Source organism: Pseudomonas sp. GL93 (assembly GCF_003408955.1).
Taxonomy (GTDB): domain Bacteria; phylum Pseudomonadota; class Gammaproteobacteria; order Pseudomonadales; family Pseudomonadaceae; genus Aquipseudomonas; species Aquipseudomonas paracarnis.
This window is the reverse complement of the sequence record NZ_NKRF01000076.1, coordinates 227540-284282: the sequence shown is the minus strand read 5'-3', so window position 1 is coordinate 284282 and position 56743 is coordinate 227540. Positions and strand designations below refer to the sequence as shown.

The following is a 56743-nucleotide window of genomic DNA, read 5'->3' as shown; positions in this document are numbered from 1 at the left end:
CCTTCCGGGAACACCCAGATCGACGTGTCCTCATGCTGCAAGGTATGCGTGGTGGTGAGCATCGCACGCCGTGCCTTGTGCGCATTGCCACGGTCGATCAGCACATTGCCCGCCAGCCAGAACAATTGGCCGAACAGTGGTACCCATTTCAGGCTTTTCTTGGCGATGCAGACCGTGCGATGGGGCACCACATTGCCGAACACAAACAGATCGTAGTTGGACTGATGATTAGCGATTACCACGCAGGTACCGGGCTTGTTGCGCAGCGAGTCGACGTCGGTCTTCACGTTCAAGCCCAGGATCCGCATGGCCGGCAACGCATACAGGCGAGCGCAGAGACGGCTGTTGTCCGGATTGAACGGCCGGCACACACCGACCAGCACACCCAGCACGCCAGCGATCATAAAATGCAGGCTCATCAACAACATACGCAACAGAAAAAGCATCGACACGGCCCATCGGGACAAAAGGTGGCGCAGTGTACGGATGTGCACTGTATTCGGCAATTGCCCCTACAGATGTAGGAGATAGCCGATGTTTAAGCGCATGTTTCCACATGGGCCGATAACGGCTAGCTAGAGCGGCTCCGGACGTTTCACATTTATAGGTAAGAAAAAGCCCGACTCAAGGTCGGGCTCAGGCACAGCAGGTGTAGGATTTAGCTCAGGCTATGGCCCTGATCCTGGATGATTGCATCGTCCAGAGCTTCGAGCAGTGCGCGGCGCACTTTCAACTTGGTGTGCTTGTGCGCGTTCATATTGATCTTCTTCAGCTGCCGTGCCGCTTCCAGTGCGGCGGCGTGCAGTTCTTCCGGTGCCACCACCTTGTCGAGGAAGCCGGCGTGCAAGGCGCCTTGTGGATCAAACATCTCGGCATTGATCACCGAACGCTGAAACGCCGACTTACGCAGGCGGTCCCGCGCCAACTCGATACCGGCGTGGTGCATGGTCATGCCAATCGCCACTTCATTGAGGCCAATGCTGAACGGGCCTTCGACGCCAATCCGATAATCGGCCGACAACAACAGGAACGCGCCCTTGGCCACCGCATGCCCAGGGCAGGCCACGATCACCGGGAACGGATGCGCCAACATCCGCCGCGCCAGGGTCGAACCCGAGGTCACCAGGCTGATTGCCTCTTTAGGGCCGGCGGTCATCACCTTCAAATCATAACCACCCGACAAAATCCCCGGCGTACCCGTGATGATCACCACCGCCCGATCCTTCTCGGCTTGATCCAGCGCCGCATTAAACTCACTGACCACCGCCGGAGAAATGGCATTCACCTTGCCGTTGCTCAGGGTCAGGGTCGCGATACCGTCTTCGAAGTGGTAGGCAATCAACTCACTCATGACGCGGTTCCTTGTAGGGTTTGTTATAGAGGTAGATGCGCAGACGTTACTCACCGCGCCCGTGCGGGTAAAGCGCCGTGACTGACTACCCAGTCAGGCTTTTCCTGCATCCCCAAGGGTAGACGCCCCGGAGCAGGGCGCAGCAAGCGCTCCAGACGCGTGCCGCCGATGCCTGAGAATGGCACAATCACCACCCCTTGCCGGGCGGGGAATGGCATAACGGTCTAACCGCATGAAAATTCTGAAAAAAACCTTTGCCATCAGAAAGGCTTTCGACTACATTAGCGCGCCTCGACAGACTGAACTGGTTTGACGAGATACGGTGAAGTGTCCGAGTGGCTTAAGGAGCACGCCTGGAAAGTGTGTATACAAGAAATTGTATCGAGAGTTCGAATCTCTCCTTCACCGCCACATTAAGTAAACACAAACCCCTGATTTTCCTAGAGAAAGTCGGGGGTTTGTGGTTTCTGGTGTCTGAAAAAGGGCCGTATGGGAACAATTCTGGGAACAGTGGTGGAGGCAGGTGATTTGCAAACGAGCTCCTAAACTATTGATCATTGGGAGCGCCTAGGTCAGTTTGTAGGCCAGATCTGCACCTGAAGATGGTGGGTGCAGCTTGGTTGCTGGGAATTCACGCTCACATTTGAATTGCAAAAAAATGGCGCTTTGAGACCTTGCAAGGAGAGCCCGATGAACGTTGAGTCTATTGAGAAAGACTTTAGAACTTTAGTTGAGGGTGAAACCGATTTATTAAATTTGGTCGTAAAATTACACTTTTCGATAGATAAAGTTCTAGATAAAACTCTTTTTGAAGCTCTTCCTATGGCTAATGTAATGGAGCTAAGAAGAGTTTCTTTCTTGCTGAAGTTTGATTTTCTTTCTGCTTTAGGTGTTTTGAGTTCAGATGTGCGAAAGTTTTTTGACTATTGCAATGGTATAAGGAATACTTTTGCGCATAATCCATATGCGATTTTTTCGGATAAGGATGTAAGTAAAGCTAAAAGTTTATTGCTATCCCATCAGTGTTCGGTGGTGCCTAAATCTTTTCGAACGGAAAAGAATAGTGTTGAAGTGTTGAAGACACTTTTTACGGTTTGCTTTCTTCAAGTAGTGGTGTCTTACGAAGATCTATGCAGGAAGAAGGTTCTTAATCTGATAACTAGCGAGATGACATACGAAGCGGCCGTGGGTAAAGAGAGAAAATTTCAGGGGAAGAAATCGGTGCACGAAGAATTTGAGCACAGATGTGTTGAGCGCTTAGGTGTACTTTATCCTGCAATTAAGTCAGGAGAATATTACAACAAAGCGATCTTTAAGTAATTTCCACAGCGCTTTCGAATCTCTCCTTCACCGCCAAATTCGATGTAAACAAAACCCCTGGTTTCGAGAGAAACTAGGGGTTTTGTGATTTCTGGGGTTTGAAAAGGCTAGCGTTGTCAGGTCACGCGCTTGGCATATCCATTCGCCTTCTCATGACGTCCAGCAAATCGCAGCCGTCGCGCAAAGGGATTGAACAAAGCAACTCAAAATCACTGAGTACAATCGCATCACTACTGATCTCACTACGTAGTGCGAGGTTCTCAAGGACTTGTGTAACGGCACAAAGCCTGCGTTTGTAGGCGTATGCCCGATCTTAAGTAGTCTATTTCCGAAACATTAACAGAGCTCAAGCGCGCGTCTTACTGCGGTTGTAACGCCTTCTTATAGTCCTGCACCTCAGTCACTTGGAGGTGTGTGCATGCAGGGACCCTATGCATTTATCAATGAGCAACCGCAGCCTTATCCATTGCTCAAAATCAGCCTGAAGCTTGATCCGCATTCACAGACCAAATTCGACATCCTCAACTCGCACATCCGCAACACAGTGGTGTTGCCTGGGCATTTAGTCATCATCGGGGATAGCCGAACCGCATCGTGCACCGCTGAGGAGGCACGGTTGATGCGCTCGGCACAGAACATAAAACTTACCCTGCTGGCGCACTCCGCAGCGGACCAGTTCCTGATCAAAAACTATGATCAGCTACAGGCGATCTTGTCTTACACCTCCCTCGGCATGGGGAGCGCGAGCAGTGCCTGGAACAAACATCTGGAGCAAATCGAGAAGACGCTTATGGACATTGAGGATTTGCATAAGCAGTACTTGAGAAAGGGCTCCGTGGAGGCGAAGCAGGCGTTCCTGGTCAAGCGAGCAGCGCTGTTTACACGGCTGGATACCCAACTTTCCGGAGTGGCGCGCTTTGGGACAGGTATGAAAAAGGAAGGGTCAATAAAAAAAATGCTGGGGATTTCCAGTAAAAGCTATTGGCACCATGGAGAAATTCCTGGGTATGAGCAGCGGGTTAAGCGAGTAGCCAAGGCTTCGCAGATTTTGAAGAAGGGTACTTATATTGGTATAGCGCTGGATGTTGGGGCGACGGCTCTGGAGATAACGGAGGCGTGCTCCTCGGGGCGTGAGCAAGCGTGCACGCAGGCGAAGTATGTGGAAGGAGGTAAGTCAGTGCTGGGGGTGGGTGGTGCATTGCTAGGTGGGAGTATGGGGGCCGCTGTAGGAACAGGTGCCTGCATGATTGTTTTTGGCATACCTACAGCAGGCGCCGGAGCCTTGGCATGTGCCATCGTTGGCGGTGCCACAGGTGGGCTCGTTTTAGGCAAAGCCGGAAGCTCTTTCGGAGAAAATATAGGAAAAGTGCTCTATGAGACTGTGAGGGGTTAAATGGTCTTCGAATACATCGGCATGTGCGCGGGCGTCATCATGCTATTTAGCATTCCTCTCACTTTTTGTGCCATGTTCAAAAAACTCGATGCGGCGGAGCGCTTTGTGGAGCACAGCGACTATGTAAACATGCATCGGCGTATTTTTCGTAATACTCCATTTGAAGGCCGGCAGGTGCGCGTATTCGCCATGGCTATCATCATTCTTATGCCTAAAGTGCTCCAATGGAGACGTTTAGTACGGGTTGAGGACGTGGAAAAAATCCCACGACATCTCAAGTACTGGATGGTCATTCCTACACTGATTGCTTTCACATCCGCTACCGTCATGTGTATCAGCTGGCTCTTTATAGAAAACTAATCCGTTCCTTTGACACGGGCGACGCGCTGCCCTCTCAATGCCTATGCCGATGATGCACATCCGGAAAATGCGCATGGCTATGCCTCATCACTCCATGTACATGCACATGGCTATGAGGCACCTTCGAATCCCACTCAAACCCATGCTCATGTTGATGATGCTCATCATGCACATGCCAATGCCCATGTTCCGTTGCCTCATGCACATGCTCATGGGCATGCCGCTCCGTCAGGTGCAGCCACACGCCCACGGCCATCAGCGCCGAGGCAATCCAGAACGCCACGGTCACCGATTCGTCAAATACCAGCAACGCCACTGCGGCACCGAGAAAAGGTGCCGTGGAGAAATAAGCGCCGGTGCGCGCGCTGCCCAGCCCGCGTAGGGCCAGCACGAACATCACCAGGCTGATGCCATAGCCGAGGAACCCAACCAGTAGAATCGGTGCCAATTGCGCCACGCCCGGAATCTGCGCCCCGAGGTAGAGCGCCAGGCTGCAATTGACCAGCCCCGCAATCAAGCCTTTGGCACCGGCGATAAAGAGCGCGTCAGATGCAGACACCTTGCGCGTGAGGTTGTTATCGATCCCCCAGCACAAACACGCCAGCGCAACGGCGAGCGGTCCGGTCCGGTCCTGGCGGTTGCCGTCAGCACCGGACCCTGACAACACCACGCCGCCCAGCACAATGGCGAGCATGCCGAGGACGATGCGTCGGTCGGCGTTTTCGCGGAACACGACCCAGGCGATCACGGCGGTCAGTACCGACTCAAGGTTGAGCATCAGGGAGGCGCTGGCGCTGGTGGTGCGGGTCAGGCCGAACATTAATGCAACGGGGCCGAGGAGGCCGCCGAAGGCGATGGCGCCAAGTAGCCAGGGCCATTCCGATGGGGTTAGCCCGGTAGGTTTCCAGCCGCGATCACGGATGACGCGCACACCGGCAAGGCCGATGCCGCTGCCCAGGTAGAGCAGCCCGGCGAGCAGGATGGGCGAGAGGCCCAGGCCAAGGCTTTTGGCTAGCGGGGTGCTGGCGCCGAACAGGGCGGCGGCCGCAAGGGCGTAAACGATACTGAGGTTCATGGGCCATCCTCGAAAGTCAGGCCCATGATACGTCGCTTGCCGGGTCAGCGCCCTGGCAGTTTCATACTTATTGCGCGGTTTTCAGCTTGATCACATCACCGGAGATCTTGGTGGTGTAGCCGTTCAATACCCAAGCCCAGAACCACTTTTCCTGTACTTGGGTGTTGATCAGCGCGTCGCCGCCCTTGGCCTTGATGGCTGCATCCTGGGCGCGCACGAAGCGGTTGTTCTGGCCGATGGGGATGACGCCCAACAGCATGATGCCGGTGGCGCTGGCTTCGCTGTGGCCCAGCACGGTGTATTGGCTGGCGTCGTATTGCTTGGTTTTCATGGCGGTGCCGGTGCAACCTGCCAGGGTGAAACCAAGTACGGCTGCTGCAACGACTTTACTGACGTATTTCACTTATAACTCCATAGATTCAATCTCGAGATTCAATTCTCGGGGCGACACTTTAAGCGCTCAGCTGGCAGATTGAAATCAATCAGCGAGGCTGGGATGCAGATGACTCAGTCTGGCGGGTACTGCGCGGTGATCCCATCGCAGCCTCGCTGGGGCTCGACAGCTCCCACATTTGCTCTTCGGCGTTTTCGTGGGGCTGGGGACTTCGAAGGCTTCGGACTGGGGCGACCGCGAACGGATTGAGCTGCGCTGATTCTTCACCAGCGCAGCTGTCTCAAGCCTGTACGTAACGGCGGATAACCCGCCCATACACTGCGAGGTTGATCACCACCACCACGGCTCCCAACAGCAATTGGATATTGGCAGTCAGCCCGGCGGGGTAGATCAGCGTCAGGATGTAGTGCTCGATAAACCCACCGCCATAACCATCCTGCCCGGCCAAGTGGCGAAACAGGTTTTCCCAACGGGTAAGCGGGCAGGGCAAGTGCAGCACCTCCACCGTGATGCCCCAGGCAACGGCGGGCAGGTGTAGCCACATTACCCTGGGCCACTTCAGGGTGAGCAGGCCACCGAACAGCACGAACAGGATAAAGGCCAGGTGGAACAGCACAAGGCCGTCGGCGGCTAGGCGGTAGAGCATGTTTGAGCTCGATGTAAGGTGAAGGGATACGTGAATTTTTGCAGCGTGCCGTTATAGCTCCAGTTGATTGGCATTGATACCGAACGCCTTGGCTATCTTTTCCCGCGTGGTGCGGCGGGGTTTGCTGACCGCTTCCTGCTGGGCAAATGCCGATTGTGAAATACCCAGGCGTCTGGCGACTTCTTCCTGGGTCAAGCTCAGGTGCTCGCGCCACGCGCGGATAGGTGTTGCGCCATCCACCAGGCGGCTGACTACCGCATGGGGGATCAGGTTTGGATCGTTTTGCTGCGCCACATAGTGTTCATAGGGAATCACTACATAGGCTGGCTTGCCCTGCGTATTGTGGATGATCTGTACGGCAGTAGGTTCGCTCGTCACGTTTTTTAACCTCTTGGATGCTGACGACCTGGAGGCTGCCGTCCCAGTCGAAAAGGACCCGGTAATGACCTACCCGCAAGCGATAGCTGTGAGGATGGTTAACCAGCGCCTTGACGTTGATTGCATCGGGCATGTGTTCAAGAGCGGACACGGCATCGCGTACCTGTTGCTGATGATACGAATGCAACCGAAGCAATTGTTTGACGGCTTTTCGCGTCCATTGGATTGAATTCATGGGAGGTTAATAAGTCTTTTATAAGGTTTGCAATCAATATTTTCAGATCCGCGTCAACGGGTCATGACGTTTTCCTCTCAAACCCTAGACGGCCGCCGTCAGCGCCGACGGGTAAAACTGTTGCGTGGTATGAATCAACGGATGGTCCACCAAGGTTGCTTGCAGGCAACGAGGGCCGTTATTGTGCTGAATCCTTTTAGTCCTCGCCCCAAGGTTGTGTTGTGATGAGTGCACCGCGTAACGCTGTCCCGATCAAGGCCGTGATTTTCGATATGGACGGGTTGTTGCTGGATACCGAAGGCATCTACACCGAAGTCACGCAGATCATTGCCGAACGCTATGGCCGTACCTACGACTGGGGCATCAAGCAGCACATCATCGGGCGGGGTGCCCAGGATTTGGCCGATTACGTGGTCAAGGCACTGGACCTGCCGATCACGCCCGCCGAGTTTCTGGAAATACGCGAACCGCTGATGAGCGAGCGTTTTCCCAAGGCCCTGGGCATGCCCGGCGCCGAGGCGTTGGTGCGGCACTTGAAGGCGCACAATATTCCGATTGCGGTGGGCACCAGTTCATCGCGTAATTCGTTTGGCCACAAGACCACCCTGCACCGCGAATGGTTTGGCCTGTTCGACACCATCGTCACCGCCGACGACCCGGAAGTCGGCGCCGCCAAGCCAGCGCCGGATATCTTCCTCACCGCCGCGCGCCGGATGGGTGTAGCGCCTGAGGATTGCCTGGTGTTCGAAGACTCGCCGTTCGGCGTGACGGCCGCGAAGGCTGCGCACATGACCGCTATTGCGGTGCCCGATGAGGCCATGGCTGACAGCAAGTACCAGCATGCTGACCAGATTATTCGCAAGCTCGCCGACTTTGATTTGGCCGCCTACGGCTTGCCTCCCATGGCCTGAACCCGCGCGGTCAAAAATGTGGGAGCTGGCTTGCCTGCGAAAGCGGTAGTGCAGTGACAGATGTGGCACTGACACACCGCCTTCGCGGGCAAGCCAGCTCCCACATTTGGGTTGCGGTTTTGCAAAATCAGGCGCTGAAACCACCATCGATGGTCAGGCTGGCGCCCGTGATATAGCCGGCTTCCGGCCCGGCCAGATAGGCCACAAAACTGGCAATCTCCTCCACATGCCCATACCGACCTACTGCCATCAACCCGATCAGACTTTCGGCAAAATCACTGTTCGCCGGGTTCATGTCGGTGTCCACCGGCCCAGGCTGCACGTTGTTGATGGTGATGCCCCGCGGCCCCAGATCCCGCGCCAATCCCTTGGTCAACCCCACCAGCGCCGCCTTGCTCATGGCGTAGGGCCCGCCACCGCCAAAGGGCATGCGTTCGGCGTTGGTGCTGCCGATATTGATCACCCGGCCACCTTCGCCCATATGCTTGGCGGCTTCCTGGGTGGCGATAAATACGCTGCGCACATTGATCGCCAAGGTCTGGTCGAAGTCTTCCAGCTTGAATGCTTCCAGCGGCGCGATGGCCAGCACGCCAGCGTTATTCACCAGGATATCCAGGCGTCCAAACGCCTCGACGGTGGCGTTGACCGCAGCGCGAATCGCCGTGGCATCGGCGCTGTCGGCGTGAATCGCCAGAGCCTGACCACCTGCGCTGATCACCTCGTTCTGCAGTGTTTCAGCCTTGGCGGCCGAGCTGACGTAGGTAAACGCAACCGCTGCCCCCTGGGCGGCGAGGCGCTTGACGATGGCGGCACCAATGCCGCGGGAACCGCCTTGAATCAAGGCGACTTTGCCGGTGAGGTTATGTGTGCTCATGTCGATCTCCGAGGTAGTTGATGGAGCGAGTATCGACCTCACCCGCGCAGCTCGGTAGCCCGTGGTTGCTATAGTCTGTGTAAACTAAAAGTTTAGAGTGGGGCGATATGGAAAGCTTTGGCAGTATCGAATGCTTTGTGCGCAGCGCCGAGGGTGGCAGCTTTGCCGAGGCTGCACGGCACCTGAGCCTCACTCCCGCCGCGGTGGGTAAAAGCGTTGCCAAGTTGGAGGCGCGCCTCGGGGTGCGGCTGTTTCAGCGCAGCACTCGGCGTCTGGCGCTGACCGAAGCCGGCAAGATGTTCCTGGCGGAAGTCAGCGGCAGCCTCACCACCATCCAGAATGCGGTCGCCAACCTGGCCAGTGCCGAAGGGCGGCCGGTGGGCACGCTCAAGGTCAGCATGGGGCCAGTGTTCGGCAATCGGTACGTGGTGCCGTTGTTGGGCGAATTCATGCAGCGCTTTCCGGATATCAGCCCGGACTGGCACTTCGATAACCGCCAGGTCGACCTGATCGGGCAAGGCTTCGATGCGGCCATCGGTGGCGGGTTTGAGCTGCCCCAAGGCGTGGTGGCGCGCAAGTTGACCCCGGCGCACCGGGTGCTGGTGGCATCGCCGGATTACCTGGCTCGACGCTTGCCGGTGCGGGCGCCCGAGGAACTGTCGCACTGCCTCGGCATCTTGATTCGCTCGCCGCAGACAGGCCGGGTGCGTTCATGGCAACTGACCCACCGTGAGCGCGAGCACAGCCCACTGGTGCTGAAGCCGGCCATGACCATGAGCGACTCCGAAGCCGCTTGCTGCGCCAGTGCCCAGGGCCTTGGTATCGCGCTGGTGAGTATGCCGATGGCCGTGCCGTTCCTGGACAGCGGTGCGTTGGTGCGAGTGTTACCCGATTGGTATGTGGACGACGGCAATATTTCCATCTACTACGCCGAGCATAAATTGCTGCCGGGCAAGACACGGGCGTTTGTGGATTTCATTATTGAGCAGTTTGCCGAGCAAAAACTGGCTCAACGCTTCAGTGCTATCTGAGCACGGCCTTACATCGAGTCGTGGCCATCGCGGGCAAGCCCGGCTCCCACATTGGATGGCGATCGCTGTGGGAGCCGGGCTTGCCCGCGATGCAGGCGCATCGGTCTACCGCCCGAACTTGCCCGGCCAGCCGATGACCTTCTTCGGCCGCGGTGTCGCATAAGTTCTGACCTTCGAGGTCGACAACCCCAACCGCACCAACGACTCGGCCACCATCACCGCCGCCGTCACCCCGTCCACCACCGGCACCCCGGTGCGCTGGCGAATCTGCTCGTCCAGCCCGGCCATGCCGCCGCAGCCCAGGCAGATCACCTCGGCTTTGTCGTCGCGAATAGCCAGTTCCGCCTGGTGCACGATGGCTTCCATGGCGCCCGGCGGGTCTTCTCCCAGCTCCAGCACCGCCATGCCGCTGGCGCGCACCGAAGCGCAACGCTGGTAGAGGCCGGCGAGTTTCAGCCGGTCTTCAATCAGCGGCACAGTGCGGTCCAGGGTCGTCACCACCGAGTAGGCGTGCCCCAGGAACATCGCGGTGCTGGCCGCCGCCTCGGTGATATCCACCACCGGCACATTGAGCAGTTCCTGCAGGCCTTCGCGGCCATGTTCGCCATAGCCGGCCTGGATCACCGCATCAAAGGGCTGGTCGTAGGCCATTACCCGATCCATCACGGCGATGGCCGCCAGGTAGCTTTCAAAATTGCCTTCCACCGACTCGGCGCCGAAGTACGGGGTGAGCCCGACAATCTCGGTGCCCGGTGAAGCCACGGCCCGTGCTTGCTGGGCAATGGTGTCGGTAATGGATTCGGTGGTGTTGACGTTGACCACGAGGATACGCATGGAGAGTCCTTGTTTAATGACTGACGTTATCGACGGCAATGCTTTCGCCGCTGACATCGGCGTAGTGCGGTTGACGCTTGGCAATCAGCAGGTACAGCAACCCGGCAATGCCGGCGCCAAACAACCAGGAAAACGGCGAGACGCTGGCAAACCCCGGCAGCAGCGCCAGCAGGATGGCGATCACCGCCGCCGGAATGAACGCCGCCACCGCACGCATATTTACCCCCCGGCTGTAGTAATAAATGCCTTGGGGGTCTTCGCTGTACAACTGCGGCACATCCACCTGGCTTTTACGGATCAGCCAGTAATCGACCATGATCACCCCGTACAACGGCCCCAGCAGCGCGCCGAGGCCAGAGAGGAAGTACACGATCACCAACGGGCTGTTATAGAGGTTCCACGGCAGGATCAGCACGGCAACGAAGGCGCTGATCAACCCGGCGCGGCGGAAGTTCAGGTACTTGGGCGCCAGGTTGCTCAGTACAAAGGCCGGGGCGACGAAGTTGGCCATGATGTTCACCGCCACGGTGACAATCAGGAAAGCCAGGCAGCCGAGCACTAGAAAGAAGGTGTTGGGGATCGCCGCGATGATTTCGGTCGGGCTTTCGATCACGCGGCCATTGAGCTGGAACTGCCCGCCGCACAGCAGCACGGTAATCGCGGCGAACACCAGAATATTCACCGGCAGCCCCCAGAAGTTGCCGACCTGGATGGTCTTGCGGCACGGCGACGAACGCGCGAAGTCGCAGAAGTTGAGGATCAGGGTGCCGTAGATGGCCAGCCACAGCGCGCCGCCGGCAAAGATATTGCGCCACATCTCGCCGCCACTCAGGGGCTCGCGGATCGACCAGGCAATCTGCCCGTTCGCCTGGAAGTACATCCACCCGGCCAGCGCAGCCACGGTCAACAGAATCACTGGCCCGGCGAAGCCTTCATAGCGACGTACCATTTCCATGCCGTAGGCGAGGATCACCAACTGCACCAGCCAGATCGCCACAAAGCACGCCCAACCCAGGGTCGACAGGCCGAGAATCGAGTTGTGGTCATAATCGGCAAAGCCTGGATGAATGGCCGTCAGCAGTACACGGAAAACCACCGAGGCCAGGTAGGTCTGGATCCCAAACCAGGCAATCGCAATTACCGCCCGAATCAACGCCGGAATCTGCGCCCCATGAATGCCGAAGCTGATGCGGCTGATAACTGGAAATGGCACACCGGTCTTCTGCCCCATGTAGCCCGACAAGTTCATGAAGAAGTACACCAGTGCTGCGCCAATCCCCAGGGACAGCAATATTTGCCAGCCGCCCAGGCCCAATGCATAGAGGCCGATGGCGAATGAATAGTTGGCGATGTTGTGCACGTCGTTGGTCCACAACGCAAAGATGCTATAGCGCCCCCAGCGCCGACCTTCGACCTTGGTGGGCGCCAGGTCCTTGTTGTGCAGGCGCGGGCTGAGCACCAGCGGGCCGGGGCCTGTGGCAGCAGGGCTTAATGGGGAGGAGGGTAGATCCAGTGCGAGGGTGTTCGAAAGGCTTGTACGCATTCCGGCAGGCTCCAGCGCATCTGCAGCAAAGCGGCGGATGGCAAAGTGTATGTAGGTTTTGTATTGATTGTATACAAAGCGTACTTCTGCCTAAGCCATATGCGTGCCAATTTTCGATATATGAAAATCTTGGCTAATTTCGTTTTTATATAGCTTGAGAATAACTTACTGAATTACAAACATTATAAATTGACCGTTTGAACAGGTATTTATTTTATTGTTAATTGCAGGGCTATTTATAGACAGCGCCATTGGCGCAGGGAGATGTTACGTTTTGGTGCGTTGTATATTAAGTTGCACACAAAAATGGCACTTATGGTTACAGGGTTGTGTACAAGATTTGCCCGGCCAAAAAGGGAAATCTCGCTTTCTGTAGGAGCGAGCTTGCTCGCGAAAAACTCACAGACGCCGCGTTCATTCAGGAAACACGCGTTATCGTTGACGTTTTTCTCGAGCAAGCTCGCTCCTACAGGTTTTTTAACCGTGTCAGAGGCTCAAGCCTTGCTGATGATATTCCCCGCATGCAGCCCGCATTCCTTCTGCGTGGCTTCTTCCCACCACCAGCGGCCTTCGCGCTCATGCTGGCGGGGCAATACCGGCCGGGTGCACGGCTCGCAGCCGATGCTGATAAAACCGCGCTCATGCAGGCTGTTGTACGGCAGCTCCAGCATGCGGATATAACCCCACACCTCTTCGCTGGTCATCTGCGCCAGCGGGTTGAACTTGTACAGGGTGCGTTCCGGCGTGGAGAACGCCGTGTCGATTTCCAGCGCCGCTACCTGGCTGCGGGTGCCGGGGCTCTGGTCGCGGCGCTGGCCGGTGGCCCAGGCGCGTACACCGGCAAGTTTGCGGCGCAGCGGTTCGATCTTGCGGATGCCGCAGCATTCGCCATGGCCGTCCTTATAGAAGCTGAACAGGCCTTTCTCTTTCACGAAGGGCTCCAGCTTGCTCGGGTCTGGCGAGATCAGCTCGATGTCGATCTTGTAGAACTCACGCACCTGCTCGATAAACCGGTAGGTCTCCGGGTGCAGGCGGCCAGTGTCGAGGCTGAACACCTTGACGTTCTTGTTCAGCTTCCAGGCCATGTCCACCAGCACCACATCCTCGGCACCGCTGAAGGAAATCCACAGGTCATCGCCGAACTGGCTGAACGCCAGCTTGAGAATGTCCTGGGCAGACTTGTTGGCATAAGTCGTGGCGAGTTCAACGACGTCGAAGGCTTGGTTCATCAGGACGGTTCCTACAGGTCAGTGGCGCTGAGCGCTCTATAGGCGGCGATGGTATCAAAATCTGCCGTGCGTTGCGGCGGCGGGCTTGAGTCGCTAGAGTTCGGCAGTCCTTTTGCTCGCTCGACTAACAACATCTAACAGGAGTGTCGTGTGGAAATTGCCTGCCTTGACCTGGAAGGGGTACTGGTTCCGGAAATCTGGATCGCCTTTGCCGAGAAAACCGGCATTGAGTCCCTGCGGGCCACCACCCGTGACATCCCCGACTACGACGTGCTGATGCAACAGCGCCTGCGCATCCTCGACGAGCATGGGCTCAAGCTGGCCGATATCCAGGCCGTGATCGCCACACTCAAGCCACTGGACGGCGCCATCGAGTTCGTCAACTGGCTGCGCGAGCGCTTCCAGGTGGTGATCCTGTCCGACACCTTCTATGAGTTCTCCCAGCCGCTGATGCGTCAGCTGGGTTTCCCGACCTTGCTTTGCCACCGCTTGATCACCGATGACAACGACCGGGTGGTCAGCTATCAACTGCGCCAGAAAGACCCCAAGCGCCAATCGGTGCTGGCATTCAAGACCCTCTACTACCGCGTGATCGCCGCCGGTGATTCCTACAACGACACCAGCATGCTGGGTGAAGCAGACCGTGGGATTCTGTTCCATGCGCCAGACAATGTGATCCGCGAATTCCCGCAGTTCCCGGCGGTGCATACGTTTGAAGACTTGAAGAAAGAGTTTATCAAGGCGTCGAATCGGCAGTTGAGCCTGTAAGTTATGCGGCGCGGCTGATCGCCCCATCGCAGGCAAGCCAGCTCCCACCTTCGACCCTGTAACGTCAAACGACGCGGTCAACTGTGGGAGCCGGGGTTGCCCGCGATGGCGTCGGCTCCGTCACCGCCTAACCCTCGGCCAGCAAGCGCTCATAAGGAATACGCAAGCCTTCATGCAGGCGTTTGATCATCGCCAGGCTCAGCTTGCGCTTGTGGTTCAGCACCTCTGACACCCGCCCACTGGTGCCGATAAACGGCTCCAGATCGCGGGCGGTCATGCCCAATTGCTCCATGCGAAACTTGATAGCCTCTACCGGATCCGAAGGGGGCATGGGGTAATGCTCGGCTTCGTACTTCTCGATGAGGATTGCCAGGATTTCCAGCTCATCACCTTCAGGCGAGCCGGGTAGTGCTCCCCATATCTGCTCGACTCGTACGAGTGCCGCAGTCAGGTCTTCCTGGGAGTGAATAGGTTTGATGTTCATCACGTAGTCTCCGCGTTGATCTGGTCGTACTGAGCGTGGGTCCCCACGAACCGTATAAACCCTAGTTGTCGCTGGTAGTCGATGGCCAGATCACTCGATACTTGTTGCCGCCGACGTTGAACACGACCCTGCCGCCCTTAAGAATGCTCGCTGTTCTGAGCTCGGCCTTGAGTGCTTGCGGTGTTGGATAATTGGCCTTTTCCATGTGCCGATACCACTCGACCAGCGGTGTTCTGGCGTCGCTATAAGCTGAATGGCTTTCCCAGAATATTCGTAGGGTAGATAGAGCGATTATCCGCATCGCTTCAACCTCCCATTTTGGGAGATCATAGGTGCGATTGCGTGGATAGGCAATCTCGGAAATATTTCCAGACGAGGAGGTAGTCGCTTCATGTGATCCTTCACAGGTGGCGGGTGGACGGTCGATCCGGACGCTATCTGCAAGCGTCTATCCCGTCCACAGCGGTTCTGATTCAGGCTTTTTCTATCGCATGGCGTTCTACTCCAACGCTAGGAAGGGGCTGTGCCCTACAGATTTTCCAACGTTTGTAACAACACCCGCACCTTCGTCAACGATTCCTGATACTCCGCCTGCCACTCTGAATCCGCCACAATCCCACCGCCACCCCAGCAACACACCTGCCCGTCCTTGACCAGCAAGCTGCGAATCGCGATGGAGCTGTCCATCTCGCCGCGCACGTCCAGGTACATCAGCGAGCCGCAATAGAGCCCGCGACGGGTGGGTTCAAGCTCGTCGATGATTTGCATGGCGCGAATCTTCGGCGCGCCGGTGATGGAGCCGCCGGGGAAGCTGCCGGCGATCAGGTCGAGGGCGTCTTTGTCGTCGGCCAGTATGCCAGTGACACTGCTCACCAGGTGGTGCACGTTGGGGTAGCTTTCCAGGCTGAACAGTTCCGGCACGTTCACCGAGCCGATGCGGCAGCTGCGGCCAAGGTCGTTGCGCAGCAGGTCGACGATCATCAGGTTTTCGGCGCGGTCCTTGGGGCTGGCGAGCAACTCGGCGGCGTTGGCGGCATCCTCTGCAGGTGTTACGCCGCGAGGGCGGGTGCCCTTGATCGGGCGGGTTTCGACCTGGCCTTCGCTGATGCGCACAAAGCGTTCCGGTGACAGGCTCAGTACCGCGCCGTCATCAGGCAAGCTCTGGAACCCGGAGAATGGCGTCGGGCAGGCCTCGCGCAGGGCGCAGTAGGCCGCCCACGGGTCGCCGCTACAGGGTGCGCGAAAGCGTTGGGTAAAGTTGACCTGGTAGCAGTCGCCAGCCTGGATGTAATCCTGGATACGCAGGATGGCCTGCTGGTACGCATCCACGCTGAGGTCCGGTGCCATGGGGCCCTGGAGCTTGAAGGCGGTGGGGGCGTCGACTGTCGCATGACTGAACAGGGCGATCAGACGTTGCCGCTCACTATCGACCAGCACCGGGTGAAACACCAGTTGGCTGGTGTGTGCCTGGTGATCACTGACCAGCGCCCAGGCATACAACCCTAAGCGCGCATCCGGCAGATGCAGGTCATCCACGGCCAGGCGCGCAACCTGTTCCAGGTGCCGGCCGAAGTCATAGCTCAAGTAACCGATCAAACCGCCGGCAAATGGCAATTCAACGCCAGCAGGCAGGGCCGCCTCACCCAATTGCGCCAGGTTCTCGCGCAGGCGTTGCAGGAAATCGCTGCCGCTTTCATCCGGCCCAACTGTCAAGGTTGCTTCGGGCCAGGCGCTGAGCAGGTCATAACGCCCACGCTCGGCAGCCGGGCGACCGCTGTCGAGCAGCACCGCGCCAGGCGCATGGCGAATAGCCGCAAAGTACTCGGCGGGGTTGGCCCGGTAGGGTAAGGGGTAAACGGAGCAGGTCGACATGCGAGGGTGAATCAGCCAGTGGCGTGGGGGAGGGGATTGTAGTCCTCTGTAGGACTTGCTCCTAGAGGGGATGTCGGTGATAGCTCGATAGAGGGTCGAGCCTGAGGGGCAAATGGCTTGTGAGAACGCTATCGCAGGCAAGCCAGCTCCCACCTATCGAGCCCGGGCTTGCCTGCGATGCGCTGCTTAGCCTTCAACCGGCGGAATATGCCCGAACATCTCCTGCACGAACTTCACCCGTTCCTCTGGGGTCTCTGTCACCCCGGCCGCCTTGAGTTCTTCCAGCCGCGCCTCTACTGCATGGGTGCGCAACGTCAGGCCGCAGTCGTTGGCAATCTGGATGTTCAGCCCAGGCCGTGCGTTCAGCTCAAGGATCAGCGGGCCTTTTTCCTGGTCCAGCACCATGTCCACGCCGATATAACCCAGCCCGCACAGCTCATAGCAGCCGGCGGCGAGCTTCATGAAACCGTCCCAGTTGGGCAGTTGCACGCCATCTACGGCGTTGGTGGTGTCGGGGTGCTTGGTGATGATGTTGTTCAGCCAGGTGCCGCGCAGGGTCAGGCCGGTGGCCAGGTCTACACCCACGCCGATCGCGCCCTGGTGCAGGTTGGCCTTGCCGCCGGATTGGCGGGGGGGCAGGCGCAGCATCGCCATCACCGGGTAGCCCATCAGCACGATGATGCGGATGTCCGGCACGCCTTCATAGCTGATGCTCTTGAAGATCTGGTCGGGCACCACGCGGTACTCGATCAACGCGCGGTCGCGGTGGCCGCCGAGGGAATACAGGCCGGTGAGGATGCTGGAAATCTGGTGCTCGATCTCCTCATGGCTGATGATCTTGCCGGACACCGTGCGATAGCGCCCTTCAAACCGGTCGGCCACCACCAGGATGCCGTCACCGCCGGCGCCCTGGGCGGGCTTGATCACGAAGTCGCTGCGCCCACCGATAATCTCGTCGAGCTTGTCGATTTCCTTTTCGGTGGAGATCACCCCGTACATTTCCGGCACGTGGATGCCGGCCGCCAGCGCCCGTTCCTTGGTGATGATCTTGTCATCCACGATGGGGTACAGGCTGCGCTTGTTGTACTTGAGCACGTAGTCGGCATTACGCCGGTTGATGCCCATGATCCCCCGCGCTTCCAGGGCCTTCCAGGTCTTCCAGAAGCCGAACATCAAGAGTCAGCCTTCAGGAACGCCTTGAAGCGCACCAGCTCGGTGAGGCGATAGCCGCGATAGCGACCCATGGCCAGCATGAAGCCCACCAGAATCAACAGGATCGCCGGGAAGGTGAACACGAAATACACCAGCTCCGGCACGCTCATGATCAGGTGCGCCAGGGACGCGGCGAACAGCGTGCCAATCGCCACTTTCAGCGCATGGTTGGCACCACGTTCCTCCCAAGTGATCGACAGGCGTTCGATGGTCATGGTCAGGATCACCATCGGGAACAGCGCCACCGACAAGCCACGCTCCAGCCCCAGCTTGTGGCTGAACAGGCTGATGGCGGCAATCAACACCACCACGAAGGTCAGCACCACCGACAGCCTCGGCAGCATCTGCAGTTTCAGGTGTTCAAGGTACGACCTGAGCGACAGGCCCAGGGCCGTGATGATCGTGAACAGCACAATCCCGAAGCCCAACTGGGTCTCGCGGAACGCCAGGGCGATCAGCACGGGGGTGAAGGTGCCCAAGGTTTGCAGGCCGATCAGGTTGCGCAGGATCAGGATCACCAGCACGCCAATCGGGATCATCACCATGATCATGAAGGTCTGCTGGGTTTGCAGCGGCAGGCCGTACAGCGAGTATTCGAGGAAGTTGGCGTCGGTGTTTTCGTCGGTCAGCTTGGCCAGGCGAATCGCGTTCATTTCGCTGTTGTTGAGGCTGAAGGTCACCATGGCCTTCTTGCCGCCATCGACCGTGATCAGGTTTTCATCGCCGGTCCACCACAGCAGGCGGTCGGCGGGCAGGCCCTGTTCGCCAGTCTCCGGGTTGAAGTACAGCCAGTCGTTGCCGTTGAAACTGCGCAGCCACAGCTCCGGGGTTTGCGGCTGGTCGGCCACCAGGCGGATGGTGTGGACTTTCTCTACCGGCACGTGGGCGATGGACAGCAGCAGCTCGACGATTTTGGCTTTGTGCGGCGTCGAGGGGTCGCCGGCCAGCAGCAACTTCACATTGTCGTCGTTGAGGTTGTTGGTGCGCTTGATGGCTTCGCTGATGAAGGTCTCGACGTCGGCCGAGTGCTGGCGAATCGGCGCCAGCAGGGCTTCGGCGGCGATCTTCTCGGGGCCTTCCACGGCGATGCTGTCGCGGAAGGTCGGGCCTTTGATCTTGACCTTTTCGCCGCTGTAGCGCTTGGTCAGCACCAGGCGGTAATAGAGGGTCTGGTTGCCCTTGGCCCGGCGCGCCGACCAGGTGACCTTGCGGTTGCCGTCGATGCGGTTGACGCTCACCCCATAGTTGTTGGAGATAAAGCTTTCATTGAGGCTGACGAAGTCGCGGCTCAGGGGCGGCACGAACATCTGGATCTTGACCGGGTCTTTCGGGTTGGCGACGAACTCGACCTTGGCGTCGATGTTCCACAAGTCGTCGGTGGCATCTTCGGTGACGGGAATCCCCAGCACGAAGATCTGATAGGCGGTGACCGAAATGCCCAGCACCACCAGCAAGGTGATCAGGATTTTCAGGTGCAGGGTCAGAGAGCGCATTCGGTTTACTCGGCGGTATTAAGCGTCGGCGGCGCAGGCGGGTTTGCCTGCTGCATATTTAAGACTGGGGTCGACCAGCGCATCAAAGCGTTTGAGCGCTTCGGAGCCAATCAGCAGCGGGTATTGGAATGCGCTGCGGTCAGTCAAGTTCACTTCGATGCTGCGTAAAGCACTGCCCATGCAGATATCCAGCGCAATCACTGGGCGGGCGGTGTAGTTCTTGTCCTCATCGGGGTCGTAGTCGCCGGCGCGGCGCTTGATCTTGCTGACACGCGCCAGGGGCAATTCGATGGGGTGGAAATGGGCGGTGTCGATGGCCAGGTAGAAGCGTACCCAGGATTCGCCATTGCGCTTGAAGCGCTTGATATCGCGGGCACTCAACGAGGCGGTCTTGGCGCCGGTGTCGAGTTTGGCCGCCACTTCCAGGTCGATACCTGCAAGCTTGGCGTATTCATTCAGGCCGTACACGGTCTTCTCGGCGCCAGCGCCAAGGCTCGGTATGCACAGCAGGCACATCACTAGTAGGTAAGGCTTGAGTCTCATAAATCCTGAGGCAGGGCAGTGCACTGTTCATTTCATGGCGACTGGCATTGCTGCGCAATCTCGGGTGCGCCCTTTCATCATCTGATGTCAGGCAAAAGCGGCGGGCATTCTAACATGATGCTTTTTTGGCGCCAGCGCTGGCAGGCGGCCATGCCTTGGCAAGTGAATGATGGGGTTATTAGACGATTGTCGACAATGTGTATTTATTCTTTGACTGTTAGGGGGATATTGGCTAGTTTTTGCGGCATTGATTTTAAAGGTGTCGACAATATGTTGGAGCAACTGGAAAAACCAGCGGTGGCACCAGACGATTCCCAGACCATGTCGGAGAACGTCTTCCGGCGTATCCAGGCCGCCATCGTCAAAGGCGAAATCGCCCCCGGCAGCAAGATTTCCGAGCCGGAGCTGGCGCGCACCTACGGCATCAGTCGCGGCCCGCTGCGCGAAGCGATCCATCGCCTGGAAGGCCAGCGCCTGCTGGTGCGGGTGCCTCATGTCGGCGCACGGGTAGTGTCTTTGAGCCACGCCGAATTGGTTGAACTGTATGAAATTCGCGAGTCCCTGGAGGGCATGGCGTGTCGCCTGGCCGCCGAGCGCATGACTGACGCAGAGATCGAAGAGCTGCGCCAGGTGTTGCACACCCACGAACGGGACGCGGCGTTCCAGGCCGGTGTCGGCTATTACCAGCAGGAAGGCGACTTCGATTTTCACTACCGCATCATTCAAGGCGCCGGTAACCGCACCCTTACCCAAATGCTCTGCGGCGAGCTGTATCAACTGGTACGCATGTACCGCATCCAGTTCTCCGCCACCCCCAATCGTCCACGCCAGGCCTTTGCCGAGCATCACCGCATTCTGGACGCGATTGCCGATCGCGACGGTGAACTGGCCGAACTGTTGATGCGCCGGCATATCGGCGCCTCCAAACGCAACATTGCCCGTCACTTCCCGGACGGTGCGCCTTCATCACGAGGTGAGTCATGAGTTCCAACAACAACAGCACTCCCGGCCAGCGTTTCCGTGACGCCGTCGCCAGTGAACAGCCCTTGCAAGTGGTGGGCGCCATCAACGCCAACCATGCGCTCTTGGCCAAGCGCGCCGGCTTCAAGGCGATTTATCTGTCAGGTGGCGGTGTAGCCGCAGGCTCCCTCGGCGTGCCAGACCTGGGCATCACCGGCCTGGATGACGTGCTCACCGACGTGCGCCGCATTACCGACGTGTGCGACCTGCCGCTGCTGGTGGACGTGGACACCGGTTTCGGCTCCTCGGCGTTCAACGTGGCGCGTACGGTCAAGTCGATGATCAAGTTCGGTGCCGCCGCCATCCATATCGAAGACCAGGTCGGCGCCAAGCGCTGCGGTCATCGCCCGAACAAAGAAATCGTGTCCCAGCAGGAAATGGTCGACCGCATCAAGGCCGCCGTGGATGCGCGCACCGATGACAGCTTCGTGATCATGGCGCGCACCGACGCCCTGGCGGTCGAGGGTCTGGAGTCTGCCCTGGAACGTGCCGCCGCGTGCATCGAGGCCGGTGCCGACATGGTGTTCCCGGAAGCCATCACTGAACTGGAGATGTACAAGCTGTTCGCCTCCCGCGTGAAGGCGCCGATCCTGGCAAACATCACCGAGTTCGGCGCCACACCGCTGTACACCACCGAACAGTTGAAATCTGCGGATGTTTCCATTGTGCTGTACCCGCTCTCGGCTTTCCGTGCCATGAACAAGGCCGCCGAGAATGTCTACACCGCGATCCGTCGCGACGGTACCCAGCAGAACGTGATCGACACCATGCAAACGCGCATGGAGCTTTACGATCGCATCGACTACCACACATTCGAGCAGAAGCTCGACGCGCTGTTCGCCGCGAAAAAATAAACCCTGTGGTTCCCTGAACAACTACAAAATTGGAGAACGAACATGGCTGAAGCAAAAGTATTGAGTGGTGCTGGCCTGCGTGGCCAGGTCGCCGGGCAGACTGCACTGTCCACCGTGGGCCAGGCCGGCGCCGGCCTGACCTACCGTGGCTACGACGTACGCGAACTGGCCGCCGACGCCCAGTTTGAAGAAGTCGCCTACCTGCTGCTGTACGGCGAACTGCCAACCCAGGCCGAACTGGCCGCCTACAGCAACAAGCTGAACAAACTGCGTGACCTGCCCCAGGCCCTGAAAGAAGTGCTCGAACGCACCCCCGCCGACGCCCACCCGATGGACGTGATGCGCACGGGTTGCTCGTTCCTGGGCAATATCGAGCCGGAGAAAGACTTCAGCGTACAGCGCGATGTCACCGACCGCCTGCTCGCCGCGTTCCCGGCGATCATGTGCTACTGGTACCGCTTCAGCCACGACGGCCAGCGCATCGACTGCGTGACCGACGAGCCGAGCATCGGTGGCCACTTCCTGCACCTGCTGCATGGCAAGAAACCGAGCGAGCTGCACGTCAAAGTGATGAACGTGTCGCTGATCCTCTACGCTGAACACGAATTCAACGCTTCGACCTTCACCGCGCGGGTGTGTGCATCGACCTTGTCCGACCTGTATTCCTGCGTCACCGCCGCCATCGGCTCTCTGCGCGGCCCGCTGCACGGCGGTGCCAACGAAGCGGCGATGGAAATGATCGAGCGTTTCTCCTCGGCCCAGGAAGCGGTTGAAGGCACCCTTGGCATGTTGGCGCGCAAAGACAAGATCATGGGCTTTGGCCACGCGATCTATAAAGACAGCGATCCGCGCAATGAAGTGATCAAGGGCTGGTCGAAAAAACTCGCTGACGAAGTCGGCGACACCGTGTTGTTCCCGGTCTCCGAAGCCATCGACAAGACCATGTGGGAACAGAAGAAGCTGTTTCCCAACGCCGATTTCTACCATGCGTCGGCGTACCACTTCATGGGCATCCCGACCAAGCTGTTCACGCCGATCTTCGTGTGCTCGCGCCTGACTGGCTGGGCCGCGCATGTGTTCGAGCAGCGGGCCAACAACCGCATCATTCGTCCAAGCGCCGAGTACACCGGCGTTGAACAGCGCAAGTTCGTGCCAATCGAACGTCGCTGAATGGGATGGGCTGTGTTCGCTGGCTAATGTGCTTTTTTGTGGGAGCTGGCTTGCCTGCGATGGCATCACCTTGGTGTACCTGTCACACCGCAGTGATGCAATCGCAGGCAAGCCAGCTCCCACAGGAAACAAAGCCAGTGTCGACAGTTCACCTTTCGAACTTACCGTGACCGAGTCCTGACGATGAACACTGAATTTCGCAAACCGCTCCCCGGCAGCCGCCTGGATTTTTTCGACGCCCGTGCGGCTGTCGAGGCAATCACCCCCGGCGCCTACGCCACGTTGCCCTACACCTCGCGCGTGCTCGCCGAGAACCTGGTGCGCCGTTGCGACCCGGCCACCCTCGACGCGTCCCTGAGCCAACTGATCGAGCGCAAGCGCGACCTCGACTTCCCGTGGTTCCCGGCCCGCGTGGTGTGCCATGACATCCTCGGCCAGACCGCCCTGGTCGACCTCGCCGGCTTGCGTGATGCCATTGCCCAGCAAGGCGGCGACCCGGCGCAGGTCAACCCGGTGGTGCCTACCCAACTGATCGTCGACCATTCCCTGGCCGTCGAGGCCGGTGGTTTTGACCCGCAAGCGTTCGAAAAAAACCGCGCCATTGAGGACCGTCGCAACGAAGACCGTTTCCACTTTATCGAGTGGACCAAAAAGGCCTTCAAGAACGTCGATGTGATCCCGCCGGGCAACGGCATCATGCACCAGATCAACCTGGAGAAAATGTCCCCGGTGATTCAAGTGCGTGACGGCGTGGCCTTCCCGGATACCTGTGTCGGCACCGACAGCCATACGCCCCACGTGGATGCCCTGGGTGTGATCGCCATCGGTGTCGGTGGCCTGGAAGCCGAAAGCGTGATGCTCGGCCGCGCGTCGTGGATGCGCCTACCGGAAAGCGTGGGCGTGGAATTGACCGGCAAGCTGCAACCGGGCATCACCGCCACCGATATGGTGCTGGCGCTCACCGAGTTCCTGCGCCAGCAAAAGGTGGTCGGCGCCTGGCTGGAGTTCTTCGGCGAAGGGGCTTCGGCACTGACCTTGGGTGACCGTGCCACCATCTCCAACATGGCCCCGGAGTACGGCGCCACCGCCGCGATGTTCTACATCGACGCGCAAACCATTGCCTACCTCAAACTCACCGGCCGCGAAGACGAACAGGTCGCCCTGGTCGAGCAATATGCACGCCACACCGGCCTGTGGGCGGACGACCTGAAAGGCGCGCAGTACGAGCGCAGCCTGAGCTTCGACCTCTCCAGCGTCGTGCGCAACATGGCCGGCCCGAGCAACCCCCATGCCCGCCTGGCCACCCGCGACCTGGCGTCAAAAGGTATTGCCGGCCAATGGGATGACGTGCCGGGGCAAATGCCCGACGGCGCAGTGATCATCGCCGCCATCACCAGTTGCACCAACACCAGCAACCCGCGCAACGTGATCGCCGCCGGCCTGTTGGCACGCAACGCCAACAAGCTTGGGCTGACCCGCAAGCCGTGGGTCAAGTCGTCCCTGGCGCCGGGCTCGAAAACCGTGGCCATGTACCTGGAAGAAGCCGGACTGGGCCATGAGCTGGAAAAACTCGGCTTTGGCGTGGTGGCGTTTGCCTGCACCACCTGCAACGGCATGTCCGGCGCACTCGACCCGGTGATCCAGCAAGAGATCATCGACCGCGACCTGTACGCCACCGCGGTGTTGTCGGGTAACCGCAACTTTGACGGGCGCATTCACCCTTACGCCAAGCAAGCGTTCCTGGCGTCGCCGCCGCTGGTGGTGGCCTATGCGATTGCCGGTACCATCCGTTTCGACATCGAAAAGGACGTGCTCGGCCTGGACGCCGACGGCAAGGAAATCCGCCTGCAAGACATCTGGCCGAGCGATGAAGAGATCGACGCGGTGGTCAAGGCTTCGGTGAAACCCGAGCAATTCCGTGCGGTGTATATCCCGATGTTCGCCATCCACGAAGACACCGGGCCCAAGGTCACGCCGCTGTACGACTGGCGCCCACAAAGCACCTATATCCGCCGTCCGCCGTATTGGGAAGGCGCGCTGGCCGGTGCACGGCCGCTCAAAGGCATGCGCCCGCTGGCGGTGCTGCCGGACAACATCACCACCGACCACTTGTCGCCGTCCAACGCGATCATGCTGGACAGCGCCGCCGGTGAATACCTGGCGAAAATGGGCTTGCCGGAAGTCGACTTCAACTCCTACGCAACCCACAGGGGCGACCATTTGACGGCGCAGCGCGCCACCTTCGCCAACCCGAAACTGTTCAACGAAATGGTGCAGGAAAACGGCAAGGTCAAGCAGGGCTCTCTTGCGCGTATCGAGCCGGAAGGCAAGGTCACGCGCATGTGGGAAGCCATCGAGACTTACATGGAACGCAAGCAACCGCTGATCATCATCGCCGGTGCCGACTATGGCCAAGGTTCGTCCCGTGACTGGGCGGCCAAGGGCGTACGCCTGGCTGGTGTGGAAGCGATTGCCGCCGAAGGCTTCGAGCGTATCCACCGCACCAACCTGGTGGGCATGGGCGTGTTGCCTCTGGAGTTCCTGCCAGGCACCGACCGCCACACCCTCAAGATCGACGGCAGTGAAACATATGACGTGGTCGGCGAGCGCACCCCGCGTGCGCAACTGACCCTGGTGATCAACCGCAAAAATGGCGAACGTGTCGAGGTGCCAGTGACCTGCCGCCTGGACACCGCCGAAGAAGTGTCGATCTACGAGGCCGGTGGCGTGTTGCAACGTTTCGCCCAGGACTTCCTGGAATCAAAGGCGACCGCCTGAAGAGGATAACCATGGCACACGTAGCGCAAATCAAGATCCCCGCCACCTACATGCGTGGCGGCACCAGCAAGGGCGTGTTCTTCAGCCTTAAGGACCTGCCCGCAGCGGCGCAGGTGCCGGGCCCTGCACGCGACGCCTTGTTGCTGCGGGTGATTGGCAGCCCCGACCCCTATGACAAGCAGATCGACGGCATGGGTGGGGCCACCTCGAGCACCAGCAAGACCGTGATCCTGGCCAAAAGCAGCCGCGCCGATCACGACGTGGATTACCTGTTCGGCCAGGTCTCCATCGACAAGCCATTTGTCGATTGGAGCGGCAACTGCGGCAACCTGTCGGCGGCGGTGGGCTCGTTCGCCATCAGTGCCGGCCTGGTCGATGCGGCCCGCGTACCCCATAACGGCGTGGCCGTGGTGCGGGTGTGGCAGGCCAATATCGGCAAGACCATCATCGCCCACGTGCCGATCACCGACGGCGCGGTGCAGGAAACCGGCGACTTTGAACTGGACGGCGTGACCTTTCCGGCCGCCGAAGTGCAGTTGGAGTTCATGGACCCGGCGGCGGAAGAAGAGGGCGGTGGGGGTTCGATGTTCCCGACCGGCAACCTCGTCGACGACCTGGAGGTACCCGGCGTCGGTACCTTCAAGGCCACGTTGATCAACGCCGGCATTCCGACGATTTTCATCAATGCCCAAGACCTGGGCTACACCGGAACCGAGCTGCAAGGCGCGATCAACAGCGACCCCAAGGCCCTGGCGATGTTCGAGACCGTGCGGGCGTATGGCGCGTTGCGCATGGGCCTGATCAAACACCTGGACGAAGCCGCTCAGCGCCAGCACACGCCCAAGGTGGCGTTCGTCGCCAAGCCTGCCGATTACGTGGCCTCCAGCGGCAAGGCGATCAAGGCCGGCGATGTGGATCTGCTGGTGCGCGCCTTGTCGATGGGCAAGCTGCACCACGCGATGATGGGCACTGCGGCGGTGGCGATTGGCACCGCCGCGGCGATTTCCGGCACTTTGGTCAACCTGGCGGCAGGCGGCGTGGAGCGCAATGCCGTGCGCTTCGGGCACCCGTCCGGCACCTTGCGCGTGGGGGCCGAGGCCAGCCAGGTGGAGGGTGAATGGGTGGTGAAGAAAGCCATCATGAGCCGCAGCGCGCGGGTGTTAATGGAAGGCTACGTACGCATCCCAGGCGACGCCTTCTAAAGGTCTACGCAGAGCCCCTGTGGGAGCGGGCTTGCTCGCGAAGGCGGTGTGTCAGGCACTGAAATGCTACTGAACCACCGCCTTCGCGAGCAAGCCCGCTCCCACAGGGGGCGCTATTTCAAGGCTGGCAATCAGACCGGCCATCACACCATTAATCGTAAGCCCGAGGATTATCACCCACCTTTTAGGAGAACTGCCATGAGCGCTAACGTCGACCAGAACAACCGCCCCGACTACGACCAGGTTTTGCAGGACATCGCCGACTACGTCTTCAGCTACCGCATTGACTCTCAGGACGCCCTGGATACCGCCCGCAACTGCCTGATGGACACCCTCGGCTGTGGCCTGCTGGCCCTGCGCTTCCCCGAGTGCACCAAGCACCTGGGGCCGATGGTGGAGGGCACCGTGGTGCCGTTCGGTGCACGGGTGCCGGGCACTTCGTTTCGCCTGGACCCGGTCAAGGCCGCCTGGGATATCGGTTGCATCGTGCGCTGGCTCGACTACAACGACACCTGGCTCGCCGCTGAATGGGGTCACCCTTCGGACAACCTTGGCGGCATCCTCGCCGTGGCCGATCACCTGTCGCAAAAGCGCCTGGCCAATGGCGACGCGCCGCTGACCGTGCGTGCAGTGCTGGAAGCGATGATCATGGCCCACGAAATCCAAGGTGTGATTGCTCTGGAAAACTCCTTTAACCGTGTAGGCCTCGACCATGTGTTGCTGGTGAAAGTCGCTACCACGGCGGTCACCGCCAAACTGATGGGTGCCAACCGCGAGCAGCTGCTATCGGCGTTGTCCCACGCCTTTGTCGATGGCCAGGCGCTGCGCACCTATCGCCATGCGCCGAATGCCGGTTCGCGCAAATCCTGGGCGGCGGGCGATGCATCGAGCCGCGGCGTGCGCCTGGCAGACATCGCCCTGCGTGGCGAAATGGGCATCCCCGGTGTATTGAGTGCGCCGCAGTGGGGCTTCTACGACGTGCTGTTCAGCCATACCAACAAGGACTTGGCGCTCAAGCCCGAGGACAAGCGCGCCTTCAGCCTGCCCCAACCCTACGGCACCTATGTGATGGAGAACGTGCTGTTCAAGATCAGTTTCCCGGCCGAGTTTCACGCGCAAACTGCCTGTGAAGCGGCAGTCGCCCTGCACCCGCAGGTCAAGCATCGTTTGCATGAAATCGACCGTATCGTGATCACTACTCACGAGTCGGCGATTCGCATTATTTCCAAGGTCGGCCCATTGGCCAACGCCGCTGATCGCGACCACTGCCTGCAATACATGACCGCCGTGCCGTTGGCGTTCGGCAACCTGGTGGCCGAGCAGTATGAAGATGATTTCCACGCGGCCCACCCGATCATCGATGAGTTGCGCGACAAGATGGTCATCGTCGAAGACCCGCGCTACAGCCGCGAATACCTGGAGGCCGACAAGCGCTCCATTGCCAACGCGGTGCAGGTGTTTTTCACGGATGGCACCTGCACCGAGCAGGTGGTAGTGGAGTACCCGATTGGCCATCGTCGTCGTCGAGTGGACGGCATTCCGCTGCTGGAAGACAAGTTCAAGGCCAACCTGGCCACGCGCTTCACTGCACAACGCAGCGCCGAAATCTTTGCGTTGTGCAAGGATCAGGCACGGCTTGAGGCTACCCCAGTCAACCGTTTCATGGACTTGCTCACGATCTGAAAAACAACACAGTCACTGTAGGAGCGAGCTTGCTCGCGAAAAACGTCAACGATAACGCGTGCTTCCTGAGTAAGCGCGGCGCCTATGGGTTTTTCGCGAGCAAGCTCGCTCCTACAGAGGTAATGACGCAGGCTCAAGCGTGTCCAAACCGCAGTATCACCCGGCGGTTGTGCTTGCTCTTTTTCTCGATCTTCTCGCAGAACACCCGGCCGATTTCCTCGGTATTGAGCACATGAGTACCGCCGCAGGGCTGGATATCGATGCCGGGGATTTCAATCACCCGCACCGAACCCGAGATTACCGGCGGCGCAACCGCCTGGGTGCGAGTGATCTGCAGCAGGGTCGCGTACTCGGTGGCAGGCATCGACAGAGTTTTGACCGCGTGGGCCTGCTCGATCAGGGCGTTGAGGTCTTGGGTGAGGCGGTCTTTGTCCAGGGTCATTTCTGGCAGGTCGAAATCCAGGCGGCCTTTATCTGCGCTGATGCTGCAACCGGTCACGGGCGCGTCGATGAGCGAACACAGCAAGTGCAGGCAAGTGTGCATCTTCATGTGCTGGTAGCGCCGTTCCCAATCCAGCCCGGCGTCGACCTGGACGCCAGCGGCCAACTGTTCGGGGCAGTGGTCCACCTGGTGCCAGATGATCGAGCGCAACACCGGGTCGCGCACGGTGCCGGTCACTTGCACCCGTGTGCCATCGGCCAGGGTGAGGTGACCGGTATCGCCGGGTTGACCGCCGCCGGTGGGGTAGAACAGGGTGTGCTCCAGGGCGATACCCTGTTCGCTGACGGCAATCACCCGGGCGCTGAAGGCGTTCTGGTAGGGCGCGCTGTCAAACAGCGCCAGGGTTTCCATGGTATGCACAGACATGTTCAACCTCCGACGATCAATGGGGTGGCTTGCAAGAGGTGGCGCACCAGTGCGCTCAAGCCAGGGGGAGAGAGCAGGGTGATTTCAAATTCCGGCCCGCACACCTTCAGGTTCAGCGGCAGGCGTGGCAGTTGTTCGTCGTTGTCGAGGCGACGCAGGCGAAACTGCAGGTGGTGCCGCTCTTTCACCGTGGGTTCGAGCATCAGCCCTTGCAGCGGATGAAAGTCGGCGTCCAGCACGGTGACCTTGTGGCCGACACTCACTTCGCCCACCACGTGCAAGCGCTCATCCAAGGCAAAGGCGCCGAGGTAGTTGCTGTGGTCCGATTCATCGTTTTTTTGCAGTTGGATCTGGTTGACCACCTTGACCTTGGTGCCTGCCGGCACGTCCTGGGTAATCACGCAGGAGGGGCTGATAAACACGTTATCGCCGATCGACACGTAGCCCAGCACCCGAGCGCCGGCGCCGACTTCGACGTTGTTGCCCAGGCGCGGGTGGCGCTTGCCGTCCGGGTTGTTGGCAATGCCGCGAGCGCCCAGGGTCACGCCGCAGAGGATGTAGCAGTCGTTGCCGATCACGCAGGTTTCGCCGATGACCGTGCCGTAGCCATGGTCCAGCACAAAGCGCCGGCCAATGCGCGCTGCCGGGTGAATCTCGGCGCCGGAGAGGATCTTGCCCTGGTTACTCAGCTTGAGAGCCATGCGCGAAAAATCGCCGTGGTCAGCGCTCTGGAAATGCCACACCAGGTGCGCAAGGCGGTAGAACAGCACGGCCTTGAACGAGGCGTAGGATTCCAGGATCAACTCACCGCGCCCACGGGACGCAGGGTCGCGATAGGCATAGGCAATCAGGTCCTCGGCCACCGCCTGGGCGGCGTTCTGGATCAACGGCGCCAGGTGCGGCTCCAACTGCTTCATCTGTCTGGGCGTCAAGGTGGTGATGAGGTGGGTGAGCAACTCATCGTGCAGCTGTTGCATGTCGATAAAGCCCCCCATGGAGACACCCCCGTATGTTGAATGGTTAAAAGCCCCGTTATTCGAAACTGGGCAGGTAGCTGTCGGCATTGTCGTAGACCATGGTCAACACCACCGTTTCAGGCGGTAGTTCGGGGGCAAGTTGGGCGATGGCAACCATGTTGGCGGCCGAAGACAGCCCCAGGCTTATGGCATCGGTGCGCATGATGCGTTTGATCATGTCCAGGCAATCGGCGTGCGACACCTTGAGCATGCCGTCGATCACGTCCAGGTTGAGGATGCTGGGGATCAGGCCGATCGACAGGCCCTGGATCCTGTGCGCCGCGTGCCGGTCTTTGAGCAGGTCGCATTCTTCCGGTTCTACGCCCATCACTCGCAGCGCGGGCCAGGCGGCCTTGAGGGTTTCGCCGATACCGGTGATATGGCCCCCGGTGCCAATGCCGCTGACGAAGTAGTCCACGCGCTGTTCACCGAAGGCGCGAAGGATTTCCGGGGCGGTGGTGTCGCGGTGGGTTTGGGGGTTGGCGCCGTTGCGTTGCTGGTTGAGCATCACGTAGTTGGGGTTCTCCAACTGCAGCTCCATGCACTTTTCACCGTGGGAGTTATTGCCCAGGCGACTGTCGGACAGTACTACCCTGGCGCCGTACAGACGCAGCAGCTTCTGTTTTTCCGGGCTGTAGTTGTCAGGGATCACCAGCACCACTTTGTAGCCCAGCACATTGCCGGCCATTACCAGGCCAATCCCGGTGTTGCCGCCACTGGGTTCGATGATGGTCTGCCCGGAATCACGGATCAGCACACCGCGGCGCTCGGCATCCAGGATCATGCCCAGGGCGATGCGCGCCTTGTGGCTGCCGCCGGGGTTGAGGGACTCCAGCTTGGCGTAGACCTCGATGCCGAGGTCTTCGGAAAACTGGGCCAGACGCACGATCGGCGTTTGGCCGATGACGTCGAGAATGGAGTTATGCAGCATCAGCACGTCCCCACTCTCAGTACAACGGCATGTCAGGGTCGACGTCGCGAACCCAATGTTTCATGCCGCCCTGCAGGACTTTGGTGTTGGCAAAGCCAGCTGCCAACAGGGTGCTGGCGGCTTGCTCGGCGCGGGTGCCTGCGTAGCAGATCAGGTAGTGAGTGTTGTCGCGGCTCAGGCTGGCGAGCTGCCCATCCAGCTCCGCCAGCGGGATATGCACCACGCCCGGTAATTTGCACACTTCCAGTTCGCTGGCGTCACGCACGTCCAGCAATACATCGGCGCTGCTAGGGTGTTCGAGCACTTGCTTGAGTACCTGTGGCTTGATGTAGCGTTCCGCGGCCAGGAAGAGCTGGCTCGGTACGGCATCGGCGCAGGTGGCCGGCGCGACGGTTTCGCTACGGCGCAGGTCCGAGCAGCAGGGGCAGTCAGCGCGGCGCTTGAAGCGGATCTCACTGAACTTCATCGCCAGCGCGTCGAAGCGCATCAAGCGGCCGGACAAGGGTTCGCCAATGCCGATCAGTAATTTGATCGCCTCGGTGGCCTGGATCATACCGACCACGCCCGGCAACACGCCGATCACACCGCCCGCGCTGCAATTGGGCGCCAGCTCAGCGGGCGGGGCCTTGGGGAACAGGCAGCGATAGCACGGCCCACCTTTGTAGTTGAGCACGCTGATCTGCCCGTCGAAACGGTAGATGGCGCCGTACACCAAGGGTTTGCCCAGTTGCACACAGGCGTCGTTGACCAGGTAGCGGGTGTCGAAATTGTCGGTACCGTCGATCACCAGGTCATAGGCGCCCACCAGTTCCAGGGCGTTGTCGCTGTTGAGTGCGGTGTTGTACGCGTTGATCTGGATATGCGGATTGAGGTCCAGCAGGCGCTGCTTGGCGGACTCGACCTTGGGCATGCCCAGGGTGCTGTTGCCATGCACAATCTGGCGTTGCAGGTTGCTGCTTTCCACCACGTCAAAGTCCACCAGGCCCAGGGTGCCGATGCCGGCCGCCGCCAGGTACAGGCTGATGGGCGAGCCCAGCCCGCCGGTACCGATGACCAGTACCTTGGCTTTCTTCAGGTTCAATTGGCCTTCGCGTCCGACGCCCGGCAGGGTGATGTGACGTACGTAGCGCTGCACTTCTTCGTTGCTCAGGGTGTCGATGTCCATGCCGCCTGAGGTGGCGAGCAACACTTCAATCCGGGATTTCGGCGGCAGGGCTTCATCGGCTTCGATCAGCGCCTCCTCGGCGGTAAACAGGAAGTGTTCCTTGAGCTGGTTGTTCTTTTCATGGAACAGGTGCTGACGCAATTGGGGGTGATGGGTGCAGAGATTTTCAATGACTTCGCGCAATGTCGATCCGGCGCCCTCAAGGGTCGATTCCGGCAGCTTGGCCACGCGAACCAGAATGTCGGGGAAAGAGACAGCGTTCATGGACAACTCCGTGTGCAGGTCGTTGAAAGGTTGAAGGGAGAAATGCTTGCCATCCCAGGCAAACAGCTTGGAGCCCAGGGCCTGGCCCTGACGGACATCCACCACCAAGTAGCTGACGGGGAAGATCGGCTCGCCCAGGAACAGTGCCTTGTCCTGGTCTTCGTCACTGAAATAGGCGCCCACATCCGGGTGTGAGTGGTAGATCACCACCACCGGGTTGTCGCTGCGAAACGCCTTGTTCATCAGCAGGGTGTCGGCCACCGAAAAGGTGTAGCCGTTGGCCGCGCTGCGTGGGTACATCTGGGGGTTCTTGCGGTGCAGCTCATTCTGGATATTGCTGCCCAGGTACACGCTGCCGTCGGCGAAGACGAAACCACAGCACTCCTCGGGGTAGCTGCGGCTGGCGTGGGCGTAGATCTGTTCCAGGGCGGTGGGGCGGAGGACGTCCATGTTTCTCTCGCGTTGGTTGAGGGTCACTTTTTCTTGGCCATGAGTTTTTCGATCGGCAACTTGGTGATCGCAAAGCCGGCCAGCAGGATCGCCGAGTACAGCATCAGGTCGCGGGAAATTTCCACGCCTTCGTACCAGGCACCGATGATGACCGCGAACACCGGGAAGATGATGAAAACGAACGACAGGATGATCGGGCTCAGGCGCTTGAGCAGCATGAAATACACAATGAACCCACCCACCGAGGCCACCAGCCCCAGGTAGAACAGCGCGCTCCAGGAGCGCAGGGTGATGGCGTCGAACGTCGGTGTTTCAAACCACAGGCCGGCCAGGAACAGCATCAGCCCGGCAATGCCGATGGGCAGGGTGTTGTAGGTGATGACGCTGATGGCGCTGCCTTTTTGCTTGGTAATGACATAGCACAAGGCGTGCATGATCGCGGCGCTCAGAATGGCCAGCACCCCGAAGAACTCGGCGTGGTCCAGGTGCAGGCCCTGGCTCTTGATGATCATGTAAAGGCTGCCAAAACCGATGCCGATGCCGACCACCTGGGAGAAATAGATGCGCTCGCGCAGGAACAGCGCGGAGAAGATCAGGATGAACACCGGCATGCAGCTGAACAGCAGGGCGGTGAGGCCCGACGACACATGCATTTCGCCGTAGTTGAGCAAATAGTAGGGAATGCTGAAGTAGGACAGGGTCACGAATACGAAGAACCAGCGGCTTTCCCGGGGAAACAGGATCGGCTCACGGCGCACCATGGCAAAACACAGGAACAGCGGAAACGCGATGAGAAAGCGCAGGCCGGCGGATGTCAGCGGCGGCACGCTCTCGACGGCGATCTTGATGCCCAGCCACGTGGTGCCCCAACTCAGGCACACGATCAGGAACATCACGCTGGTCACCAGCCCGGCGAGCCACTGTTTTTGCGTTTTTGTTTTTGCAGTGTTTTCGAGAACGGCGGACATTGGCATCGTTTATTGCTTCCCTGAGCCGAAATTGAACTCTATATTGAACTTGTAATGAGTTATGTTTATCGGCGATTGAACCCGTAAAAGCACACTATTAGGGCGAAAGATGGCTGTCAAAACAAATATTGACATGGTGTCAATTATGCGTGAGGGCTTGTCCAACGGGCAGGGCGTGAAGTACAAGCGCCTGTCCGATGTGATGGAACGGGGCATCCTCGAAGGCTTGATTGAACCGGGACGAAAACTGCCGCCCCATCGGGTGCTTTCCGACAATTTAGGCGTGACCATCGGCACCATCAGCCGGGCCTACGGTGAACTGGAGCGCCTGGGCCTGGTGGTTGCACGGGTCGGTGACGGCACCTTCGTGCGCAAGCGTGGGATGGAGCGCCAGCGTGATGAGGGCTTTCGCAATTTCAGCGAGGAGCCGCGCCAGTACTTCGACATGAGCCGTAACATGCACATTCCCGGGCAAGAGACGGTATTTCTCGCCCAGAGCTTCCAAACGCTGTCGACCAACGCCAAGTTCCTCCAGGACATCAGCGCCTACACCCCGGACGCCGGCCTGCCGCGTTACCGTGAAGCGGGCGCGCAATGGCTGGTGCAGCGCGAGTTTCATCCGATTCCCGAGCAGGTCATCTGCGTCAACGGCGGCCAGCACGGCTTGCTGTGCGCCATGATGGCGCTGCTGCGCGCTGGCGATACGGTGGTGACCGAGCAACTGACTTACCCAGGGCTGATTACCGCCGCGCGCATGTTGGGGGTGCGGCTGATCGGCCTGGAGATGGACGAGGAAGGTGTGCTGCCCACGGCGCTGGATGAGGTCTGTCGTAATCACCGGATTTCGGCGCTGTACTGCACGCCGACTATCCAGAATCCGACCACCGCCGTGTTGTCGGTTGCGCGCCGCGAGGCCTTGGCCAGGGTGTGTCGCGAACATAACCTGCTGATTCTGGAGGACGAAGCCCACGGTGTGCTGGTGGAGGACCGTCCGCCGCCCCTCAGCTATTTCGCGCCTGAGCGTACGATCTTGATCAGCAGCCTGAGCAAGGCGGTGTCGGCTGGTTTGCGGGTGGGCTACGTGCATGCGCCGCCGGCGCTGGTCAGCCGTATTTCTGCGGCGCTGCGTTCGACCTGCTGGATGGCCACACCTGTGACCCTGGAGCTGGCAACCCAATGGATTGAAAACGGCACGGCGGAATATTTGTTGCGTCAGCAGATCAACGAGATCAGCCGCCGCAAGACCTTGGTCGAGGATTTATTGACCGGCCTGGCTTATCGCACCCACCTCAACAGCCCGCACTTCTGGATCGAAGTACCGGAGCCCTGGCGGGCCTCGGAAATCGAGGCGGAGCTCAAGCAGAACAACTACCTGATCGCCACCGCCGAGGCGTTTGCCGTGGGGCAGACAGCGGTGCCGCAGTTTATTCGGGCGAGTATCTGCAACACGTCGGGCGATGATCAGTTATTGCGCGAGGGGTTTGATGCGCTGGCGACGGCGTTGGGGCAGGGGGGCGGGCGGTTTCATCTGTAAATCCGCGTTACCATTCATCGCAGGCAAGCCAGCTCCCACAGGGGAACGCATTCCAACTGTGGGAGCTGGCTTGCCTGCGATAGCGTCAGATCAGGCGACAGAGATCACTTGAAGCGCCGCTCCACACCCTTCTCCACCAAAATCTTCGCCGAAATCTCTTCCACCGAAAAATGCGTGGAATTGATGTGCGCAATATTCTCTCTGCGGAACAGATTTTCTACTTCGCGTACTTCAAATTCACACTGGGCATAGCTGGAGTAGCGGCTGTTGGGCTTGCGTTCGTTGCGGATGGCGGTCAGCCGGTCCGGGTCGATAGTCAGGCCGAACAGCTTGTGTGAATGTGCGCGCAAGGCCGCGGGCAGGGTCAGGTGTTCCATGTCATCTTCGGTCAGCGGGTAGTTGGCCGCACGAATACCGAACTGCATGGCCATGTACAGGCAGGTGGGGGTCTTGCCGCAACGCGACACGCCCACCAGGATCAGATCGGCTTTGTCGTAATAGTGGGTGCGGGCGCCGTCGTCGTTATCGAGGGCGAAGTTCACCGCCTCGATACGCTCCATATAGTTGGAGTTATGCCCGATGGAATGGGACTTTCCGACGGAGTAGGACGAATGCTCACTCAACTCCTGTTCCAGCGGCGCCAGGAAGGTAGAGAAAATGTCGATCATGAAACCATTCGACGTTGCGAGAATCTCACGAATGTCTTGATTGACGATGGTGTCAAAAATGATCGGGCGAAAACCGTCTTTTTCAGCCGCCAGATTGATTTGTTGTACCATGGCCCGCGCTTTATCCACGCTGTCTATATAAGGCCGGGTGAATTTGGCGAAGGTAATGTTTTCGAACTGCGCGAGCAGGCTCTGACCCAATGTTTCGGCTGTGATGCCGGTGCCGTCGGAAATAAAGAAAGCAGATCGTTTCATTTGAGCCCTGGGCCTTAAGCTGATGGCGAATCTTGGATATGATAGGCGCGATTTTGCCGTCCCGCAGTGGGCCGCATTCTCACTTATTTTCCAGGTCCAGGCCACAAGCGCTGGCGTTAGCTCCTACTGAGCAACCCGCGTCCTGAGCTTTTCCAACACAGAAAGTGGAGAGATCACCTTGGTAGAGTACGTAGTTTCCCTCGATAAGCTCGGCGTCCATGATGTAGAGCATGTGGGGGGCAAGAACGCATCCCTCGGCGAGATGATCAGTAATCTTGCAGGCGCTGGTGTCTCGGTGCCCGGTGGTTTCGCCACCACGGCCCAGGCTTACCGCGACTTCCTCGAGCTGAGCGGCCTCAACGCCCAGATCCACGCCGCGCTGGACGCTCTGGACGTCGATGACGTCAACGCCCTGGCCAAGACCGGCGCCCAGATCCGCCAGTGGATCATGGAAGCCGAGTTCCCCGAGAAGCTCAACGAAGAAATTCGCACCGCCTTCGCCAGTCTGTCTGCGGGTAACCCGGACATGGCCGTCGCCGTGCGCTCCTCGGCCACCGCCGAAGACTTGCCGGACGCCTCCTTTGCCGGCCAGCAGGAAACCTTCCTCAACATTCGCGGCGTCGAAAACGTGATCCGCGCGGCCAAGGAAGTGTTTGCCTCCCTCTTTAACGACCGTGCGATTTCCTACCGCGTACACCAGGGGTTCGACCACAAGCTGGTGGCCCTGTCTGCCGGCGTGCAGCGCATGGTGCGTTCGGAAACCGGTACTGCTGGCGTGATGTTCACCCTGGATACCGAATCCGGTTTCCGTGACGTGGTGTTTATCACCGGCGCCTACGGCCTGGGCGAAACCGTCGTACAAGGCGCGGTCAACCCGGACGAATTCTACGTACACAAGGGCACCCTCGAAGCGGGCCGCCCGGCCATCCTGCGCCGTAACCTGGGCAGCAAGGCCATCAAGATGATCTACGGCGACGAGGCCAAGGCCGGTCGCTCGGTCAAAACCGTTGAAGTCGACAAGGCCGAGCGCGCGCGTTTCTGCCTGACCGACGCTGAAGTCAGCGAGTTGGCCAAGCAAGCGATGATCATCGAAAAGCACTACAAGTGCCCGATGGACATCGAGTGGGCCAAGGACGGTGACGACGGCAAGCTGTACATCGTGCAGGCTCGCCCAGAAACCGTGAAGAGCCGTACTTCGGCCAATGTCATGGAGCGCTACCTGCTCAAGGAAACCGGCACCGTGCTGGTGGAAGGCCGTGCCATTGGCCAGCGCATTGGCGCAGGCAAGGTGCGGATCATCAAGGACGTGTCCGAGATGGACAAGGTCCAGCCAGGTGATGTACTGGTTTCCGACATGACCGACCCAGACTGGGAACCGGTGATGAAGCGCGCCAGTGCCATTGTCACCAACCGTGGCGGGCGTACCTGCCACGCGGCGATCATTGCCCGTGAGCTGGGGATTCCGGCAGTCGTGGGTTGCGGCAACGCCACCCAACTGCTCAAGGATGGCCAGGGCGTGACCGTCTCCTGCGCCGAAGGCGATACCGGCTTTATCTTCGAAGGTGAGCTGGGCTTCGATATCAAGCAAAACTCCATCGATGCCATGCCCGACCTGCCGTTCAAGATCATGATGAACGTCGGCAACCCGGACCGCGCCTTTGATTTCGCGCAGTTGCCGAACGCCGGCGTGGGCCTAGCCCGCCTGGAATTCATCATTAACCGCATGATCGGCGTGCACCCCAAGGCACTCCTGAACTATGACGGCCTGCCGCTGGACATCAAGGAAAGCGTCGACAAGCGCATCGCCGGCTACAACGACCCGGTAGGTTTCTACGTCGAGAAACTGGTTGAAGGCATCAGCACCCTGGCTGCGGCGTTCTACCCGAAAAAGGTCATCGTGCGCCTGTCGGACTTCAAGTCCAATGAATACGCGAACCTGATCGGCGGTAAGCTCTACGAGCCGGAAGAAGAAAACCCGATGCTGGGTTTCCGCGGCGCCTCGCGTTACATCAGCGAAGCCTTCCGTGACTGCTTCGAGCTCGAATGCCGTGCGCTCAAGCGTGTGCGCAACGAGATGGGCCTGACCAACGTCGAGATCATGGTGCCATTCGTGCGCACCCTGGGCGAAGCGAGCCAAGTGGTGGACCTGCTGGCCGAAAACGGCCTGACCCGTGGCGAGAACGGCCTGCGCGTCATCATGATGTGCGAATTGCCGTCCAACGCCATCCTGGCTGAAGAGTTCCTGGAGTTCTTCGACGGTTTCTCCATCGGCTCCAACGACCTGACCCAGTTGACCCTGGGCCTGGACCGCGACTCGGGGATCATCGCCCACCTGTTCGACGAGCGTAACCCAGCGGTCAAGAAGCTGTTGGCCAACGCCATCCAGGCCTGTAACAAGGCTGGCAAGTACATCGGTATCTGCGGCCAAGGCCCTTCGGACCACCCGGACCTGGCCAAATGGCTGATGGAACAGGGGATCGAGAGCGTTTCGTTGAACCCCGATTCCGTGCTGGAAACCTGGTTCTTCCTGGCTGAAGGCCAAGCGCCCGCTTAAGATCGCCTGGTCAAAAGTGCCGGTCACTCGTTGCGGGTGACCGGCATTCTTATCTGTACAGGGCGGGAATCCTTGCGGACGCCGCCCTTTTTTGTGCAAGAGCATTATGCAAAGCAGCAGCAATCTGTTTCCCGTCGCCCTGATCAGCGCTGAACGTCGGGGCGACCTGAGTGAAGACGTCTACCGACTCAAACCCGGTAACAGTCCAGACGGCACCGTCGAGCTGGCAGTTACCCGTTTGGGCCTGGCCGATGTCCCGGTAAACCGGGGCACGCCGATTATTTTATTGCATGGCAGTTTTTCCAATCGGCGTTTCTGGTATTCGCCAAAAGGCATAGGTCTGGGGGCTTACCTGGCGCGTCGCGGATTCGATGTGTGGATCCCGGAAATGCGCGGCCATGGCTTGTCCAAGCGCAATCACGACTACGCCAGAAACCGTGTCGCCGATTACGCGCGCTACGATTTGCCTGCCGTGGGGGCGTTTGTGTCTGAGCAAAGCGGGCAGATTCCGCACTGGATCGGGCATTCCCTCGGCGCCACCACCTTGGCTGCGGCCTTGGGCGGGCAGCACTTGGATGCATCTGCGGTGGCGTCGGTGGCGTTGTTCGGCTGCCAGGTCAGTCGTACCCACTGGCCGTTGAAAATTCCACCGGTGGAGTGGGGCGGTCGCTTTATCCTCAAGCGCCTTGCCCACCTGTCGGGCCCACGCTTCAAGCGTGGGCCCGAGGACGAACCGGCCGGCGTGATGATCGAAGCGATGCGTTGGAACGGCCTGTTCGGCCGGTTTGGCGACGCCGAGCATGACTGGTGGAAAGGCTTGGCGCAGGTCGATGTGCCGCTGTTGGCGGTGAGCGCAGCGGGCGACCGGCAAGACCCGGACTGGGCCTGTCGCAAGCTCTTCGAGCAAGTGGGCAGCGAGCATCGCCAGTACCTGTGCCTGGGACGTCAGCAAGGGTTCAGCGAGGATTTCGGCCATGTGCAGATGCTGGTCAGCAAATCCGCACAGGCCCAAGTGTGGCCTTTGGTCGAGCGCTGGTTGAACGACCCGCTGACCCCGTTATTCGGCACGCAGCCAGAGGTGTCCGCAGCGGTTTGACGAAACGCTCTACCGAGGGCGTTTCACTCTTGAATGGTTGCGGCTAAGATATGACGCGCCACGCGGTTCTGGTCATATTCAGTCGCGCAACGTGTATTGCGTTGCGCTGATCGTGGTTTGATCATGGCCGCCGCCAACGTGCAGGCGCTTAAAGAATGCCTGTCGCCGGGCGTTTTCTTGATGTACACCGTGGATGTTCGACCTCTTCTTTGATGACAGGAGTTTCTCGATGAACCATTACGTGACCCCCGACCTGTGTGACGCCTACCCGGAGCTGGTGCAGGTAGTGGAGCCGATGTTCAGCAACTTCGGTGGCCGAGACTCCTTTGGCGGCGAGATTGTCACCCTCAAGTGCTTCGAGGATAACTCCCTGGTCAAGGCGCAGGCTGACCTGCCGGGTGCTGGCAAAGTGCTGGTGGTCGACGGTGGTGGTTCCCTGCGCTGCGCGTTGCTGGGTGACATGATTGCCGAGAAAGCCGCGAAAAATGGTTGGGAAGGGCTGGTGATCTACGGGTGCATCCGTGATGTCGACGTCATCGCCCAGACCGACTTGGGCGTGCAGGCTCTGGCCTCTCATCCGAAAAAAACCGACAAGCGCGGCCTTGGCGACCTGAACGTCCCGGTGACATTCGCAGGCGTGACGTTCCGCCCCGGTGAGTACATTTATGCCGACAACAACGGGGTGATCGTGTCACCCAGCCCGCTGAAAATGCCTGAATAAACTGCCGCAACCGATCGGGGTGAGGATGTTCGAAGAAGAAAACGCGCAATGGGGGCTGGTGCATGCCCTGGTGCTGGACGGTAAAGGCGGTGCGCGTTCGATTGCCCGGACTGAGCTCGACGATTTGCAGTTGCAGCCCCAGGAAAGCCTGTGGCTGCACTGGGATCGCAGCCATCCTCAAACCCAGACCTGGCTGCGCAAATCCAGCGGCCTGAGCGAGTTTGCCTGTGACCTGCTGCTGGAGGAGAACACCCGCCCACGCTTGTTGCCGCTGCCGGACGCCGAATTGCTGTTGTTTTTGCGCGGGATCAATCTCAACCCAGGCGCAGAGCCCGAAGACATGGTGTCGGTGCGCATCTTCGCCGCCGCCAACCGAGTGATCTCCCTGCGTTTGCGCCCGTTGCGCGCTACCGATGAGTTACTGGTGCAACTGGCGGACGGCAAAGGCCCCAAGACGGCGTCTGAACTCATCCTTTATATGGCTCAATACCTGACCAACAAAGTGCAGGATCTGGTCGCTGGCTTGTCTGAAATCGTCGATTCCGAGGAAGAAAAACTCGATGCCGACGAACGGTATACCCCGGAGCACGGCAGCGTTCTGCAGATCCGTCGAAGAGCCGCCGGACTCAAGCGCTTCCTGGCCCCCCAGCGGGATATTTTCGCCCAGCTGACACGAATCAAATTGGCGTGGTTCTGCGACGACGATGCCGACTATTGGAACGAACTGCACAACAGCCTGACCCGTTACCTGGAAGAGCTGGAATTGGCCAGAGAGCGCGTGGGGCTTGTGCTGGAGGCTGAAGACCGGCGCTTGAGCCTGCGCATGAGCCGCACCATGTACCGCTTCGGGATCATCACCGGGATCTTCTTGCCGATGAGTTTTCTTACCGGTTTGCTCGGTATAAATGTGGGCGGCATCCCGTTCTCTGCCAGCCCTTATGGATTCATGATTGCGTGCCTGTTGATGGTGTCTGTGGCACTGGGGCAATGGTGGCTGTTTCGACGATTGCGCTGGGTTTGACCTGAATATGACCTGAACGTAAGAAAGGGCCGATGTGACCCGATGAATTTTACCCTCGTCTTTTAAATCACTTGCGAGAGGTCTCTATGCACGATCCGTTCGAACAGTCTTTGCGTGACATGCTCAATGCTTCGCCATCCAACCGTGATGACGATGCCTGCCTGGGCCGCGTACTGAAAACCGCCAACCGTCAGGTAGGGGCGGGTGACCTGTTCGGTCTGCTCGGGCGTTGGTTGCCGGCGTTGATGATGGCCCTGAACAACGGTTCGGCCCATGTGTCACCGGTTTCCCGTCGTAAACCTCTTGCTAGCACTGCTGATAAGGCTGATTGAATATGGAACTTGATCTCTGGACCCAGAGCCTGGTCACCGCGATGACCGCATTGTGGACCAAGGTGGCGAATTTCATTCCCAACCTGTTTGGTGCCCTGGTCCTGGTATTGCTGGGTTTTGTCGTGGCCAAGTTGCTCGATACCCTGCTGTCCAAATTGCTCGCCAAACTGGGCCTCGATCGCCTGATGGCCGGCACTGGCCTGACCAAATTGCTCGGCCGCGCGGGGTTGCAGGTTCCGATTTCGACCCTGATCGGCAAGATCGTCTATTGGTTCGTTCTACTTATTTTTCTGGTTTCTGCAGCGCAGTCCCTTGGACTTGAGCGAGTTTCAGCTACGCTCGACATGCTGGCACTGTATTTGCCGAAAGTTTTTGGCGGCGCGCTGGTGCTGCTGGTGGGGGTTTTACTCGCGCAACTGGCCAACGGGCTGGTGCGTGGGGCCGCCGAAGGCGTGGGGTTGGACTACGCGGCAGGCCTGGGGCGAATCGCCCAGGGACTGGTGATCATCATCAGTATTTCTGTCGCGATCAGCCAGTTGGAGGTCAAGACTGACCTGCTCAACCACGTGATTGTGATTGTTTTGATTACCGTTGGTCTGGCAGTTGCGCTGGCCATGGGGTTGGGAAGCCGGGAAATTGCCGGTCAGATTCTTGCGGGAATCTATGTGCGTGAGCTGTATCAAGTTGGGCAACAGGTGCGTGTGGGCGAGGTCGAAGGGCAAATCGAGGAGATCGGCACAGTCAAGACGACCGTGCTGACCGATGACGGGGAACTGGTGTCGCTGTCCAACCGGATTCTCCTGGAGCAGCAGGTCAGTAGCCGCTAATCCGGCAAATCCTGCTAATGTACGCCGCCGCAAACCCGGGTGACCGGGTTGCAGCGGACATTGACCTGACTGTCGGCACGACTTGTTTTGAATAAAGCCCAAACGCTGTCCACGCGCTATGACCCCCGTGAGCTCTCTGATGAGGAGTTGGTCGCGCGCTCGCACACGGAGCTGTTTCACGTAACACGCGCGTACGAAGAATTGATGCGCAGGTATCAACGCACTCTGTTCAACGTTTGTTCAAGGTATTTGGGGAACGATAGAGACGCGGATGATGTCTGTCAGGAAGTGATGCTCAAGGTGCTATACGGCCTGAAGAACTTCGAGGGCAAATCGAAGTTCAAGACCTGGCTGTACAGCATCACGTACAACGAGTGCATCACGCAGTATCGGAAGGAACGGCGAAAGCGTCGCTTGATGGACGCTTTGAGTCTGGACCCCCTTGAGGAGGCGTCTGAAGAGAAGGCGCCGGCACCCGAGGAAAAGGGCGGACTTGATCGCTGGTTGGTGCATGTGAACCCGATTGACCGCGAAATTCTGGTGCTTCGATTTGTCGCAGAGCTGGAATTTCAGGAAATCGCTGACATCATGCATATGGGTTTGAGTGCTACAAAAATGCGGTACAAGCGTGCTCTTGATAAATTACGTGAGAAATTTGCGGGCGAGACTGAAACTTAGTGCGTAGCAAATATCTCTTACGTGTAGGCAAGTTCTGTTAGACTTGTCGCCGAGTTGTCCCCCGGTTTGTGGGACTGCTTTACAATCACCAGATGGGGATTTAACGGATGAAACTGAAAAACACCTTGGGCTTGGCCATTGGTTCTCTTATTGCCGCTACTTCTTTCGGCGTTCTGGCACAAGGCCAAGGCGCAGTTGAAGGCGAGCTGTTCTACAAGAAGCAGTACAACGATAGCGTTAAGCACATCGAAGACGGCTTCAACCCAGGCGCTCGCATTGGTTACTTCCTGACCGACGATCTGTCGTTGAATCTGTCGTACGACAAGACCAACCACACCCGTTCGAACGACGGCACTGGCAACCAGAAGATCAAAGGTGACACTGGCAGCCTCGTTGCTCAGTACCACTTCGGTCAGGCTGGCGTTGATAGCCTGCGTCCATACGTTGAAGGCGGTTTCGGCCACCAGAGCCGTGGCAACGTGCGCGCTGACGGCCACACCGGTCGCGATCAGACCACTTTCGCTACCATCGGTACCGGCGTGAAGTACTACTTCACCAACAACCTGTACGCTCGTGCTGGTGTTGAAGCTGACTACGGTCTGGACAACGGCAAGTGGGACTACTCCGCACTGGTCGGCCTGGGCGTGAACTTCGGCGGTAACGCTGGCGCAGCTGCTCCAGCTCCTACCCCAGCACCAGCTCCAGAGCCAGTTCCAGAGCCAGAAGCTCCGGTTGCTCAGGTTGTTCGTGTTGAGCTGGACGTTAAGTTCGACTTCGACAAGGCCGTTGTTAAGCCTAACAGCTACGGCGACGTTAAAAACCTGGCCGACTTCATGGCTCAGTACCCAGCTACCAACGTAGAAGTTGCTGGTCACACTGACTCCGTAGGTCCAGACGCTTACAACCAGAAGCTGTCCCAGCGTCGTGCTGACGCTGTTAAGCAAGTCCTGGTTAAAGACGGCGTTGCTCCTAGCCGTGTAACTGCTGTAGGTTACGGCGAATCCCGCCCAGTTGCTGACAACGCAACTGAAGCTGGTCGCGCTGTTAACCGTCGCGTAGAAGCGTCGGTTGAAGCTACCGCTCAGTAATTACTGAGTAGTAAAGAAAAGCCCGGCTCAGGCCGGGCTTTTTTTCGCCTGCGATTTGCTTCAGGCGCTTACCGCAGTGGCGATGCTAGCCATCTGTGCGGCTCCGGCAACCTGGCCAATCACCAGGATGGCCGGGCTCTTCAGCGCAAAAGCTTTTGCAGCTTCATGCATGGCCGTCAGGGAGCTGCGGCATTCGCGTTGTTGGGGCAATGAAGCGTTTTCGATCATTGCCACCGGCATATCCGCAGCCATGCCACCGTTGAGTAACTGCTCGCGGATTTCTTCCAGCTTCGCCACGCCCATATACACCACCAGCGTGGTCCCACCTTCAGCCAGTGCGCGCCAATTCAGACTGCTGTCATCCTGGGTATGCGCCGTGACCAAGGTCACTCCACGGCTCACGCCACGCAAGGTCAACGGGATATCGCACTGGGTCGCCCCGGCCAGCCCTGAGGTGATGCCATTGACCAATTCCACCTCGACTCCACGCTCGCGCAGCCAGGTTGCCTCCTCGCCACCGCGGCCAAAAATACACGGGTCACCGCCTTTAAGGCGTACTACGCACTTGCCCTGGCGTGCATAACGCAACATCAGGCGGTGAATGAAATCCTGCGGGGTAGAGCGACATCCCCCGCGCTTGCCGACGGTAATCACCCGAGCGCTGGCGCAGTGTTCCAGTACTGCCGGGTTGACCAGATCATCAATCAGCACGACGTCCGCTGCCTGCAGAGCCCGGACCGCTTTCAGGGTCAGCAACTCCGGGTCACCCGGTCCTGCGCCTACCAGCCACACTTTTGCGCTCATGTTGTTCCCCTTACACACTGATGGCGATTGGCTGCGGGTTGCTGGCCAAAAGACGTTTGATTTCCGGCACGCAGGAGCCGCATTGGGTGCCGCAGCCCAGGGCCTGTTTGAGGCCATCCAGGTCCAGGCCGCTGCCGATACCGGCACACACGGCGTTTTCGCTGACGTTCTTGCAGTTGCACACAATCTTGTTGCTGGCCGTGGTACCGCCCGGTGGAGCGCTCAAGGGCGCCAGCAACCAGCGCCGCAGTTGCTCGTCGGCCCGGCCTTCCAGCCATAGGCTTTGCAGCCAGTGACGGGCCAGGGTTTCGCCGGCCAGGCGCAGGGCGGTGATGCGACCTTTCTCGATTTTTACGCGCTTGCCGATTGAGCGGCGCGGGTCGTCATAGGCCATTACCGGGCCGTCGTTGAGGCCCAGCAGGTGGTCGATACGGGTCAACAGTTGCAGGTCGGGCGCCTCGGTATGCGCGGCGCGCACCAGTAGCGCGGGGCGTTCACGGCCAGCCAGGCTCAGGCTGACATAGGCAAAGGTTTCACACAGTGGACGCAGGGCTTCGAAGTGCTGCTGCACATCGCCTTCGATCAGCGCAAACAGCTGCCATGGCAGTTGCACTGCTTCCAGGCGCACACCGCTGTGCTTGAGCTCCGGCTGCTTGGACAAAGGGTCGAACGCCGGTTGAGTGACGGTATTAACGCCGCCCTTGAGAAAGCGGTCGCCCCAGTGCATGGGCAGGAACGCTTGGCCGGGGCGCACACTGTCATCGCTGCCGACGGCGACGATCACACTGCCGCGACGGCTTTTCAGGCTGACCAGGTCACCCTCTTTGAAGCGGTGGCGGCGCAGCTCATCCGGATGCAGGCTCAACAGCGCCTCACTGACGTGCCCGAACAACTGCGCGGCGGTGCCAGTGCGGCTCATGCCGTGCCATTGATCACGCAGGCGACCGGTGATCAGGGTCAGGGGAAATCGCGCATCGCGCTGTTCCTTGGCGGCGCGATAAGGCTCGGCGACAAACTGCGCCCGGCCAGTGTCAGTAGGGAAAATGCCGTCGGTGTACAAGCGCGACGTACCCGCTTGCGCACCCTCGGGAAACGGCCACTGCTGCGGGCCGAGCTGGTCGAGCAGGGCGTGGCTGATGCCGGACATATCCAGGTCACGGCCTTGAGTCAGTGGCTTGAATTCATCAAACAGCTGCGCCGCTTGCTCAAAGGCGAACAGGCTCGGCAACCCCGGACGCAGACGACGCTCCAGGCGCTGTGCGAAATCCACCGTGATCGCCCAGTCCGCGCGTGCTTCTCCGGGTGGGTTGATGGCGCGGCGCACGTGGGAAATACGCCGCTCGGAGTTGGTCACCGTGCCGTCTTTTTCACCCCAACTGGCGGCGGGCAGTAGCAGGTCGGCATAGGCGGCGGTTTCGGTGGTCCGAAACGCTTCCTGCAACACCACGAACGGGCACGCGGCCAAGGCGGCGCGCACTGAGTTCTGGTCGGGCAAGGATTGTGCGGGGTTGGTACAGGCGATCCACAGTGCCTTGATCTTGCCAGCCTGCACCTGTTCAAACAGTTCGATGGCGGTAAGGCCGGTGGTCGCCGGCAGTTGCTCCACGCCCCAGTAGGCCGCCACTTCAGCGCGGTGTTCAGGGTTGGCCGCGTCGCGGTGGCCCGGCAGCAAGTTGGATAGGCTGCCGGTTTCGCGCCCCCCCATGGCGTTCGGTTGGCCGGTCAGGGAAAACGGCCCGCAGCCCGGCCGGCCAATGGTCCCAGTGGCTAAATGCAGGTTGATCAAGGCACTGTTTTTGGCGCTGCCAGCGGTGGATTGGTTAAGCCCCATGCACCACAGCGACAAAAAGCTGCTGGAGGTGCCGACCCACTGCGCGCACAGGCGCAACTGTTCGACGCTGATGCCGCACAGCTGCGTGACCATCTGCGGCGTGTAGTCATGCACCAGGCGCTTGAGTTCGGCCAAGCCGTCGGTGTGGGCCTGGATAAACGCGCGGTCGATCCAGTCTTCCCACAGCAGTAAATGCAAAATCCCGTGGAACAACGCCACATCCGTTCCCGGCAAGATGGCCAAGTGCAGGTCGGCCAAGTCGCAAGTGTCGGTACGCCGAGGGTCAATCACCAGCACTTTCATCTGCGGACGTTGCGCCTTGGCTTGCTCCAGGCGTCGGAACAATACCGGATGGGCGTAAGCCATATTGCTGCCGACGATCATCACGCAGTCGCTGTTTTCCAAGTCCTCATAACTGCACGGCGGCGCATCTGCGCCCAGGCTGCGCTTGTAGCCGACCACCGCCGAAGACATGCACAGCCTAGAGTTGCTATCGATATTGTTAGTGCCCACCAACGCCCGCGCCAGCTTGTTGAAGCTGTAGTAGTCCTCGGTCAACAGTTGCCCGGAAATATAGAACGCCACACTGTCGGGCCCGTGTTCGGCAATGGTATCGGCGAATACGTTGGCCGCGTGTTCCAGGGCGGTGTCCCAGTCAGTGCGGGTGCGTGCCAGCTCTTTGCCCAAGCGTAGTTGCGGGTAAAGAGCACGGGCGCTCAAGTCGCCGGTCAGGTGCAGGCTCGCGCCTTTGCTGCACAACTTGCCGAAGTTGGCCGGATGGTTGGGGTCGCCTTGCACCCCCAGGATCTGCTCGCCGTCATGCTCGATCAGCACGCCGCAGCCCACCCCGCAATAACAGCAGGTGGACGCGGTGGTCTGGCGGTTCATCAACCCGCGTCCCGCAGGGCCAGCATCACCCGACCGTTTTCGACACGGGCCTGATGATGGTGGGCGCAGCCGACATCCGGGGCCTGGGCTTGGCCAGTCGCCAGGTCGATCTGCCAGTTATGCAGCGGGCAGGCCACCCGCTTGCCGTAGATCAAGCCTTGGGACAGCGGCCCGCCTTTGTGTGGGCAGCGGTCGTCGAGGGCAAAGACGTCATCGTCACTGGTGCGAAAAATCGCGATGTCACCTTTGGGCCCGCTGATGATGCGTGAGCCCAGGGTATTGATTTCATCGAGGGCGCAGATATCCAGCCAGTTCATAGCGAGACCTCCAGTTGTTTGACGGGGATCACGTCGAATTCCTTTTTCAGCAGCGGCTGTTCCAGGCGCTCCTTCCACGGGTCCTGCTCGAATGACAACGAGAACTGCAAACGCTCATTGAGGGCCTGGCGGCGCGCCGGGTCTTCCAGCACAGCTTTCTTGATATGCTCCATGCCCACCCGCTGCAGGTAGTGCACGGTGCGCTCCAGATAGAAGGCTTCTTCGCGGTATAGCTGCAGGAACGCGCCGTTGTATTCGCGCACTTGCTCGGCGGTTTTCACCTTGACGAAGAACTCCGCGACTTCAGTCTTGATCCCGCCGTTGCCGCCGATGTACATCTCCCAGCCCGAGTCGACCCCGATAATGCCTACGTCCTTGATGCCCGCTTCCGAGCAGTTGCGTGGGCAACCGGAAACCGCCAACTTGACCTTGTGGGGCGACCACATGTTGAACAGGTCATGCTCCAGCTCGATGCCCAGTTGCGTCGAGTTCTGCGTGCCAAACCGGCAGAACTCGCTGCCCACACAGGTTTTGACGGTGCGGATGGATTTGCCATAGGCATGCCCGGACGGCATATCCAGGTCCTTCCATACCCCTGGCAAGTCCTGCTTCTTGATACCGAGCAAGTCAATGCGCTGGCCGCCGGTGACCTTGACCATCGGCACGTTGTACTTGTCGGCCACATCGGCGATGCGGCGCAGCTCCGAAGGATTGGTTACGCCGCCCCACATCCGTGGGACCACAGAGTAGGTACCGTCTTTTTGAATATTGGCGTGGGCCCGTTCGTTGATCAGCCGCGATTGCGGGTCGTCCTTGGCCTCGCCCGGCCAAGTCGAAATCAGGTAATAGTTGAGCGCGGGGCGGCAGGTGGCGCAGCCATTGGGGGTGCGCCAGTTCAGGTAGCGCATGGTGCTGTCGATAGTCAGCAGGTGTTGCTCGCGGATAGCCTGGCGGATCTGCCCGTGATTGAGGTCGCTGCAGCCGCAGATGGCTTTTTCGCTTTTGGGTTTGACGTCCGCCGCGCCGCCCACGGTGTTGATCAGGATCTGCTCAACCAGCCCGGCACAGGAACCGCAGGAACTGGCGGCCTTGGTGTGTTTTTTCACCTCATCGACACTGAACAGCCCTTGTTCCTGGATCGCCTTGACGATGGTGCCCTTGCACACGCCGTTACAGCCGCAGACTTCGGCGCTGTCGGCCATGCTCATGGCTTTGTCCTGGCCTTGGTGGCCGACATCGCCGAGTGCATTTTCACCGAACATCAGATGATCGCGGATTTCACCGATGACGTGGTTCTCACGGATCTGGCGGAAATACCAGCCGCCATCGGCGGTATCGCCGTACAGGCAGGCGCCGACCAGGATGTCGTCCTTGATCACCAGCTTCTTGTACACGCCGCCAATCGGGTCGGAGAGGGTGATGGTCTCGGTGCCTTCGCCGCCCATGAAGTCGCCAGCGGAGAACAGGTCGATGCCGGTGACTTTCAGCTTGGTCGAGGTTACCGAGCCCTTGTAAGTGGCAAAACCCAATTGGGCCAGGTGGTTGGCGCAGACCTTGGCCTGTTCGAACAAGGGCGCCACCAGGCCATAGGCGATGCCGCGATGGCTGGCGCATTCACCGATCGCATAGATGCGCGGGTCGTAGGTTTGCATCGTGTCGTTGACCAGGATCCCACGGTTGCAGGGGATGCCGGACTTTTCCGCGAGTTCGGTGTTGGGGCGGATGCCGGCAGCCATCACCACCAGGTCGGCGGGGATGATGTCGCCATTCTTGAACTGCACCGAGCCGACGCGGCCATTGCCGGCATCGTGCAGGGCCTGGGTGTGCTCGCACAGGCGGAACACCAGGCCGCGGCTCTCCAGTTCGGTTTGCAGTAGCTGGCCGCTGGTCTTGTCCAGTTGCCGCTCCAGCAGCCATTCACCGATGTGCACCACCGTCACGTGCATGCCGCGCAGCATCAGGCCGTTGGCCGCTTCCAGGCCGAGCAGGCCGCCGCCGATCACCACCGCATGCTTGTGGGTCTTGGCGGTGTCGATCATCGCTTGGGTGTCGGCAATGTCACGGTAGCCAATCACGCCCTGCAACGTGTTGCCGGGAATCGGCAGGATAAACGGCGTGGACCCGGTGGCGATCAGCAGGCGGTCGTATTCGGCCTCGGTGCCGTCTTCGGCGATGACTTTGCGCTTGACCCGGTCGATCTGCACCACCTTGCGGTTGAGCAGCAGCTTGACGTTGTTGTTCAGGTACCAATCCAGGTCGTTGAGCACGATCTCTTCGAAGGTTTGCTCACCAGCCAGTACCGGCGACAGCAGGATGCGGTTGTAGTTGGTGTGAGGCTCGGCGCCGAACACGGTAATGTCGTACAGCTCGTTGCTCAGCTTGAGCAGTTCTTCAAGGGTGCGAACCCCGGCCATGCCGTTGCCGATCATCACCAGTTTGAGTTTTTTCATGTCGTTCTCCGCAATGGCTCGACAAATCGTGCGCAAACAAAAAAGGCATCCCCGCTAGTCAGCTAGCGAGGACGCCTTTGTCCTGGTCCCGTTCTCTCGGGAAGCTCGGCCCTTCGTCGTTGAAGGAGCGGCTATATGTGGGGTGTTGAGAACGTTAATGCAGCAGCTGTGCCAAGTCCCTATAGCCCAGGTTTACTGGGCGTTTACACAGAGAATCGGCGGATTCTGCCCGTTAGTGGTGCATCAACCAGTACAGCAGCACCAGATTGAGCAGCAGCGAAGCCATCGCCAGGGTCTGCCAGACTTTCAAGGGTTCGCGTTCGAGCAAGGGGCGTGGGCGTAGGCTCAATTCGCGGCGATCGGCCTGCTCCAGCACCAACAGCCATTCTTCGGCAGTTTCATAACGTTGGGCCGGGGCAGCGGTCACCGCTCGTTCCAGGCTGTGTGGCAACCACTCCGGCAAGTCGGGACGATAACGGCTGGCGCTGACGGGCTGGGAAAACCTGGGTCGTTGGAAGGCCTCGATTTCACCGTAGGGGTAATGCCCGGTCAGCAGGTAATACAAGGTCACGCCGACGCTATACAAATCCTGTTGTGCCGTAGGCTGCTCGCCAGCGAATGCCTCGGGCGCGATAAAACTCGGGGTGCCGGGCAGCAGGTGGGCACGGTCCTCGGAGAGCCCGGGGCAATAGGCCAGGCCGAAGTCCAGCACCCGCAGTTCGCCATCTTCTCCCAGCAGCAGGTTTTCCGGCTTGATGTCGCGGTGCAGGATCTGCCGGCGATGCAACAGGCCCACGGCGCGCAGCAAGCGCTCGGCAATGGACTGCCATTGCGCCAACGGCAACGGGCCATGCTGTTGGAACAGTTGGGCCAGGGTTTGCCCGGCGTATTCGCGCATTACGTAGTACAAATGCTGACGACCGCTGGCGGCATGCACCTCTGGAAAGGCACGGCCGGCGACCCGGCGCAGAAACCATTCCTCCGATAACAAGGCCTGGGCGGCGTCGGTATCGTCGCAACGCAACGGCAAGGTCTTGAGCAGCCAGGGTTGCCCCTGGGCGTCGTGCACGCGGTACAGCAACGACTGGCGACTCTGCGCCAGCACGCTTTGCACCTGCCAGCCTTCAAAGGTTTGCCCGACTTTCAGCGGTGGCGGCAGTGGCCATTGCTGCAACTGCACCAGGGCGTCGCCGAGGGTGGCCGCGCCGAGGTGGTCGATGCGCACCAGCAAGGCGCTGGCGTTGTCTTGGCTACCCGCCAGGTGGGCGGCGCTGACCAGTGTGTTGACGGCCAGCTCGAGGTCGCTTTGTTCGCGCAGGATCGCGCCGATGCTGTGATCGCCCAGCGTGGCCCACACCCCATCGCTGAGCAATAGGAAACTCTCGCCCTCGCGCAGTTGGCCATCGAGGAAGTCCAGCACCAGATGTTGATCCAGCCCGAGGGCGCGCTTGAGCACATGCTGCATGCCCGGTTGTTCCCACACATGGTCTTCGCTGATGCGTTGCAACTCGCCGTCAAACCAACGATACGCCCGGCAATCACCGACATGGGCCAGGGTGAAGCGCTGGCCACGAAACACCAGGGCGCTCAGGGTGGTGAGCAACGGCTGCCCGCCGCCGTTGGCTTGCAACCAGCGATTCTGCGCCAGCAACAGACGCTCCAGGGCCTGGGCCACGCCCCAGGTCTGTGGCGTGGCGTAGTAGCCCAAGGCCAGGGCCTGCACGGTCGAGCGTGCGGCCAGGCCACCGTCGGCGCACTGGCTGACGCCATCGGCCAGTGCGCACAGGTAGCCTTTGCTCGCGGCCAGTTCCGCCATGGGCGTGACCACCCGCAGCGCGTCCTGGTTTTCGCTGCGCGGGCCGATGGCACTGGCCTGGGCGACGCTCAGTCGTAGGCTCATCAGACGCGGGCGGCAGTCACGGCGGCCGAACCCCAAGTGGTTCTCCAGCGCCGCTTCACCCCATGCAGGCCGAACCAGGCCAGCACACCGAGGCTGGCGAACATCCATAGGGCCAGTTGATAGCTGCCAGTGCTCTGCTTGATGGCGCCCATGCCCGCCGCGAGGGCGAAGCCGCCGATGCCACCGGCCATGCCGATCAGGCCGGTCATGACGCCGATCTCACTGCGAAAACGCTGCGGCACCAATTGGAATACCGCGCCATTGCCGGCGCCCAGGCCGAGCATGGTGCAGACAAAAAGCGCCAAGGCTGCGTAGGAGCTGGGCAAGTTGAACCCCACTGCCGCAATGCAAATCACCGCCACGCTGTACATGCCGAGCAGGGTCTTGATCCCGCCGAACCGGTCTGCCAGGGCGCCACCCAATGGGCGCATCAGGCTGCCGCCGAACACACAGGCGGCGGTGTAGTAGCCGGCGGTCACCGGGCTCAGGCCATATTGGTCGTTGAAGTAGCCGGGCAGGGCGCTGGCCAGGCCGATAAACCCGCCGAAGGTCACGCTGTAGAAGAACATGAACCACCAGCTGTCACGGTCGCCCAGGGCCTTGAAGTAGTCGGCCATAGACTTGGCTTTCGGGCGTTGTGGCGCGTTGCGTGCGAGCCAGGCGAATACGATCAGGGTAAGGACCAGCGGAATCAGCGCAAAGCCGAACACATTGCTCCAGCCGAACGCAGCCGCCAGCACCGGTGCCAGCAAGGCGGCAAATACGGTGCCGGAGTTACCGGCGCCGGCGATGCCCATGGCTTTGCCCTGGTGCTCCGCCGGATACCACTGTGACGCCAAGGGCAGGGCGACCGCGAAGGACGCACCGGCCATGCCCAGGAACATGCCCAGCAGCAGCGCTTGTTCGTAGCTGTGGATCCCCAGTTTCCAGGCGCAGAACAGCGCCACGATCACAATCACCTGGCCAATCAGCCCGGCAGTCTTGGGCGACAGCTTGTCGGCCAGCATCCCCATCAAAAAGCGCAGCACCGCGCCCGCCAGGATCGGCGTGGCCACCACCAGGCCGCGCTGCTGGGTGGTCAAGTGCAAGTCAGCGGCAATTTGCACCGCCAGGGGGCCCAGCAGGTACCAGACCATGAAGCTCAGGTCGAAATACAGGAACGCGGCAAACAGGGTCGGGGTGTGCCCGGATTTCCAGAAGCTTGATTTCATCACGCACCTCAACGGTTGGGGGTCTAGAAACGAAAAAACGCCGCCACCGGGTTCGCGAGGGCAAACCGGGTGGGCGACGTCTTTGTCGTGAAGGGGCAACCGCCGTTGGCTACCTGTGATAATTCTTTAGCAAGAGCTGAGCCACATCAGCCGAGCAACTCGCTCATGGCAATAATCTGCTCCGCCACCTGGATCAGTTTCTGTTGACGGCTCATGGCCTGGCGGCGCATCAGGGTGTAGGCCTCTTCTTCGTTACAGCTCTTCATCTTCATCAGCAGGCCCTTGGCCAACTCGATGCGCTTGCGTTCGGCCAGTTGCTGGTCGCGGGCATGAAGCTGGGCGCGCAGGGCCTGGTCACTCTCGAAGCGCGCCATGGCCACATCGAGGATCGGTTGCAGGCGCTGGGCCTGGATGCCTTCGACGATATAGGCACTGACGCCGGACTTGATGGCCTGGCGCATCACATTCGGGTCGTGCTCGTCGGTGAACATCACGATGGGCCTTGGCTGATCGCGGCTGACCAGCACCACTTGCTCCATCACATCGCGCCCGGGTGACTCGGTATCGATCAGGATCACATCAGGGCGCACTGTTTCGACGCGTGCAGGCAGGTCGATGGTCAAGCCGGACTCATCGATCACCTCGAAGCCGGCCTCGGTCAATGCGGCCTTGAGGCGCCCGACTTTGCGCGGGGTGTCGTTGATCAACAGGATTCGCAGCATCGTCGGGCTCCTGTCAGCGCAGCGCTTGGCGATTGGCATCATCGGCCAAGGCGTGAAGGTGGAAGCTGCGGGCGTAGCCAGCGGGGTCGCTGCCGTCCCAGGTCTTGCCGTCGAGCAACTGGCTGCGGCGCATGTCCGAGTTGCCTGCGGTAATGCCCAGCGCGGCGGCTGCCTCACGATACAGCGCCAGTTGCTGCACCTGCCGGGCGACGCCTTGATAGTCCGGGTCTTCACGCAGCAAGCCCCAGCGCCGGAACTGGGTCATGAACCACATGCCATCGCTGAGGTAAGGCAGGTTCACCTCGCCGTCGGCGAAAAAGCGCAGTGCATGGGGATCCTGCCAGTGGTTGCCCAGGCCGTCGTCATAGTGCCCCAGCAGGCGTGGTTCGATGCAGGCCACAGGCGCATCGAGGTATTCACGGGCACTGAGCAACTGGGCGGTAGAGCGGCGGTTTTCACGGCTCTGCTCGCTAAACCGGCTGGCCTCGAGGATCGCCATGACCAGCATGCGCGCGGTATTGGGGTACGCGTCCACGAAGGCTTGGGTACAGCCCAGGACTTTTTCCGGATGGTCCGGCCAGATCGCCTGGCTGGTCGCCAGAGTAAAGCCCTGGTTCTGTTGCACTGCGCTGGCGCACCAGGGTTCGCCCACGCAAAGTCCGTCGATACGTCCGGCTTGCAGGTGCGCGACCATTTGCGGCGGCGGCACTACCACACTGTTCACATCCTGCAATGGATGAATGCCTTGGCTCGCCAGCCAGTAATACAGCCACATGGCGTGGGTGCCGGTGGGAAACGTCTGCGCGAAGGTCAGTTTTGTCCGGCTTTGGTGCACATGGCGCTTCAACGCCTCAGGAGTGATCACCCCTTGCTGTTGCAGGCTGTGGGACAGGTTGATGCCCTGGCCATTCTGGTTCAGCCCCATCAGCACCGCCATGGGGCTGGGGGCGACGCCGCCGATGCCCAGGTGTACGGCGTAAATCAGCCCATAGAGACTGTGGGCGGCGTCGAGTTCACCGCTGACCAGCTTATCGCGCAGGTTGGCCCAGGACGCCTGGCGCTTGAGGTTGAGTGTGAGGCCGTAGGGTTGGGCGAAGCCCTGGGTGGCGGCGACCACCAACGAGGCGCAATCGGTCAGGGCCATGAACCCAAGGTCCAGGCTGCTCTTTTCCGGGGCATCGCTGCCGTTTACCCAAGCCAGCGGATCGTTCATCAATACCTGCCTTTTCTGAAAAAAAAAGCGCCGTTTCCCAGCTTGGCGTATAGGCCATTGCAGGGGAACGACGCCTTTGTCCGTAGGCCCGTGCCGCCTTTGGTGCGGGCTTGATACAGAGTGCATAGCAAGGCACATGCCATGGGTGGGCCGGTGCAACTGGCCGTCAGCTTTCCATCATGATTGAACCTCGTGCGCCTCGCAGTATGGCCGCTTCTTCAGGCCAGACCGCCAGGCATACCCACGGTGCACGCTGATTACCTCGCAACCCTCAATTGCCGCTGGCTGTACAGCGCGCTGCTGTGCGCCGCGCTGTTG

52 protein-coding genes, 1 tRNA gene and 3 pseudogenes (2 of these 56 cut by a window edge) are annotated in these 56743 nt (G+C 59.8%); 23 read left to right on the top strand and 33 right to left on the bottom strand.

Annotated features, from left to right (window positions below):
- From CER19_RS16035 to CER19_RS28805, 3 genes are all read right to left on the bottom strand, one after another.
- Nucleotides 1–446: the 5' portion of a 1-acylglycerol-3-phosphate O-acyltransferase gene (locus CER19_RS16035; RefSeq protein WP_116667108.1), read on the bottom strand. It extends 298 nt beyond the left edge of the window; 446 of the gene's 744 nt are visible here — the first part of the coding sequence; the start codon lies at nt 444–446; its stop codon lies off the left edge, out of view.
- Nucleotides 447–658: 212 nt separating this feature from the next.
- Nucleotides 659–1351: a crotonase/enoyl-CoA hydratase family protein gene (locus CER19_RS16030; protein WP_014719521.1), complete on the bottom strand. Its 693-nt coding sequence runs from the start codon at nt 1349–1351 to the stop codon at nt 659–661.
- A gap of 50 nt (nt 1352–1401) precedes the next feature.
- Nucleotides 1402–1569 (bottom strand): hypothetical protein, encoded by a 168-nt coding sequence (locus CER19_RS28805; RefSeq protein WP_165861636.1) that lies wholly within the window; start codon nt 1567–1569, stop codon nt 1402–1404.
- A 103-nt stretch (nt 1570–1672) separates the two neighbouring features.
- Here CER19_RS28805 and CER19_RS16025 point away from each other — a divergent pair.
- Together CER19_RS16025 and CER19_RS16020 are read left to right on the top strand one after the other, a co-directional pair.
- Nucleotides 1673–1762, top strand: a tRNA-Ser gene (locus CER19_RS16025).
- Nucleotides 1763–2041: 279 nt separating this feature from the next.
- Nucleotides 2042–2671 (top strand): hypothetical protein, encoded by a 630-nt coding sequence (locus tag CER19_RS16020; protein WP_116667107.1) that lies wholly within the window; start codon nt 2042–2044, stop codon nt 2669–2671.
- Between the two features lie 121 nt (nt 2672–2792).
- Here CER19_RS16020 and CER19_RS29095 read toward each other — a convergent pair.
- Nucleotides 2793–2960: pseudogene (locus tag CER19_RS29095) on the bottom strand (short-chain dehydrogenase); the annotation flags it as partial.
- A gap of 129 nt (nt 2961–3089) precedes the next feature.
- Here CER19_RS29095 and CER19_RS16010 point away from each other — a divergent pair.
- Both CER19_RS16010 and CER19_RS16005 read left to right on the top strand, forming a co-directional pair.
- Nucleotides 3090–4064, top strand: a complete 975-nt coding sequence (locus CER19_RS16010) for a hypothetical protein (RefSeq protein ID WP_116667106.1) — start codon at nt 3090–3092, stop codon at nt 4062–4064.
- A complete protein-coding gene (locus CER19_RS16005; RefSeq protein ID WP_116667105.1) occupies nt 4065–4424 on the top strand; it encodes a hypothetical protein in 360 nt (119 codons plus the stop codon).
- A gap of 34 nt (nt 4425–4458) precedes the next feature.
- Here the strand turns inward: CER19_RS16005 and CER19_RS16000 are convergent, their stop codons facing one another.
- The 5 genes and pseudogenes from CER19_RS16000 to CER19_RS15980 all read right to left on the bottom strand — a co-directional run.
- A complete protein-coding gene (locus tag CER19_RS16000; RefSeq protein WP_116667104.1) occupies nt 4459–5499 on the bottom strand; it encodes a DMT family transporter in 1041 nt (346 codons plus the stop codon).
- A gap of 67 nt (nt 5500–5566) precedes the next feature.
- Nucleotides 5567–5902: a hypothetical protein gene (locus tag CER19_RS15995; protein WP_116667103.1), complete on the bottom strand. Its 336-nt coding sequence runs from the start codon at nt 5900–5902 to the stop codon at nt 5567–5569.
- Between the two features lie 271 nt (nt 5903–6173).
- Nucleotides 6174–6539 carry a DUF2784 domain-containing protein gene (locus CER19_RS15990; protein ID WP_116667102.1) on the bottom strand — a complete coding sequence of 122 codons (366 nt, stop codon included), beginning with the start codon at nt 6537–6539 and terminating at the stop codon, nt 6174–6176.
- 51 nt (nt 6540–6590) lie between these two features.
- Nucleotides 6591–6917 carry a helix-turn-helix domain-containing protein gene (locus tag CER19_RS15985; protein ID WP_116667101.1) on the bottom strand — a complete coding sequence of 109 codons (327 nt, stop codon included), beginning with the start codon at nt 6915–6917 and terminating at the stop codon, nt 6591–6593.
- Nucleotides 6901–7152: pseudogene (locus CER19_RS15980) on the bottom strand (type II toxin-antitoxin system RelE/ParE family toxin); the annotation flags it as partial. The gene CER19_RS15985 and the pseudogene CER19_RS15980, both read right to left, overlap by 17 nt.
- Nucleotides 7153–7376: 224 nt before the next feature.
- On the opposite strand from CER19_RS15980, the gene CER19_RS15975 reads away from it, so the two are divergent.
- Complete coding sequence (locus CER19_RS15975; protein ID WP_116667099.1) at nt 7377–8063, top strand: HAD-IA family hydrolase; 687 nt, start codon at nt 7377–7379, stop codon at nt 8061–8063.
- A gap of 127 nt (nt 8064–8190) precedes the next feature.
- Here CER19_RS15975 and CER19_RS15970 read toward each other — a convergent pair whose 3' ends face one another.
- Entirely contained in the window at nt 8191–8937 is a 747-nt protein-coding gene (locus CER19_RS15970) for a 3-oxoacyl-ACP reductase family protein (protein ID WP_116667098.1), read from the bottom strand.
- Nucleotides 8938–9044: 107 nt separating this feature from the next.
- Between CER19_RS15970 and CER19_RS15965 the strand changes: the two genes are divergently transcribed.
- Entirely contained in the window at nt 9045–9968 is a 924-nt protein-coding gene (locus CER19_RS15965) for a LysR family transcriptional regulator (protein WP_116667097.1), read from the top strand.
- Between the two features lie 105 nt (nt 9969–10073).
- Here the strand turns inward: CER19_RS15965 and CER19_RS15960 are convergent, their stop codons facing one another.
- The 3 genes from CER19_RS15960 to CER19_RS15950 form a co-directional block, all read right to left on the bottom strand.
- Nucleotides 10074–10802 carry an aspartate/glutamate racemase family protein gene (locus tag CER19_RS15960; RefSeq protein WP_116667096.1) on the bottom strand — a complete coding sequence of 243 codons (729 nt, stop codon included), beginning with the start codon at nt 10800–10802 and terminating at the stop codon, nt 10074–10076.
- Nucleotides 10803–10815: 13 nt separating this feature from the next.
- A complete protein-coding gene (locus tag CER19_RS15955; RefSeq protein WP_116667095.1) occupies nt 10816–12345 on the bottom strand; it encodes an NCS1 family nucleobase:cation symporter-1 in 1530 nt (509 codons plus the stop codon).
- 494 nt (nt 12346–12839) lie between these two features.
- Nucleotides 12840–13574, bottom strand: a complete 735-nt coding sequence (locus tag CER19_RS15950) for a phosphoadenylyl-sulfate reductase (protein ID WP_034136191.1) — start codon at nt 13572–13574, stop codon at nt 12840–12842.
- A gap of 150 nt (nt 13575–13724) precedes the next feature.
- Between CER19_RS15950 and thrH the strand changes: the two genes are divergently transcribed.
- Entirely contained in the window at nt 13725–14342 is a 618-nt protein-coding gene (thrH, locus tag CER19_RS15945; RefSeq protein WP_116667094.1) for a bifunctional phosphoserine phosphatase/homoserine phosphotransferase ThrH, read from the top strand.
- 127 nt (nt 14343–14469) lie between these two features.
- Here the strand turns inward: thrH and CER19_RS15940 are convergent, their stop codons facing one another.
- The 6 genes and pseudogenes from CER19_RS15940 to CER19_RS15915 form a co-directional block, all read right to left on the bottom strand.
- A complete protein-coding gene (locus tag CER19_RS15940) occupies nt 14470–14826 on the bottom strand; it encodes a type II toxin-antitoxin system HigA family antitoxin (RefSeq protein ID WP_014719504.1) in 357 nt (118 codons plus the stop codon).
- Nucleotides 14826–15127: pseudogene (locus CER19_RS15935) on the bottom strand (type II toxin-antitoxin system HigB family toxin). Before CER19_RS15935 ends, CER19_RS15940 begins: the two are co-directional and overlap by 1 nt.
- Nucleotides 15128–15354: 227 nt before the next feature.
- Complete coding sequence (gene pabB / locus CER19_RS15930) at nt 15355–16698, bottom strand: aminodeoxychorismate synthase component I (protein WP_116667093.1); 1344 nt, start codon at nt 16696–16698, stop codon at nt 15355–15357.
- Nucleotides 16699–16884: 186 nt separating this feature from the next.
- Nucleotides 16885–17871, bottom strand: coding sequence for an alpha-L-glutamate ligase-like protein (locus CER19_RS15925; protein WP_116667092.1), 987 nt, complete (start codon nt 17869–17871; stop codon nt 16885–16887).
- Nucleotides 17871–19403, bottom strand: coding sequence for an inactive transglutaminase family protein (locus CER19_RS15920; protein WP_003193324.1), 1533 nt, complete (start codon nt 19401–19403; stop codon nt 17871–17873). Before CER19_RS15920 ends, CER19_RS15925 begins: the two co-directional genes overlap by 1 nt.
- A gap of 18 nt (nt 19404–19421) precedes the next feature.
- Nucleotides 19422–19946 (bottom strand): ATP-dependent zinc protease, encoded by a 525-nt coding sequence (locus CER19_RS15915; RefSeq protein ID WP_116667091.1) that lies wholly within the window; start codon nt 19944–19946, stop codon nt 19422–19424.
- A gap of 270 nt (nt 19947–20216) precedes the next feature.
- Between CER19_RS15915 and CER19_RS15910 the strand changes: the two genes are divergently transcribed.
- The 6 genes from CER19_RS15910 to prpD all read left to right on the top strand — a co-directional run bounded on the left by CER19_RS15910 (nt 20217) and on the right by prpD (nt 28653).
- Nucleotides 20217–20930, top strand: a complete 714-nt coding sequence (locus CER19_RS15910) for a GntR family transcriptional regulator (RefSeq protein WP_003193321.1) — start codon at nt 20217–20219, stop codon at nt 20928–20930.
- On the top strand, nt 20927–21820 hold the full coding sequence (prpB, locus tag CER19_RS15905) for a methylisocitrate lyase (protein WP_003193320.1): 894 nt from the start codon (nt 20927–20929) through the stop codon (nt 21818–21820). Before CER19_RS15910 ends, prpB begins: the two co-directional genes overlap by 4 nt.
- Before the next feature lie 42 nt (nt 21821–21862).
- Entirely contained in the window at nt 21863–22990 is a 1128-nt protein-coding gene (prpC, locus tag CER19_RS15900) for a 2-methylcitrate synthase (protein ID WP_116667090.1), read from the top strand.
- A gap of 183 nt (nt 22991–23173) precedes the next feature.
- Nucleotides 23174–25768 (top strand): Fe/S-dependent 2-methylisocitrate dehydratase AcnD, encoded by a 2595-nt coding sequence (acnD, locus tag CER19_RS15895; RefSeq protein ID WP_116667089.1) that lies wholly within the window; start codon nt 23174–23176, stop codon nt 25766–25768.
- 11 nt (nt 25769–25779) lie between these two features.
- Nucleotides 25780–26970 carry a 2-methylaconitate cis-trans isomerase PrpF gene (gene prpF, locus CER19_RS15890; RefSeq protein WP_116667088.1) on the top strand — a complete coding sequence of 397 codons (1191 nt, stop codon included), beginning with the start codon at nt 25780–25782 and terminating at the stop codon, nt 26968–26970.
- A 198-nt stretch (nt 26971–27168) separates the two neighbouring features.
- The gene (gene prpD / locus CER19_RS15885; protein WP_116667087.1) at nt 27169–28653 is read left to right on the top strand and encodes a 2-methylcitrate dehydratase; all 1485 of its coding nucleotides are present in this window, start codon (nt 27169–27171) and stop codon (nt 28651–28653) included.
- Nucleotides 28654–28786: 133 nt separating this feature from the next.
- On the opposite strand, the gene CER19_RS15875 is transcribed toward prpD, so the two are convergent.
- The 5 genes from CER19_RS15875 to CER19_RS15855 are packed head-to-tail and all read right to left on the bottom strand — an operon-like array spanning nt 28787 to nt 34315.
- Nucleotides 28787–29521, bottom strand: a complete 735-nt coding sequence (locus CER19_RS15875; protein WP_116667085.1) for an alanyl-tRNA editing protein — start codon at nt 29519–29521, stop codon at nt 28787–28789.
- 2 nt (nt 29522–29523) lie between these two features.
- Complete coding sequence (locus CER19_RS15870) at nt 29524–30516, bottom strand: serine O-acetyltransferase (protein ID WP_116667084.1); 993 nt, start codon at nt 30514–30516, stop codon at nt 29524–29526.
- A gap of 37 nt (nt 30517–30553) precedes the next feature.
- On the bottom strand, nt 30554–31468 hold the full coding sequence (locus CER19_RS15865) for a PLP-dependent cysteine synthase family protein (protein ID WP_014719493.1): 915 nt from the start codon (nt 31466–31468) through the stop codon (nt 30554–30556).
- 16 nt (nt 31469–31484) lie between these two features.
- Nucleotides 31485–33347 carry a molybdopterin-synthase adenylyltransferase MoeB gene (gene moeB, locus CER19_RS15860; protein ID WP_116667083.1) on the bottom strand — a complete coding sequence of 621 codons (1863 nt, stop codon included), beginning with the start codon at nt 33345–33347 and terminating at the stop codon, nt 31485–31487.
- A 23-nt stretch (nt 33348–33370) separates the two neighbouring features.
- The gene (locus CER19_RS15855; protein ID WP_116667082.1) at nt 33371–34315 is read right to left on the bottom strand and encodes a DMT family transporter; all 945 of its coding nucleotides are present in this window, start codon (nt 34313–34315) and stop codon (nt 33371–33373) included.
- Between the two features lie 109 nt (nt 34316–34424).
- Between CER19_RS15855 and CER19_RS15850 the strand changes: the two genes are divergently transcribed.
- On the top strand, nt 34425–35849 hold the full coding sequence (locus CER19_RS15850) for a PLP-dependent aminotransferase family protein (RefSeq protein ID WP_054897194.1): 1425 nt from the start codon (nt 34425–34427) through the stop codon (nt 35847–35849).
- A gap of 104 nt (nt 35850–35953) precedes the next feature.
- On the opposite strand, the gene CER19_RS15845 is transcribed toward CER19_RS15850, so the two are convergent.
- Complete coding sequence (locus tag CER19_RS15845; protein ID WP_003193298.1) at nt 35954–36772, bottom strand: pyruvate, water dikinase regulatory protein; 819 nt, start codon at nt 36770–36772, stop codon at nt 35954–35956.
- Nucleotides 36773–36950: 178 nt separating this feature from the next.
- On the opposite strand from CER19_RS15845, the gene ppsA reads away from it, so the two are divergent.
- The 8 genes from ppsA (at nt 36951) to CER19_RS15805 (ending at nt 45089) form a co-directional block, all read left to right on the top strand.
- Complete coding sequence (gene ppsA / locus CER19_RS15840) at nt 36951–39326, top strand: phosphoenolpyruvate synthase (RefSeq protein ID WP_116667081.1); 2376 nt, start codon at nt 36951–36953, stop codon at nt 39324–39326.
- A 106-nt stretch (nt 39327–39432) separates the two neighbouring features.
- Nucleotides 39433–40422: an alpha/beta fold hydrolase gene (locus tag CER19_RS15835; protein ID WP_116667080.1), complete on the top strand. Its 990-nt coding sequence runs from the start codon at nt 39433–39435 to the stop codon at nt 40420–40422.
- 229 nt (nt 40423–40651) lie between these two features.
- Nucleotides 40652–41143, top strand: coding sequence for a ribonuclease E activity regulator RraA (gene rraA, locus CER19_RS15830; protein ID WP_014719488.1), 492 nt, complete (start codon nt 40652–40654; stop codon nt 41141–41143).
- Between the two features lie 25 nt (nt 41144–41168).
- The gene (locus CER19_RS15825) at nt 41169–42164 is read left to right on the top strand and encodes a zinc transporter ZntB (RefSeq protein ID WP_116667079.1); all 996 of its coding nucleotides are present in this window, start codon (nt 41169–41171) and stop codon (nt 42162–42164) included.
- Nucleotides 42165–42250: 86 nt separating this feature from the next.
- Nucleotides 42251–42496: a hypothetical protein gene (locus CER19_RS15820; RefSeq protein ID WP_014719486.1), complete on the top strand. Its 246-nt coding sequence runs from the start codon at nt 42251–42253 to the stop codon at nt 42494–42496.
- A 2-nt stretch (nt 42497–42498) separates the two neighbouring features.
- A complete protein-coding gene (locus CER19_RS15815) occupies nt 42499–43323 on the top strand; it encodes a mechanosensitive ion channel domain-containing protein (protein WP_003193288.1) in 825 nt (274 codons plus the stop codon).
- 87 nt (nt 43324–43410) lie between these two features.
- The gene (gene sigX / locus CER19_RS15810; protein WP_003193286.1) at nt 43411–44001 is read left to right on the top strand and encodes an RNA polymerase sigma factor SigX; all 591 of its coding nucleotides are present in this window, start codon (nt 43411–43413) and stop codon (nt 43999–44001) included.
- A 107-nt stretch (nt 44002–44108) separates the two neighbouring features.
- Nucleotides 44109–45089, top strand: a complete 981-nt coding sequence (locus CER19_RS15805; RefSeq protein WP_003193285.1) for an OmpA family protein — start codon at nt 44109–44111, stop codon at nt 45087–45089.
- 60 nt (nt 45090–45149) lie between these two features.
- Here CER19_RS15805 and cobA read toward each other — a convergent pair whose 3' ends face one another.
- The 8 genes from cobA to CER19_RS15765 all read right to left on the bottom strand — a co-directional run bounded on the left by cobA (nt 45150) and on the right by CER19_RS15765 (nt 56425).
- Nucleotides 45150–45893 carry a uroporphyrinogen-III C-methyltransferase gene (gene cobA, locus CER19_RS15800; RefSeq protein WP_116667078.1) on the bottom strand — a complete coding sequence of 248 codons (744 nt, stop codon included), beginning with the start codon at nt 45891–45893 and terminating at the stop codon, nt 45150–45152.
- 10 nt (nt 45894–45903) lie between these two features.
- On the bottom strand, nt 45904–48612 hold the full coding sequence (locus tag CER19_RS15795; protein WP_116667077.1) for a nitrate reductase: 2709 nt from the start codon (nt 48610–48612) through the stop codon (nt 45904–45906).
- Entirely contained in the window at nt 48612–48929 is a 318-nt protein-coding gene (gene nirD / locus CER19_RS15790) for a nitrite reductase small subunit NirD (protein WP_116667076.1), read from the bottom strand. Before nirD ends, CER19_RS15795 begins: the two co-directional genes overlap by 1 nt.
- Nucleotides 48926–51379: a nitrite reductase large subunit NirB gene (gene nirB, locus CER19_RS15785; RefSeq protein ID WP_116667075.1), complete on the bottom strand. Its 2454-nt coding sequence runs from the start codon at nt 51377–51379 to the stop codon at nt 48926–48928. Before nirB ends, nirD begins: the two co-directional genes overlap by 4 nt.
- A 232-nt stretch (nt 51380–51611) precedes the next feature.
- Entirely contained in the window at nt 51612–53279 is a 1668-nt protein-coding gene (locus CER19_RS15780) for a bifunctional protein-serine/threonine kinase/phosphatase (RefSeq protein ID WP_116667130.1), read from the bottom strand.
- Nucleotides 53279–54490 carry a NarK/NasA family nitrate transporter gene (locus CER19_RS15775; RefSeq protein WP_116667074.1) on the bottom strand — a complete coding sequence of 404 codons (1212 nt, stop codon included), beginning with the start codon at nt 54488–54490 and terminating at the stop codon, nt 53279–53281. Before CER19_RS15775 ends, CER19_RS15780 begins: the two co-directional genes overlap by 1 nt.
- A gap of 146 nt (nt 54491–54636) precedes the next feature.
- A complete protein-coding gene (locus CER19_RS15770) occupies nt 54637–55212 on the bottom strand; it encodes an ANTAR domain-containing response regulator (RefSeq protein ID WP_003193274.1) in 576 nt (191 codons plus the stop codon).
- Between the two features lie 13 nt (nt 55213–55225).
- Complete coding sequence (locus CER19_RS15765) at nt 55226–56425, bottom strand: CmpA/NrtA family ABC transporter substrate-binding protein (protein WP_116667073.1); 1200 nt, start codon at nt 56423–56425, stop codon at nt 55226–55228.
- Nucleotides 56426–56671: 246 nt separating this feature from the next.
- Here CER19_RS15765 and CER19_RS15760 point away from each other — a divergent pair, with 246 nt between their 5' ends.
- Nucleotides 56672–56743 carry the start of a secretin N-terminal domain-containing protein gene (locus CER19_RS15760; protein WP_116667072.1) on the top strand. It continues 660 nt past the right edge of the window, so only the first 72 of its 732 coding nucleotides appear in the window; its start codon is at nt 56672–56674; the stop codon falls past the right edge of the window.

Bases quoted from the DNA above. Each gene is read 5' to 3' on its own strand.
- CER19_RS15780 (WP_116667130.1), bottom strand. From the start codon at position 53,279: ATGAGCCTACGACTGAGCGTCGCCCAGGCCAGTGCCATCGGCCCGCGC.
- CER19_RS15815 (WP_003193288.1), top strand. From the start codon at position 42,499: ATGGAACTTGATCTCTGGACCCAGAGCCTGGTCACCGCGATGACCGCA.
- prpD (WP_116667087.1), top strand. From the start codon at position 27,169: ATGAGCGCTAACGTCGACCAGAACAACCGCCCCGACTACGACCAGGTT.
- CER19_RS15915 (WP_116667091.1), bottom strand. From the start codon at position 19,946: ATGAGACTCAAGCCTTACCTACTAGTGATGTGCCTGCTGTGCATACCG.
- CER19_RS15820 (WP_014719486.1), top strand. From the start codon at position 42,251: ATGCACGATCCGTTCGAACAGTCTTTGCGTGACATGCTCAATGCTTCG.
- CER19_RS15910 (WP_003193321.1), top strand. From the start codon at position 20,217: ATGTTGGAGCAACTGGAAAAACCAGCGGTGGCACCAGACGATTCCCAG.
- acnD (WP_116667089.1), top strand. From the start codon at position 23,174: ATGAACACTGAATTTCGCAAACCGCTCCCCGGCAGCCGCCTGGATTTT.
- CER19_RS15955 (WP_116667095.1), bottom strand. From the start codon at position 12,345: ATGCGTACAAGCCTTTCGAACACCCTCGCACTGGATCTACCCTCCTCC.
- CER19_RS15870 (WP_116667084.1), bottom strand. From the start codon at position 30,516: ATGGGGGGCTTTATCGACATGCAACAGCTGCACGATGAGTTGCTCACC.
- CER19_RS15990 (WP_116667102.1), bottom strand. From the start codon at position 6,539: ATGCTCTACCGCCTAGCCGCCGACGGCCTTGTGCTGTTCCACCTGGCC.
- CER19_RS15795 (WP_116667077.1), bottom strand. From the start codon at position 48,612: ATGAACCGCCAGACCACCGCGTCCACCTGCTGTTATTGCGGGGTGGGC.
- prpC (WP_116667090.1), top strand. From the start codon at position 21,863: ATGGCTGAAGCAAAAGTATTGAGTGGTGCTGGCCTGCGTGGCCAGGTC.
- rraA (WP_014719488.1), top strand. From the start codon at position 40,652: ATGAACCATTACGTGACCCCCGACCTGTGTGACGCCTACCCGGAGCTG.
- CER19_RS16000 (WP_116667104.1), bottom strand. From the start codon at position 5,499: ATGAACCTCAGTATCGTTTACGCCCTTGCGGCCGCCGCCCTGTTCGGC.
- CER19_RS15865 (WP_014719493.1), bottom strand. From the start codon at position 31,468: ATGCTGCATAACTCCATTCTCGACGTCATCGGCCAAACGCCGATCGTG.
- CER19_RS15965 (WP_116667097.1), top strand. From the start codon at position 9,045: ATGGAAAGCTTTGGCAGTATCGAATGCTTTGTGCGCAGCGCCGAGGGT.
- CER19_RS15850 (WP_054897194.1), top strand. From the start codon at position 34,425: ATGGCTGTCAAAACAAATATTGACATGGTGTCAATTATGCGTGAGGGC.
- CER19_RS15950 (WP_034136191.1), bottom strand. From the start codon at position 13,574: ATGAACCAAGCCTTCGACGTCGTTGAACTCGCCACGACTTATGCCAAC.
- nirD (WP_116667076.1), bottom strand. From the start codon at position 48,929: ATGAACTGGCTGGATATCTGCGCCCTCGATGAAATCAATACCCTGGGC.
- CER19_RS15960 (WP_116667096.1), bottom strand. From the start codon at position 10,802: ATGCGTATCCTCGTGGTCAACGTCAACACCACCGAATCCATTACCGAC.
- CER19_RS15825 (WP_116667079.1), top strand. From the start codon at position 41,169: ATGTTCGAAGAAGAAAACGCGCAATGGGGGCTGGTGCATGCCCTGGTG.
- CER19_RS15855 (WP_116667082.1), bottom strand. From the start codon at position 34,315: ATGTCCGCCGTTCTCGAAAACACTGCAAAAACAAAAACGCAAAAACAG.
- prpB (WP_003193320.1), top strand. From the start codon at position 20,927: ATGAGTTCCAACAACAACAGCACTCCCGGCCAGCGTTTCCGTGACGCC.
- pabB (WP_116667093.1), bottom strand. From the start codon at position 16,698: ATGTCGACCTGCTCCGTTTACCCCTTACCCTACCGGGCCAACCCCGCC.
- CER19_RS16005 (WP_116667105.1), top strand. From the start codon at position 4,065: ATGGTCTTCGAATACATCGGCATGTGCGCGGGCGTCATCATGCTATTT.
- CER19_RS16030 (WP_014719521.1), bottom strand. From the start codon at position 1,351: ATGAGTGAGTTGATTGCCTACCACTTCGAAGACGGTATCGCGACCCTG.
- nirB (WP_116667075.1), bottom strand. From the start codon at position 51,379: ATGAAAAAACTCAAACTGGTGATGATCGGCAACGGCATGGCCGGGGTT.
- CER19_RS16020 (WP_116667107.1), top strand. From the start codon at position 2,042: ATGAACGTTGAGTCTATTGAGAAAGACTTTAGAACTTTAGTTGAGGGT.
- CER19_RS15920 (WP_003193324.1), bottom strand. From the start codon at position 19,403: ATGCGCTCTCTGACCCTGCACCTGAAAATCCTGATCACCTTGCTGGTG.
- CER19_RS15805 (WP_003193285.1), top strand. From the start codon at position 44,109: ATGAAACTGAAAAACACCTTGGGCTTGGCCATTGGTTCTCTTATTGCC.
- prpF (WP_116667088.1), top strand. From the start codon at position 25,780: ATGGCACACGTAGCGCAAATCAAGATCCCCGCCACCTACATGCGTGGC.
- cobA (WP_116667078.1), bottom strand. From the start codon at position 45,893: ATGAGCGCAAAAGTGTGGCTGGTAGGCGCAGGACCGGGTGACCCGGAG.
- CER19_RS15940 (WP_014719504.1), bottom strand. From the start codon at position 14,826: ATGAACATCAAACCTATTCACTCCCAGGAAGACCTGACTGCGGCACTC.
- CER19_RS28805 (WP_165861636.1), bottom strand. From the start codon at position 1,569: ATGCCATTCCCCGCCCGGCAAGGGGTGGTGATTGTGCCATTCTCAGGC.
- CER19_RS15970 (WP_116667098.1), bottom strand. From the start codon at position 8,937: ATGAGCACACATAACCTCACCGGCAAAGTCGCCTTGATTCAAGGCGGT.
- CER19_RS16010 (WP_116667106.1), top strand. From the start codon at position 3,090: ATGCAGGGACCCTATGCATTTATCAATGAGCAACCGCAGCCTTATCCA.
- CER19_RS15925 (WP_116667092.1), bottom strand. From the start codon at position 17,871: ATGTTCGGCTTCTGGAAGACCTGGAAGGCCCTGGAAGCGCGGGGGATC.
- CER19_RS15875 (WP_116667085.1), bottom strand. From the start codon at position 29,521: ATGTCTGTGCATACCATGGAAACCCTGGCGCTGTTTGACAGCGCGCCC.
- moeB (WP_116667083.1), bottom strand. From the start codon at position 33,347: ATGGACGTCCTCCGCCCCACCGCCCTGGAACAGATCTACGCCCACGCC.
- CER19_RS15770 (WP_003193274.1), bottom strand. From the start codon at position 55,212: ATGCTGCGAATCCTGTTGATCAACGACACCCCGCGCAAAGTCGGGCGC.
- CER19_RS15775 (WP_116667074.1), bottom strand. From the start codon at position 54,490: ATGAAATCAAGCTTCTGGAAATCCGGGCACACCCCGACCCTGTTTGCC.
- CER19_RS15765 (WP_116667073.1), bottom strand. From the start codon at position 56,425: ATGAACGATCCGCTGGCTTGGGTAAACGGCAGCGATGCCCCGGAAAAG.
- CER19_RS15975 (WP_116667099.1), top strand. From the start codon at position 7,377: ATGAGTGCACCGCGTAACGCTGTCCCGATCAAGGCCGTGATTTTCGAT.
- CER19_RS15845 (WP_003193298.1), bottom strand. From the start codon at position 36,772: ATGAAACGATCTGCTTTCTTTATTTCCGACGGCACCGGCATCACAGCC.
- CER19_RS15835 (WP_116667080.1), top strand. From the start codon at position 39,433: ATGCAAAGCAGCAGCAATCTGTTTCCCGTCGCCCTGATCAGCGCTGAA.